Source organism: Candidatus Cryosericum hinesii, from assembly GCF_003570985.1.
GTDB classification, from domain to species: Bacteria; Caldisericota; Caldisericia; order Cryosericales; family Cryosericaceae; genus Cryosericum; species Cryosericum hinesii.
In genome coordinates this window covers 1-57,671 of sequence record NZ_QXIW01000031.1, presented here as the reverse complement: position 1 = coordinate 57,671, position 57,671 = coordinate 1, and the positions used below count along the sequence as shown (strand labels likewise).

Below are 57,671 nucleotides of genomic sequence, written 5' to 3'. Positions count from 1 at the left end.
CACAACGTCGGGCACTGTCAATAGTACCTTTGTCGATGTAGGCGGCCTCCTTGTGGCACCCGCAGGAGTCGCTGCGTCATACCCAACTGAAGAGCTGAACATGGGCAACGACTCTGGCGACGGCCTGCCGCAATTCCTGGACGGGATAATCTACACGTTCACGTACCGCGATAGAAGCGACGGCGACCAAGACACGTGGACCACAGCCTGGGACCAGGCGACGGGCAAAAAACTGTGGTCTGTGTGTACCAACGCACGCACATGGACCGACACTCCTCTCTATTCGAGTGGCAACCATCTCTTCTACGTCAGCTCAGTGCTCACCTTTGACACCAAACTGAACGCAAATACGGCATCCGTATCCATAGTCTGTCTTGACAAGGCAACCGGCGCCACGATCTGGAAGAACGACATGTTTACCGCTTCACCTTTCTTCTTTGAGGCCAACAGCGAAATTGCCATGCACATTAGCAAGCAAAACGGTCTTGCAGACAGACTATACGTTGTCGGCGAACTGGTCGCGGCAGTGCCTCTTCCTGATCCCAGTGCTACGACAGTGCCAGATATGACGCCCAAAACATCCAATCCTGGCATCTACATCCTTGATGGGGCCGACGGAAAGTTACTCGGTCACATGGATTTGCCTGCGCTTACATTGTCTAATGGTAGCGGAGAGTTACTGTGTGATGGCGCAACACTGTATGCGAGCATCCCTGAATCTACGGAAGCTGAGTACCCCGCCCAGAAGTCTTCTCTTGTAGCTTTTGACCTCACGACGAACAAGATACTGTGGCAAGAGAGCATCGATGGAGAAGGCAGTAACCTTGTCAAGCAGAAAGACATGTTGGTCTTTGTACGCAATGCCAGGTCTTCCGATCCTTGGATCGACGTGTGGCAGATTGGTAATAACGGGGCAGCAAGGCTCTGGACTCGCAAAGTTGACGCAACGTTCGAAATTAGATCGTTTACTCCCTTTGCCATCGATAATACGCACGTCTATCTTCAGGGGAGCGAAGGAGAACTTATGGCTCTTGACCTTGGCACCGGCAAGGAAATGTGGAACTATCGGTTTGCACCGACCAAGGGTTCTGTTTTAGATGGCCCGAATACGATAAAATCAATTGATACATATCCGGCCATGACGTTGACGACGACCAGAGATGTTCTGTATGTACAAGACGGCGGTGGACTTGTAGCAGCACTTGACCCAACCACTGGCAAGAGACTGTGGGACAAACGTATCTCTAATCTGCAGATTGGAGAGAAGTCCACCAGCGGAATGTTCGTATTTCAGCCCGTAGACAAGGGATTCTATATCATCACTTCAAATGGCAACGTCAATATGTGGAAGTAAAGGTACATGATGAGAGCCAGAAATAGCGCAGACCGTGGTCTCCAATACGACGCGCTGACAGCTCTGGTGATCAGGTTCCTATCCACCAATCTTGTTGAAAGTACGTGTTGGGGGGTATAGTGAGAAGAAACAAGAAGCTAACTGCAATCGTCATCTGGGTGTCTTTGTCGATCATATTCGTCGGCATATGCTTGTACTTTTTCTTGCTTCTCCCTGAAAGAACTACGACGCTTACCGGTTCTTCTGTGCACTGGAAAGCGGAGGACGTTGTTCATGTGCAAAAGCTAGACAAAGATTTTCGCACAAGCTCCTTCGATGAGCTCAAAGTATGGTGGACCGGCACTCCGGGCAAGTTCACGGATGTACAGTATGAGCTCACCGGATTGCATGGAATGATTACGAAAGGAAACGGTGCGTCCGGACCGTTCAATCCATGGGTGACGCATAACACGAACATCCTTCTCTCCGAGCCACAACTTGCATATGGTTTGATCCTTACCATCACCTGGAACGGTGGCACTGAAACCCTGCACCTGCAGAGGTAATAGATGTTGCTCTTGTTAGAATGGTACGCTGGAGGCGCATAGCATGAATATTAACGGATTGGTCAGGTTTATCGTTGTAGGCATGGTGGTGCTGCTTGTCATCTCTGTTGGCATGTATTTTTTGTTTAAACCGTCCACAACGTCTCCCCCGAATGAAGCAGACATCAACGCGATCTACCGGGTTGTTGGCGAGTTCGGCGCGCGCCTCAAGGATGTGGGTCTGATCGCCCCCGACCAGGACGTGATTACCGCGATGGACTTCAACTTGAAACAGCTCATTACTGACCGGCTCTATCAGGCGTTCGTTCAGGACACGTCGAGGATCCCAGGAAGGGCTGCGTCAAGCAGCCCATGGCCGGAAGGCATTGAGATTGTCTCCGTACAGAGGCTGGATAACGGGTCTTACGCGGTGGTTGGAAACCAAATCATGATGGACAGCGATGCACTGGCACACGGCGGCAATGCAGGAGAGACACCCATCACGCTCACACTCAAGAAGGTCAATGGCACATGGCTTGTTGATGACGTGACATGACAACTCTTCCTGCACGAGATCTGCGGTTGGAGGCATGAAATGAGAAGGGGCTCACGTACGGTATTGGTTCTAGCTCTGGTCGCAGCGATTGGACTTGCGACTGGCTGCGCCCCGAAGACCGCTGTGAGGGATGTCCAAGTCCACATAATGAGGTACGTGACCCCCAACCTGCCCATGGATACGCCGGCACCTGACTATGACGCGGTTCCCCTCGTGTGGGATATTGGACAGAATACGGTCACAAACTCTCAGACGCCTGTTGTGCACGTGAACGGCAAGTATTCTACCTATCCGCTGCACTGGTTCACTGGTGCACCCCTTCTCGCTGTTCAGGTCTGGGACTACAGTAGCAACAAGCCGCTTCTCACGGCAACATCAGACAACGCTCAAATCCTTGTGCCGCCCGAAGGAACACAGCATTCCTCTTCCGCTTATCTAAGCCCGGGCCTTTCCCGTTGGTACGCTCCAAAAGAGAACGCTTTTGTCACCGTTCCACATGAACTTGTCCCTCTTTCCTCACAAAAGACGCTGGACGGCCTGACCATCCCGATCATAGAGTCTCCCCTCGCTACTGAGTCCCAAGCACAGACCCTGACTGTGCCGGTTCCTTCTGGACTGTCACAGCTTACCGTTGTGTACGGAAGCGGGAGCACAAACAGCGGATTTGTCTTGGCCGTGGGATGGAAAGGCAGAGTGACAATCTCTCTCTTGCTTCTCCGCATGAACAACGGGAAAGCAACGTGGGTACAGTGCACCGATACGACTGGGCACGGGACAGACCTTATCGAAGGGCAGAGCGCAAATTTTGCGCGCATTGGTCCGCTCCTCTACTTCACGCATGCGCATGGAAAGATCTACTGCGTTGACACGTCAGCAGCCGCGTCCTCGGTGACAGTTCCAGAGAAGATAAATACGCTTCTTGAGAAGCTCCGTCGTGAAGGACCAACCACTATACAAGCACCGCTCCAGGCTTCACTGGCCAGTGATGGCGGCATACTGATCATTGGGTATCCGGATGTTACCTGGGACACCACCATGTACTATGCCATATCTGCTTCGGGAGAAGTCATCGGCAACCTTTATGCTGACGCAACTTCAATCACCAGCTTTGATGGTCAAGGACACCGTGGAACACCTGTTCCCGTCGATAACGCACGGGATGTCCTGTCCTTTCCCTCCGTCGATTTGTTCGAGAACCATACGACCCTTACGGGGACATCAACGGGCAGTGCCGATGAGCAGGTGTTTCTCACTGCCGCGCGTTCCTTTGCTGAACAGGCAGAGGCAGCGGGGGATCATCACCTGACTGCTGAGCCTGTCATCACGGTCGCCAGCAAACAGGTTAAGTCAGGCAAGATGGAAGTTATGATGCTCCTCGGAACACTGAATGCCATGAATAGCGGTGATCCCGATACACAACCGATAATCGTTGGAGAGCTTCAGTATCTTCGTGATCACGGCGCCGAACTATCTGCTGCTGCCAGGAAGGCTGTTGAAGATGACATCTCGGAGTGGCGCAACACCATTGAATCCGCCATGAACACACCCACGGAGACAAACTATATGATCAAGGTTGTTGCCGATGTCGACCAGGCCGGTACGGTCGATGCCGGCTCTCTTCAAGTATACGCGGATGAAGGACCGCCACGGGGATACGCTTGGGTTCTTGCAACTCAGTACTTCAAGAACATTCGTTCTGCCTGGGTTACTGTTGCACAAGCCTATGCCGATGCCGAATCCATAGCTGCGGCTGCAAAGGTTCCATAGTATCCACAGCCGCTCTGAGTCCATGGAGCTTCACTGTGTTTTGTAGTGGGAGGTATGATCTCCGCTGCGCTGCCAAGCCGATATGGCGCACTGACGGCTCGGTGACCGGGTTCCTGTCCACCAGTCTTATTGAAAGCACGCGTTCGAGGTGCATAGCATGAATACTAACAATTTATTTAGGTTTATCGCTATTGGGATTGTATTGTTTCTTGTCATCTATGCTGGCACATATTTCTTGTTTCCGCCTAATGGGAAGTCCTCAATTGACCTTCCTGTCGGTGATGACATGGCTACACAAATCAAGAAAGGGGCAACTATATATACGAAGAATGTCCCTGACTACGTCCTGGCGGGAGGGACGGGCGTGTTCACTGCAGATTTTTCGGCTACCGTGAAGGTAACCTCCGTCCAGAACACTAGGACAATTTTGGGAGAAATCACTTCGTTTACGAATATCGTTGGGCAGAATCCGGAACATAACACGGTGATTCTCTATCTCTGTCGACCGCTCTTAACCAAGGCGGAGCAGCTTCCAGACGGTACCATTGCGTATGGTGGCATCACATATCCTCAGATTGTTGTGGGACAGTCGTATGACGTGTTCGGAATCCTCCAGAATCCTTGGCAGGACTACCCGTATGTCTACATCTCGAGCCCGCTTGCGTTCGAACAGACTGCCGGGGATAACGGATTTGACTCGGAAAGTTCTGTACTGGTAACGAAGCCTATCGATTCAGATAAGATGCCTGCACTTCAAGAAGAAGTTGATAATGGGCATCTGCCAGAACTCCTTAAACCGCAACTCGTGGCCTTTGACTTCTTGGTGCATGAACTTGCTATTCCAGGGAGCACTGTGAGCAATGTGCAGGATGAGAAGCAGCCGAATGGGCAGCGCAACGTGACCGTGAGCCTTCAGGACGGGCGCACGATCCAGCTTGTGCTGATTCAGCCTGTCCGTACCGGCCCGACCGGCATTTGGTGCGTCAAGAAGTTCCGTTTTGTGCAGTAGAGGCAATGTGGCTCGCTGACGGCTCTGGTGACCAGGTCCTTGTCCACCGTTCTCGTCGAAAGCACGTGATGGAGGGAAGCATGGCAAAGAACAAGTTTATCTTATCGGCACTCATTATCGCAGCGTTCTTGTGCACGGGGTTGCCGGCAGCTGCGATGGCTGACAGTGGCCCCGTCTACTTCTCGGCGGGCGTCCTGGTGCCGACCACCAGCAACGATATCCGGATGACACGCGAAGTGCTGACCATCGACTACACGAATCAGATCACGCCGATACCCGATCACCAGTCAGACTACGTCAACGTGCGCGCCCGCTTCTGGTTCAGGAACGAGGGAAAGGCCGTGACACAGAAGATGGGGTTTCCCCTCGGGCGGGAAGAACTCAGCGGATTTGGCATGTTCGGCCCGGAGTTCACCGTCACCGTGGACGGCACTGCCATCATAGCCCACATGCTGGAGGGACAGAAGGTCACTGCCGGCAGCGAGCTGACCTACGACATGTGGAGTGCCTATGAGGTATCGTTTGCGACCGGGCAAACGCGGGTTGTCGACGTCACCTACAGGATCCTTCCCCGAGCTGGCTACTTCCTCTATGTCCTGCAAACAGGGCGGCTGTGGAAGGGACCCATTGGTGACCTGACCATCGACGTCAACTTCGGCCGCCCGGCCGCCTTCCCGGACCTCCTCTCGGTGCAGCCCGCGGGATACCATACCCAAGGCAACCACATCCTGTGGCACCTCACCAACTATGAGCCGCTGCAGGACATCGAGATCGAGAGCATGTCGCCGGTGTTCTGTCGAAGCGTGCGCCCACTCAAGGAAACTGCAGAACGGACCGGCTCAGGGGCAGACTGGTATCGGTATGCGATGGCACTGCTGCCGGACAGCGTCGTCGGGCGGTACGCTGCAGTGTCGGAGTCCGAGGGCGCAGTCTCGTCGACCCCGCAGGCATTCGTACGAGGCCTTCAGACCAGCGCATATGCAGACTATGTCCAGCGGACGCTGATCACTGCGCTCAACCACTGCACGCACGGAAGCGCAGAGGCACGCGTTCTCAGGGCGGCATACGATGCCCGGTTCTCCTACTACAGAGTCACGGGCGATTTCCTGAACGGCGTCGACAGGTGGAGAACCAGTCCATCGATACGAGCGCACGACCTGTATCGGGAACTACTCGATGCAGGCATGTCAGTCACGAAGCTGTCACCGGAGGAGGCGCGCCTGCTGCCGTGGCTGACGGTCAACATGGCCGGCGAGTCCATGTCAGGTGGGTACAGCTTGAGTGCTATCCACGAACTGGATCAGTCGCAAGCATACGCCAAGCAGGAAGGAATCCAGGAGAGCGATGCATACCAGGAAGTGCTGGAGGCAGTCCTGGGGTTTATCAGCTCCTGGAACAATCCCCGCCTGCTGGTTGGTGTGTCCATTGTCCCGCACGTCGAGATCCAGCAACAGAAGATAGATACGATCGTCGGAGGCCCCGCCTGGCGCGTGCGCATCATCCTGCATCAGACGCTGCCGTCATCGGAGGCACAGATTGTCAAAGGTTTCACAGTGTCGTCTCAACCGGACTGGAAAACGATGCCGGCAATCGACAACAAAACGGGACTGGTCCAATACTATTCCAACAACGGCTTGATCGAGAGTGGATTCTCCGATACGAATCCCGATGACTACCTGTCTATCATGACTCTTGTAGAAGTCAGAAATGCCGAAGAATGCCAGAAGATCGTTACGACGGCAGCGGACACGAGTGCCACCAATCTGATGTTTACCAAAGCATACAGTGGCATGGAGTTTGACTATCCAGGCGATGCCATGATCGACTCTTCGATGCAGTCCAGCAGCTGCACGTGGTTGCAGGCGATTGCCCCGAAGATCAGCTTCGACGCTGGCCGAGGCGTTACCGTCACCTTGGACTCCAGCGTCCCGATGGCCAATGCTCTCTGTGACAAAGCTGAGGCAGAGCTAAAGAAGATCGTTGCCTCGTACGGCACGCTCCCCTGGTCCATGGACTCTGAGATCGACAAGACACTGCAGCACAACCTCGATCTGGTCGAACAGACTCGTGGCAAAAACCCGTCCGTGACAATGGTCACCTACACTGCAGACGGGACTGTCGCAAAGACTGTGCCCACTGAGCGCGCCGTCGAAACCCGCGGTACCCTCTGGGTCGTCCTTGCCGGCATCGCAGGACTGGTTGCAGGGCTGGTGCTTGGAATGCTCCTGACATCTCGCCACTTCCTCACATGAGTTCCGAAAGCGGCCTCTAGTACTCACCTTTGTCGTCGGAATGTGAGAACTGGGTGGAGCAAACCTCTTTGACATAGGTGAAGTCGCTCTATACTATTCTGTATTAGTATGTCGGCTAATGATTAGCCGACATGAAAATAGTGAGGTAAAGCAGCTTATGAAAGCTAAACATAAACAAGAAGAAGTACTGAGCTATTCCGCAGACGACCTGGAACTGTTTTTTCGTGCGGTGAACAAGATGCACCGGCGCTGCCTGAAGAAAGAAATGGATAGCCGGGGCCTGAGCAAGGTCGGACAACCAATGATCCTGTTCATGCTGCGAAATCATGAGGTCGCCGCCGAGTGTGACCAGAAAGGATTCTCGGAGGCGTTAGGCGTCAGTCCTGCGACCGTTGCCGTTTCGATCAGGCGCATGGAGAAGGCGGGGCTCATCAGCAAGTCAACTGACCCAGTTGACCTGCGGCGTAACCACCTTGCCATCACCGACAAGGGGTTGCACGTCGTCGACGACTGCATTCGAGCCTTTCAGCATGTCGACACAGGCACCTTCAAGGGGTTCTCGGAAGAAGAACGAAAACAGTTGGAAGGCTACTATCGCCGCATGATGGAGAACCTTGTGGCCATGGGCGCACAGGTGCCAACATTCATGAAGCAGGAGGAAACAACGTGATCAAGAAATTGTGGAGCTACATTGGCAACTACAAGTTGCTGATCATCCTGTCACCGCTCTGCGTCATGCTCGATGTTGTCTGTGAGCTTTCTATGCCATTTTTGATGGGGAAGCTCGTCGATAAAGGGATCCCGGCATTGAATCTGCAATACATTATTCAAGTCGGTATTCTGATGATCGGCCTTGCACTGGTTGCCATGCTGTTTGGTTCGATTAACCACAAGCTTGCGGCTGAAGTGAGCCAAGGGTTTGCCGCCAATTTGCGCCAGGCACTGTTTGACCAAGTTCAGTCATTCTCATTCTCAAACATTGACACGTTCAGTACTGCCTCCCTGGTTACGCGTCTCACAAACGACGTGACGCAACTTCAGAACACGCTGCTCATGAGTATGCGCCTTCTGACGCGTGCACCGCTCATGCTGATATGCGCGCTCGTCTTTGCCATCGCCATCAACGCCAAGCTTGCAATCATTCTGTTCATCGCTATTCCCGTGCTTGTGGCAGGGATCTGGCTTATCGTGGGACAGGCAGAACGATTCTTCAAGGCAGTGCAAGCAAAGATCGATGCCGTGAACGGCACTGTCGAGGAAAACCTGATCGGCATCCGCGTTGTCAAAGCCTTTGTTCGTGAGCCTCATGAGAAGACCAAGTTCAAGAAGTCCAGTGACGAGTTGAGCGATACCGCCATCAGGGCCGGAAACCTTGTCGTAACTATCATGCCGATCATGCTCCTCGTCCTCAACGGAGCCACCATTGCCGTCATCTGGTTTGGAGGTCACATGGTCGGAAACCACCAGTTGGGCACAGGAGAGCTGGTCGGCTTCATCAGTTACGTCATGCTGATTCTCATGAGCGTCCTTATGGTCTCCACGATCCTCATGATGCTCGCTCGCGCAAGAGCCAGCGCTGAGCGCATCATCGAAGTGCTTGACACCACGCCAGACATTGCCGACAAACAATCCGACGTGGCACCTCGCGCAGTAGCCGACCTTCCTGTCAATGCAGAAGCACCCTCAGAGAAACTGGCCATCCAGCACGGTGCCATCGAATTCCGCCATGTTGACTTTAAATACACTGCGACCGGCAAGGGTGAAAACGTCCTGACGGACATCAACCTTACTATCCAGCCAGGCGAATTCGTTGCACTTGTCGGCGGTACGGGCTCTGGCAAATCAACGATGGTGAGCCTGATCCCACGCCTGTATGATGTGTCTGACGGGCAGGTCCTCGTGGACGGCGTTGACGTCCGCGACTACAAGCTTGCAACGCTCCGAAGTTCCATCGGCGTGGTACTGCAGAACAATGTACTCTTCTCCGGCACCATCCGTGAAAACTTGATGTGGGGAAATGCTGCTGCGACACAGAAGGAGATCGAGGAGGCCGCACAGAATGCCCAGGCCCATGATTTCATCATGAGCTTCCCGAATGGCTATGACACCGACCTCGGACAGGGCGGCGTCAATGTGTCGGGCGGTCAAAAGCAGCGCTTGTGTATCGCACGCGCTCTCCTCAAGAAGCCACACATCCTGATCCTGGACGACAGCACAAGCGCTGTGGATTCGGCTACAGAGGCAAAGATCCGCGCATCCTTCCGCAAGAACCTCAAGGATACGACGATCCTGACTATTGCCCAGCGCATCAGCTCGGTGCAGGAAGCCGACAAGATCATCGTGCTCGATGATGGCCGCGTTGTCGGGATTGGGACCCACGCTGAGCTGCTTGCAAACAATCCAGCCTATCAGGCAATCTGCGCATCACAGATGGAAGGAGTGGTCGTCAATGGCTGAACAACAGCAGCGCCCGATCGTGCCCACACGCGGCACCGGCCCCAGCATGGCGTTCCAGAAACCCAAGAACGTCGGGGCAACAATACGCCGCATTCTGGCATACTTTGGAGCCAGCAAATATGCACTCATTGTCGTCTGCATCATGCTCATCATCAGCACTGGCAGCGCACTTGCCGGCTCGTACTTCTTGAAACCACTGGTCAACAACTATATCATCCCCGGTAACTTCACGGGACTGGCAGGTGCCCTTGCCGTCCTGGCCGGCATCTACCTGATTGGTGTGGTCGCTTCGTACTTTCAAGGCCGCATCATGGTCACAATCGGACAGAAGACCGCCAACCTGATGCGCAAGAACCTCTTTGAAGTGATGCAGGACCTGCCACTCAGGTTCTTCGACACGCATACGCACGGTGAACTGATGAGCCGTTTCACTAATGATATCGATAATGTCGAGATGGCGATCGAACAAAGTGTCGTTCAACTGATCGCTGGCGCCCTGACGTTCGTTGGAACGCTCGTCATGATGCTGGTACTGAGCCCCACGTTGTTCGCTGTCGCCGCAGTCATCCTGGCGTTCATGATTTCTTTGAGCATCAACCTGAGCAAGAAGAGCACGGGCTACTACCGGGCTCAGCAGAAGTCCCTGGGCGAGCTCAACGGCTACATCGAAGAAATGGTGGACGGCCTGAAGGTCGTCAAGGTGTTCGGACACGAACAGGTGACCAGCAGCGAATTTGCTGGTCTTAATGAGGAGTTCCGTTCATCCGCAGCCACTGCGACCTTTTTGTCTGGCGTCGTGATGCCGCTGATGGGGAACCTCAGCCGTGTCTGCTATGCAACAGTTGCGATCGTTGGCGGCGTCCTTGCTATCACCGGGCACCTCGACACTGGGTCGCTGGTCGCCTTCCTGCAATATTCCTACCAGGTCGGCCAGCCTATCAACCAGGTCACGAACCAGTTGAGCGTCGTGCTCGCTGCCCTCGCAGGCGCGGAACGCATCTTTCAGGTCATGGACCACCAGGCAGAAGTCAACGATGGAACGGTTACGCTCGTGAATGTCACGTATGCCGAAGACGGCACGGAAGACGGCACTATCGTCGAGGCTCCAGGGGATACTAAAACTAATGAGTGGGCGTGGAGTGTCCCGGGAGACAATGGGCATAAACTTGTGCCTCTCAAAGGAGATGTCCGGTTTGACCATGTCACGTTCTCGTATGACGGGGTGACTCCTGTTCTCAAAAACATCTCGCTGTATGCAAAACCTGGTCAGACGATCGCCTTTGTCGGTTCGACCGGTGCGGGCAAGACGACGATCACTAACCTGATCAACCGGTTCTACGACGTGCAGGAAGGGATCATCACCTACGATGGCATCGACGTCAAGACGATCCGCAAGAGTGACCTGCGCCGTTCGCTCGGCATGGTGCTGCAGGACACGCACCTGTTCACAGGCACGGTCATGGACAACATCCGGTACGGACGGCTTGATGCCACAGACGACGACTGCAGATTGGCTGCGAAGCGCGCCAGCGCTGACTCATTCATCCGCCGCTTGCCACAGGGATACGATACTGTCATTACGGGCGATGGTGGCAACCTGTCTCAGGGGCAGCGCCAACTGCTCGCGATTACCCGCGCCTATGTCGCCAACCCGCCTGTCATGATCCTCGACGAGGCAACGAGCTCCATTGACACGCGCACTGAACGCCTGATCGAACAAGGCATGGACGCGCTCATGGAAGGCAGAACAGTGTTTGTTATTGCTCACCGCCTTTCCACCGTCCGTAATGCCAGCGCCATCATCGTCCTGGAGCATGGCGAGGTCGCCGAGCGCGGCAACCACGACAGCCTGCTCGCTGAAAAAGGTCGGTACTTCCAGCTCTACACCGGTCAATCCGCACTGGAATAAGTAACGTTCACCCAGATCAAATGTTATCCGCGCGGCTTGTTTGAGCTGCGCGGAGGACTCTGATGCTTCTCTACTGGGCCATCACGACGCCCTGATACCGATCTTGTCACTCTCGTCGACGATAGGCTGAGCACTCTGCAACAGTTCTGTTCCACTCTTCGTGCAGGCCAGGTCCGGGTCGGCGATGGAGAAACACAGGTTTTCCTTGTCGTCCACAACGTACACCGCAACGTGGAGACCGCTGCCGATGTCCTGGGTGGCGCCAAGTCGCGTGATGATCTGCCGGTACGTCATTCCCCGTGTGATGCTCTCCACGTCACGAGCACGCACATGGCCGATGGCATTGTAGGGAGAGAGCAACTCCTCGAAGCTCACAGGTTCACGACCCTTACATGCAGTCAACGAGACCACAACCACAATCAGTATCAGGACAGCCACCACTTTTTTCATCGTTCCTCCACCTCTGTCTGGATCACGTTGAGACAACGAACGCATTCAGATGCCTCATCACTATAACATGATAACCCCAAGAGAGTTCCTGTGGCCTTTTTCGCATCCAACGACGGCAGTCCGATGGCATGCGCCAGGCAGGGGACCGTCGTCACATTCCACCTAAGCGCATCCCAACCTCTCCTGACTCTTGCGTCTGGCGAAGATATTCCTACATTATTCGGTATGGCGCTTGAGGGGGACGAGACGGTATTCGAACCCGACCGCGAGCGCTTGCCATCGATGCGGCTATGGAGCCAGATATGAACATAGTCAACGGAGGTAACATGCGTGTCAGAGTAGTGTACCAGTCCAGAACAGGCAACACGAAGAGGGTCGCCGAGGCGATGGCAAGCGCGGCGGGCTGCGTCGCGGAGCCAGTGAGCGCAGCAACAGTGAGTGAGCCCGTGGACATGCTATTCCTGGGAGCATCGATCCATGCCAAGGACATCGACCCATCAGTCAAGAAATTCATCGAAGGGCTCGACCCCGCCCTCGTTAAACACGTGACAGTGTTCGGCACGGGCTTCGAGGGGAACAAGGAGATGGCGGTGGGGATCATGAAGGACCTGCTGGCACAACGGAGAATCCCGGTGATGAGCAAGCACTATTTCTGCCTGGGCAAGTTCCTGTTCTTCAGCTTCCGCCACCCCAACGCCCAGGACCTGACCGGCGCGGAGGAGTTTGCGCGGAGCGTCCTGGCCGGATAGCGCTTCACGCATCCGTTCTAGAGCAGAGGTATCCCTGCGGTGAAACAGGCAGACCGCATGGCGCCGGACCAGACACCGGATTGGACCTCTCCGATGTGCGCCGTGTGCAGGAGCAGCATGCACAACCGTGACTGTCCGATGCCCCCGCCGATAGTTAGAGGCAGGTCGCCCGCAAGCAGGCGGCGATGGTATGGAAGGTCCCGGTTGGCGAGTTCACCGCGTGTTTTAAGCTGACGCAGCAGGGCAGACGGATCTACACGGATGCCCATCGACGAGAGCTCGAACGCACAACCCAGGACGGGATTCCAGATAAACAAGTCTCCATTAAGGCCATGATGTGTCTCGTCCGTGGGCGTCGACCAGTCATCGTAGTCAGCCGCACGCCCGTCTTGGGGGACACCGCTGAGCAGTGGCGCGCCGATGCCAATGACGAACACCGCGCCCGATTCACGGCAGATGCGGTCTACCCGCTCTTGCGGAGTGTGATCAGGGTCGTCGGACTCCAGATCCTCGCTGCGCACGAAGACTAGCTCGTCAGGAAGCTCCAGGGCTGGCACTGAAGGGTAGCGTTCGCGCACGAGCCGGTTCGTGCGGAGCAGGACGCCATAAATGTCTCGTACGACTCCCTCGAGGAAAGGGACAGTGCGTTCGTCGGCGTTGATGACACGCTCCCAGTCCCACTGGTCAACGTACACGGAGTGCAGGTTGTCCAGTGTCTCGTCGGGTCGGATGGCATTCATGTCGGTGTAGAGGCCTTCGCCATGGCCGAAGCCGTAGTCGGCCAAAGCAGCACGTTTCCACTTGGCCAGAGACTGCACGATCTCGACATCTTCACCGATACTGCGGATGCTAAACCGGACCGGCGTCTCGACGCCATTGAGGTGATCGTTGAGACCGGAGACTGCAGTCACGCACAGCGGCGCCGAGACACGCGCAAGGTTGAGCGCGGCCGCAAGGCCACTCTGAAACGTATCCTTGATAAACTTGATGGCCTGTTCGGTCTCCCGGAGCGACAGTGCCGGCGAGTACCCTTCCGGCAGGCAAAGGCTGCCACTGATGTATGTCTGAGCTGTCTCCGTCTCCATTTTCATGTGCGTCTCCCATTGCCTCGCCACCAGCGCTACTGCCGGATGCGAGGTTATTTCGTAGAGGATAGCAGGAACCGCTATTCCACTATGTGCGAATTGTGAACGACAGAAAAGAATATGGGTTCCCGCCTTCGCCGAAAGCACCCCTCAGGAGCGCCCCTCGCATGGGAAGAAAGTGCTCGGGGGAACGACAAGAAGAGCGAGCTGTTGTCTGCTACGTCCCCGTCTCTATGACAAGGGCTTCACACGGCCTGAGCAAAATGTTGTCAGCTGAAGAAATCGAACGCCTGCACAGACCATGTGCACCATACACGACCTCGACTCTGTCTCCGACCGGCATGGCTGCAGGGTGCTCCAGTGCAGGGCAAAACGACAGGTCCGTCGTCAGCGAGCGATTCGCAGCCACGATGAGACCGGTGCCATGAACACTGTCGTAATAGCAGAGCATCGTCAAGATCCTGTGATGTGAAGACTCCTCCTGCTTCACGAAGTTCCCCGGGTCGCTGAGAAGGGACAGGTAGTGCCGCCGCAGACGAAGTGTCTCCCGAAGGACAGCTTCCACCGATGTGTCGTCGTTCGTCCAGTGAAGGCAATATGGGTCGAAGAAGGCAAGCCGGCCGGCCATCGGGTCACCGGGCGGCAGAACGAAACGGCCACCCTCGCTGTTGTCCAGTCCAAGGTTCATGGGTTGTACCTCCAGCAGTTCTTGTCCACTGTTGATGAACAGGACAGCGTTGGGCATGAAGCTGTTGAGGGTCAGTACCAGCCGACGGGAGGCCTCGTCCGGGTGGACAAGCGCCGACCGGGGAGTATCGGGCGTCTCCACGGAGGCGGCTACGGGAATCGGTGAGGCGAGGAATCCATCATCCAGGATCGAACGATTAAAGTCAACGTCGTGGACCTTCTTGTAGTTATAGTAGGTGCTTCCGCTGATGAGGTCGAACCCCTCTTCTTGCGCCTTCGTACCCTTGCCGCAGTGAAGTTCCTCGGACCAGAGGAGGAACATGGGGTCGACCTCCCGGATGCGCCGGACCATCGACACGTTGAGTTCGACCGGCATGGCGTTCGCCATGTCGATGCGCGCCCCGTCGATGCCAAAGTGCGTCCTATAGTGAGGCATCACACCCTCAACGTAGCGCCACAGCTCCTCGTTGGGTTTTTCTCCCGGGTATTGGCTGAGTGAAGCGCTGTCCTGCATGATAAACGGAGGCTGGCCATCTGTGACGTACGTACTCACCTGAGCGGAGTTGTCACCGTAGAACCGCAGATAAGTGGCATCGGTCCACGGCGGTTGCTGGTCGTTGGTGACATCCGAGAAACCAGGCGTCGTCGTGATGCCGAAATGGTCCTCGATGGCGCCGAGGAGGTCGCCACCGGCGCTCGCTCGCACCGCTGCCCAGCGGTCCGGGTCGATACGATCAGGTGACCATGTGAACTGAGCCAGGTATGCGGGTGTCTGCGGCGACGTGTACAGCTCTCTCAGCATTTCATCGTCGAGCCATCGCATGGTCGTACCGTCACCCACCGAGGGAGCCCGGAATCCCGCTGCGCATTCTTTCCTGATCCAGCAGAACCAGTCCGGGTGGTCGGCGATGAGCACGCTGTCGCGTGCGGTCGTCCGGAACGCGAAATCCAGAACTACCTTCATGCCTAGCCAGTGGCACAGTTCGACAAATGCCCTGAACTCCGTCTCCAGGAGTTCACCCGTGTCCTCGCCCAGCAAAGGGTCATGCAGTCCGGCGTCGACCCTGTAGATGTCCTTGATGGCATAGGGACTGCCCAGCCGACCCTTCCTGTATCGGTCGCTGCAACTGAACACCGGCAGGAGGTAGACGATGTCGACTCCGTACCGCCGGAGGAGTGGGAGCAGCGCCATTGTCTTCAGGAATGTGCCCGAGCAGACTTCACCGGTGTCATGATGTGGCCAGGCAGTAAACGAACGCACGAGTATGCCATAGATGACACTCTCGGTAAGACGTTTGCGTCCTCCAGGCTCCTGTGCTGCACCGCCTTCCCGGAGAGCCTTCTCGATGCACGCGGCGAAGAAGTCGCACGGGTCCACGCGCAGCTCTCCGGGTCTGCCGGCTTCTGTCGTACCGCCAGTGTATGCAGCGTGGTTCCAGCGTTCCGGGACAAACCAGCCGGCCTCGCATACACCCTTCCTGCTGTGGAGGATGTCAAGCACGACCCCGACGTCTGCGATGCGATCGGGCTTCTGGTTCATTTCAACACCTCGATGAATATGGGAAGCAGCATGAACCAGTCCCCGCGCAAGATCACTGCAGCGCCCGTCGTCGACAGGCATCCACGGTGAGCGACGGTGTCAGGCGTACATCCTCTGGTAGTAGTCCTGCAGCATGCGCGCCGCCGAGAACCGCCACTGTGCCATTTCGATGCTGGCATGCATCATGCCGACCCATGCTTCCCGCCGGTTCTCATAGGTGGGGATGACATCGCCCGTCAGCACCTGATACAGCGAAGCAACGTCCACGCTGTCACAGTCGCCCCCCTCGTATCCCCCGCTGAACTGCCAGCCGTTGACGCCATGGTCACAGGCCTCGGGCCACCACCCGTCGAGCGTGCTCAGGTTGAGGACACCATTCATCGCAGCCTTCATGCCTGACGTGCCGCTCGCTTCCATCGGCCGCACCGGGTTGTTGAGCCAGACGTCGCACCCGCGTGTCAGCATCTTGCCGATGGCCATGTCATAGCCCTGCAGGAACACAACGCTGCTGGGATATTCCCTGGCGATGCGTACGAGGTTCGTAATGGTTGCCTTTCCTGCCAAATCGTTGGGGTGTGCCTTGCCGGACAGTACGATCTGAATCCTGTGGTTGCGCAACAGGTCCCCGATGATCTCCCTGTTCGAGAAGATGAGATCGCTGCGCTTGTACGGCGTAGCGCGGCGGGCAAACCCTATAGTCAGGACATTCTCGTCGAGCCGGACCCCGTTCCGCCGCTCGATGTCGTCGATCATCGCACGCTTCAGCGCGGTGTGAGCCGCCCACACGTCCCCTTCCGAGGAATGGGCCTTCCGGATGCTGTCGTCCTGCCACGTACCGTTATGGACACCGTTCGTGATGGTCAGAATGTCGATGCCTCCGGGGATGAGCTTCCACATCTCACGCGCCGTGTGGCCATGCAGCTGCGAGACCGCATTTGCCCTTTTGGACAGGCGCAACCCCGCAGCCGTCATGCTGAACGGGTCGCCACCCAGCTGGACGATCTGGTCGCAGGAGAGACCGTCGTACGAGTTCATGTATTCCAGGATTCGATGGCTGTGCGCCTCGTTGCCGGCAGGCACCGGCGTGTGCGTCGTGAACACGATGTGCTGCTTCACGGACAAGAGAGCGTCCGTAAAGGGCACGTCCTTCGTCATCTGCTGGCGGATCAGTTCGACGCCCGCAAACACGGCGTGACTGTCGTTGAAGTGGTAGATGTCCACGTCGATACCCAGCGCCTGCAGCGCGCGGACGCCGCCGATGCCGAGGATCATCTCCTGTGCGATGCGTTCTTCTTCGAACCAGCCATACAACTGCCCCGTCAGGTTCCAGGCCAGGTTGTCCGGAAGGTACGTATCGAGGAGGTACAGCGGCGCGTTGCCAAAGGCGGTGCACTTCCACACCTTCACGCGCACCTGTTCGTCGCGGATAGGCACAGTGACGATGACGCCCGTATCCTCCAGGAAGTCGTACCGGTACTCGTGGTAGCTGTCGTACGGGCGGTCGTACTCGTCGATGAATTGCTCTGTGTAGTCCTGGCGCCACAGAATACCAACCCCGACCATCGGCTGGCCGGTGTCGTGTGCCGCCTTCAGGATATCACCCGCCAGGATGCCCAGCCCCCCGGCGTAGATGTGCAGTTTCTCGTGCAGCCCAAACTCCATGCAGAAATAGGCTACTCTGGGCGTTCCGGTTCCCATCAAAAACCTCCGTTGTGCCGGGCTCCGTGGCGACTCCCATGGCACCGGGACCGTAATCCCGGCAGGAAGAGGGCGTACACCTTTCTTACACCAGACACTGAAAACTCTGTCATCATAGCAGAGCATCGCCGGATTGCCATGCCCCCCACCTCCGGCTGCTTCACGAAATCGCCGAGAGTGCCAACGAGCAGATGTCGAGCGGCAGCCTGATAATCCGTCACTCCCGGGCAGGCGGGAGCCCATGTGTTGTCATTGCTCCCCAGATCGGGCCGAGCCTCTAGTGCGGTAAACGACGACAAGCTGCCATCAGTCGTTCGATCCGTGCGCGAACATGAAGAGGCAATTCGCAAGCAAGCGCCCGCTCGAGAACTGACAGGTCTGCAATCCCACTGTTCAGAATATGATCCTCGATCAGCTTCACCTTGGCCTCCCTGCCCGGTATAAGCTGGTAGAATACATACCAGTCTTCCAGCGACGTGAACGGGATTGTCACGCCGTCAACGCTCTTCCTCATTGTGACAGACCTGTCGTCGAACGGAAACAGATAGGTGCCGTTGTCGTGCTTGATGGCGAATCCGGCCATGACGTCGACATCCGTCTCGTCGACCACGTATTCGAGGAACCGGCTTGTCGAGTACAGGCTTCTGCCGGGATCACCAAGCACTTCGTTCCCCAGACCGCCAAGGATCGAGGCAACCATGTCTGCGTCTGCCTCGCTGGTCATGATATCGATATCGTGCGGTGTGTCGACCAAACCGTGGTAGTACAGCAGCACAGACGCACCGACACCCCAGTGAACGTCAGCCTGGTTTAGTGCACGCGCGATCACTACCAGTGTATCGAAGAGCACATTCGGCCTCCCATGACGATTGTCCCTTGTCTGCGACAAGCACACGGTTCAGTATAGCGAGTTCACGAAGTCGCCGACACTGAGTGGGTTCCCGTCTTCGCCGAGAGCACCCCTCGTATTGAACTGAAATACTCGGGGGGGAACGACAGCAACAAAGGGACAGATGTCATGGTCTGAAAAGCAAAGGAAAAGCGGGACGCAGGAGATGTCTCCCGCGTCCCGCCTGAGTCTCCTACGAGGAAAACCTGCTACTTCTGGGTGATCGTCACCGACCCCACACCGATATTCAGGTCGAGATTCAACGTGACGGCCGTGGTGCCCCAGGCGGCGTTGTAATAGGTGCTGCCATTCCTGGTAAAGCCACTCGCGTTGATGGAACCAAGACCTCGCTGCGCGTTGATGGTGACGCCGATATTCTCGGGAACCACCAGCTTGATACTGCCGACTCCACCGTTGACCTGCACGTCTGCGCTGTTCTTCCAGTCACCAGTGAGGTCGATGCTGACCGACCCGACGCCCGCTTTGATGTTCAGGCTGGTCATGGCTTTTGGAGAAGCCTTGATCGTCGTGCTGGACGCTCCTGAGTCGACGGTGAGCGTGCGCACCATCGTATCGCTCAGGTCCATATCCATGTTGCCGGCGCCGTTCTTGAGGTCCAGGTCCATGGGTATCGTACTGCTCAGGTGGATGCCCCAATCATTGTGATAGCTGCCACTGAAGGCCTGGTACGTGCCGCTGGGCTGCCGCACCAGAAGCCGGCCCTCGTCTCCGTTGACGACGTAGTCGACGATGGGCTTCCAGGCTGTGACATTGTAGGTGAACGTCGCATCCATCAGGTCAGAAGCTCCGCCATTCAGCGTCACCCGGCCAGCGCCCATCTGCAGTTCGACCAGTGCCGTGCTCGCACTCCCCAGGGCCACAGCCCTGGCATCGGTTATGACGTCGCCAGCAGTCGGTTTGTTCCACGTCCTCGGCTCCCACCAGGCATTGCCGGTCAGGGCGTTTGTTGCGTACATCGCGCCGACGATCAGGAGCACGATCACCAGAAAAATGGCCAATCCTCTCATGTACTACCTCCCACAGGAAAGCGGAGCAACCGCTTGCGGCAGGCGGGCCCTTGTTCGTACCCACGTCCTGCTCTCACCTTGCGTACGGTCGCAACGTCCGTCAGGTTACAGGGGGCATCCGCCCGGGGCAACGGCCACGTCTTTCCGGATATCGAGCAGTCGCGTCACCTCATCGACGTCCTTGTCACCCCGCCCCGAGAGGTTGACGATGATGAACTGGTCGGGTCTCATGGTGGAGGCAAGACGGAGGGCGTACGCTATGGCATGAGAGCTTTCGAGCGCCGGGACGATACCTTCGAGATGGCTGAGCAGCACAAACGCCTCGAGCGCCTCGGTATCGGTCGCTGTAACATAGGTGGCACGGCCGCAGTCCCTGAGAGCAGCATGCTGGGGGCCGACGCCCGGGTAGTCGAGGCCGGCCGCGACAGAGTAGCAAGGCGTCGGATTGCCTTTGTCGTCCGCAAGGACGTAGGTCCTCATGCCATGAATGACCTCGGGATGTCCCGCCGTCATGGTCGCGGCATGAAGGCCGGTTGCCAACCCCTTGCCCGCCGGCTCGACACCCACCAGTGCGACGTCTTCGTTCTCGAGGAAGTCGGCAAACAGGCCGATCGCGTTGCTGCCTCCGCCGACGCATGCGACGAGGGCGTCGGGCAGTCTGCCTTCGGCTTGAAGCGCCTGAGCGCGCGCCTCACGTCCGATGACTGACTGGAAGGTGCGCACGACCTCAGGGTATGGGTGTGGCCCGACAGCCGATCCGAGCAGGTAGAACGACGCTTCCGGGTCAGTGGCCCATGCACCGAGCGCAGCGTCCACGGCGTCCTTGAGTGTGGCCAAGCCGTCGGTCACGCTATGGACGCAGGCGCCCAGCAGTTCCATGCGCACCACGTTGAGATGCTGTCTGCGCATGTCCTCTGCTCCCATGTAGATGTCGCAACCCATCCCGAGCAGCGCTGCAACCGTGGCGGTCGCCACTCCATGCTGGCCAGCGCCGGTCTCGGCAATGAGCCTGGACGCTCCCATGCGACGGGCCAGCAGCCCCTGGCCAATAGTGTTGTTGATCTTGTGTGCGCCCGTGTGGTTGAGATCCTCACGTTTCAGGTAGATACGCGCGCCTGCTGCGTACGCGGTCAGGCGATCGGCTCGATACAATGGCGAGGGACGGCCGACGTAGTCACGGAGCAGCCGATCCATCTCACCAGTGAAGGCTGGATCATTGACAGCCTCTTGAAAGGCGGTATCCAGCCGGTCCAGGATCGTCTTGAGCTGAGGCGGGACGTACTGTCCTCCGTAGGCCCCAAAGTATCCGTTTGCATCTGCGTGCAGAGGTAGTGTATTCATATGGTGTTTCTCCTTGTGCTGGATTCAGGTCGGGCACAGAAAACGAAAAACCCTCCGGTCGCCCGGAGGGTAGAGGTATATAAAGATATGGACGCTAGTCAGTCAGCGCACACAGGTCCCCGGGCGACATATGTAGCTCTGTCCACCACCAGCAAAATGTATGAAGGGCCGTTCTCTGTGCGCTATTCATGACCTGTACGATGATTCTAGTGAAAACGGGCGACGCTGCAAGGACGACATGTGAATGAGCAACCTGTTCCGGCCTATAGACCCTGCGGTCGCTAGACAGGCCTGGTCGAGAGTCGCTCCGTTTCAGCGCCACCTGCGAGAACAGGCATGTCGCCACTGATCTCGAGTCCTCCGTTGCGCCCACGGCCCTCGAACAACAGGACGTCTCCATGCACGTGTCGCTCGATCAGGCGAACCTGCACGACAGCATTCAGTTCTTCGACCAGCATCTTCGTCATGGCCCCGGCCCGTGGTGCGAACACCTGGCCCATCCCGCTCCGTCCGCCGCTCCAGACTTCCAGGATGTGTTTCCCGTTGACGACTGTGAACTCGGCACGCTGGTCATCATACGCGAAGTGCGCCAGTCGTGACCCGTTCCATGTCGCCCACTGGTAGAACACGCCCCCGAAGAGGAACCCGACGATGAACCCGCGAAGAAGTCTGCCCGCCAGCGGGATGTCCGCGATCGAAGCGGTCAGGCAGACATGATCCTCGTCGAAATGGTTGGACTGCGTCCACACCCAGGCACGCGGGAACGCACTGCCCCAGTCCCGCTCCATGTAGGCCCGCCCTCCGGTAAAGTCCATCTCATCGCCGCCCTCGGAGAGAGAACCGACGATGCGAGGGTCGACGTTCGTAACGGCGTGATACCCCTCGAGAAACGGCAGGAAAGCAAAAGGCCCCATAGCCCCTGGTGCCCACGGGCGAATCGGCCACCCTTGCGATTGTGAGAATTGCAGGTCTCCTTTCAGGTGCAGGTCCGGATCATCGATGTCCACGTGCATGGATGTCAGGCTGAAGCGGCTTTGGCCGACCGTGATGTCGAAGCGGTCGCGCGAGGACCAGAATTGCTGGGCAGGATAGCGGTGCATCGTCGTGTGGCCTGTCCGTCCATCGAGGAACTGGATGAAGCAGTACTGCTTGGCCGGGTCGCGGTCCATCCAGATGCCCGGTATGATTGCCCACACGTGCCGCTCGGAGGGGTCGACGACCTTGAAATACCACCCGTCAAATCCGCTGGGTCGCCATCCGCGGCCGTGGAACATCTCAGGATGCCAGACGATGTCAAGGTGCGTCATGCGAACAATTCTTCTCGGCCATAAAACGGTTGACCTGTGTGCACAAATACTTTGCCCATGCTGTTCTCTGTCATGACTTCAGTATGGCAAAGGCGACTCCCTCATACAAGAGCCTATTGTGCGCCCACACGTTGTTGTCAATTTGTAGCATTGACTTTGTGATATATGGTCACAAACTTATTGAGTATTGTTTCATGGAATCCTGGTATGTGCGTGACGGTATTGAGGTTATGTGACGAAGAACACAAGGAAACAGGAGGAATACGTGAGAGTCATCATTGTTGGTGGAAACGCCGGGGGAGCTTCAGCTGCAGCGCGCCTGCGCCGCCTCGACGAGAAGGCGGAGATCGTCGTTTACGAAAAGGGAGACTACATCAGTTTCGCCAATTGCGGGCTTCCCTATCACATAGGCAATGTCATTACAGATCGCAGCCAGCTGCTTGTCCAGACACCTGCGTCAATGAAGGAGCGTTTCAATATCGACTTCCTGACGGGGCATGAGGTAACCAGTATTGATCGGCAGGCACACACGGTCACTGTAAAAGAACTCGCCACCGGCACCGAGACGACCGACCGATATGACAAGCTCATCCTGTCTCCCGGCGGCTCTCCCCTGCGCCCACCCATCTCAGGCATCGACAGTGAGGGCATCTATTCGCTCTGGACCATCCCTGATATGGACCGTATCATCCAGGCCGTCCATGCTGGTGCCAGGAAAGCTGTCGTCGTCGGAGGGGGTTTCATCGGCGTCGAAGTCGCAGAGAACCTGAGGGAGCAGAAAGTCGACGTCGCACTGGTCGAGATGCTGCCGCAGGTACTGGCGTTCCTCGACCCCGACATCGCCGCCTACGCTCATCAGGAACTGCAGATGCATGGTGTCGACCTGCACCTGGGTGATGGAGTCAAGTCGTTTGCGAAGAACGTGGACAGCACACTGACGGTAACCCTGACCAGCGGGACACAGCTTGCAGCAGATATGGTCATCCTCGCCATCGGCGTACGACCAAACACGCAGACAGCCGAACACGCTGGACTTACGATCGGCACCTCCCACGGCGTCCTGGTGGACGAGCACCTCCGCACCAGTGACCCCGATATCTATGCCATCGGTGACGTCATCGAGGTCGAACACTTCGTCACGAAGAGCAAGGCGCTCATCCCGCTGGCAGGCCCGGCGAACCGGCAGGCACGCATCGCTGCCAACAACATCGTCGGCAGAGATGATATCTACGAAGGAACACAGGGCACGTCGATCGTCAAAGTCTTCGACCTGGCAGCAGGAGCCACCGGCGCCAGCGCGGCTCTGTTGACAAAAATGGGTATCCCTTTCCGGTCCATCACCATCCATCCGGGTTCACACGCCGGATACTACCCGGGGAGCACGCCAGTCCATATCAAACTGCTCTACAGCCCCGAGGGCAAGTTGTTCGGCGCTCAGGCCGCCGGCTACGACGGCGTGGACAAACGCATCGACGTCCTGGCCACAGCCATGCGTCTGGGCGCTACCGTCGACGACCTCACTGACCTCGAGCTTGCCTATGCTCCACCTTATGGCAGTGCCAAGGATCCAGTGAACATGGCGGGCTTTGTGGCCCAGAACGACCTCGAGAACCTGGCACCCGTCGTGACACCTGACCATCTTGCCGAAGAGCTCGCCAAAGGTGCGATTCTCCTGGACGTGCGTGAACCGGAAGAGACGTCCTGTGGCATCATTCCCGACGCACTGACCATTCCACTTCCCGAACTGCGCAACCGTATCGGCGAGTTGCCCACGGGAGCAAAGATCATCCTTACCTACTGCAAGGCAGGCCTGCGTGGGTACGTTGCGCAGAGAATCCTGGTCCAGAACGGGTTCCAGGTCGCCAACCTGACCGGTGGCTATACAAGCTGGGAGGCTTCTGTGACACACGGTATCGAAGAACAGCCGACACGGCTCGAACGCGAAGCGGACGATCAGCAGACCTGCACGGGCGGGCCGTGCGCTACAAAGACAGAATTGCTGGCACCACGCGCCCCAGCTTCGGCCAAAACCGTCGAGATCGATGCCTGTGGCCTTCAGTGCCCGGGGCCGCTGCTCAAACTGAAAGAAGCACTGGCACAGACAGGGCCTGGTGACCTGATCAAGATCACGGCTTCGGATCCCGGGTTCTACGCCGACGTTGCAGCCTTTGCCCAGGCACAGGGCCTGGAAGTGGTGGACCGCCAGCGTGGAAAGCTAGTTACGGCGACACTGCGGAAGCCTCTTCAGGCTGCCGCCACAGCAGGAGTCGTTGTCGTCCCAGGCAAGGCGGACGACCACGCGACCATCATCGTGTTCAGTAACGACCTGGACAAGGTCATCGCGGCGTTCATCATCGCGAACGGCGCTCAGGCCATGGGCAAGAAAGTCAGTATGTTCTTCACCTTCTGGGGACTCAACGTCCTTCGCAAGGACGAGAACGTGCGCATCAAGAAGACGTTCATCGAGAAGATGTTCGGCATGATGATGCCACGTGGCGCCACACACCTCATTCTGAGTAAGATGCACATGATGGGTATGGGCACCGGCATGATCCTTGGCCTCATGAAAAAGTACAACGTGACGCCTGTAGAGGCAATGATGCGGTCTGTCCTCGACGGCGGGGGCAAGTTCATCGCCTGCACGATGTCCATGAACCTGATGGGTATCCACCGCGAAGAGCTGATCGACGGCATCGAAGAAGGTGGCGTCGCGACCATGCTGGGCGACGCTGACCAGGGTCATATCAACTTCTTCATCTAGCTTACTCTTTCATTGGAGCAACGATCGCCCCGGTATACAGCCGGGGCGATCGTTATTGGTCCAGCGCTTCGTCGATCCTACGCGCCGTTGGCCGTGCAGTAGATCTTGATAGCGTCACGGATGAACAGGGCCAGTCCTGGTTTTACTTTGTCGTATGTCGCAGTGAAGCGAGGGTCGCTCACATACATGTCACCGAGACCGGACAGCATCTCGAACGAGCAGGCGTAGAAGTTGCTGTTCATGTACTCGTGAAAGAGCTTCACCAGAGCCTGTACGCCCGGGTCGGAGGGACTGCGGCCCATGAGAGCCGCCAAGCCTTCTCTGATCTCTGCACCTTCCTGCTGGATGCGCTTCCAGTTTTCCTTCGTATACTTCGACGTACGTCTCTGGGATTCCACATAGGCATCCGTCGTGCCCCACCGCTGCTTCGCCTCGTCTGCGTACTTCGTCCGATGTTCCTCCAGAGCGCGTTCGTCGAACGCGTCAAACATTGTCGTCGTGTCCATTGTTTCTCCTTTGTCCATGGCTTCTATGGTGCAACCGACTGCTGCAAGGAGCCTTTCGACAGCCTTGCGCCGCTCAAGCAGTGCTGTGCGGTGTGCCTCGAGCGCTTCGCGCCGGTCGAACGTCGGGCTCTTCACGATCGCCTTGATCTGGGCGAGCGGGAACCCGAGTGAGCGGAAGAAGAGGATCTGTTGCAGCGACTCCAGGTCACTATCGGCATAGAGTCTGTATCCGGAAGCTGTCTCGTACGAAGGGTTGAGCAGGTCGATGGCATCATAGTAGTGAAGCGTGCGCACGCTCACATGGGCCATATCCGCCACCTTCCCTATCGTGTAGGTCATCCTTGCTCCTTTCCGTACCATGGCAGCATATACCATGACGTTGCGTCATAGTCAAGAGGGTAGGACAAACGAAAGCCCCCAGCTTACGCTGGGGGCTGATTGGGTTCAGTATAGGGGGAAGACTACTTGATCGTAACGTCCTTGGCCTGCGGACCCTTGTCGCCTTGCACGACTTCAAATTCGACCGCGTCGCCTTCCTTCAGCGACTTGAAACCTGAACCGAGGATGGCGCTGTAGTGGACAAAAACGTCCTTGTCGCCGTCGTCACGAGTGATGAAACCATAACCCTTCTCTGCATTGAACCACTTGACTTTGCCTGTAAGCACTGAAACCTCCATAAAACTTGGCATGTACTATCTTGCCATAGAGCAGTATATGAAGTAACTTCCCCAATACAAGGGCCATGTTGCAACATATACATTCATGTTGTCTTCTTATCGCTATTTCGTGTGTTATTCCAGTGAATGCAGGAGCGACTGAATGTGAATCCAGCGCGTGGTCAGGAAGGACCCTCGTTGCCCCCTACTTGCTCTCCGACGGCACGATCCCGTAGATCCTGGAATACTTCTCTTTCACCTCACTCATGAAGTAATGGTAGTCCAGCGGCTTGCCAGTCACCCGCACGACAAGATCCTTTGGATCGTACAGGGCGCCGTACTGGTGAATCTTGGACCGCTGCCATTCACGCAACATGTCAAGGTGACCTGCCGCGATCTGTCCGTCGAGATCCGGGATCTCCTGCCTGGCCGTGGCAAAGAATTGCGCAGCGTAAAGATTCCCGAGCATGTACGACGGGAAGTATCCAAACAGGCCCCCCGACCAGTGGACGTCTTGGAGGACGCCGTGGGCATCATCGGGAACCTCGACGCCGAGATACTCTTTCATCTTGGCATTCCAGAGGTCTGGAAGGTCGGCCACCTCGACTTTCCCGTTGATCAGAGCTTCCTCGATCTCGAAACGGAGCATCACATGCAGGTTGTACGTGACCTCGTCCGCCTCGGTCCGTATGAGCGATGGTTCGGCGACGTTGATCGCCCGATAGAAGTCCTCGACAGGGACACCCTCAAACTGTGCAAAGCGGCTCTGAAAACGTGGATAGTAGTACTTCCAGAACGCTTCCGAACGACCGACAAGGTTCTCCCAGGTCCTGGATTGTGACTCGTGAATGCCCATGGAAGCCCCCTTGTGGATGGGCATCCATCGGTACTCCTCAGAAATGCCCTGTCCATAAAGGGCATGCCCTCCCTCGTGCATCGTCGAGAAGAGTGCTGAGGCGACGTTGTCTTCGTAGTAGTGGGTCGTCACGCGGACGTCGCCGAACCCAATGCCTGTGGTGAAAGGATGCGCCGTCTCGTCGATCCGGCCGGCGTCGAAATCATAGGTCATGGCCTTCAGAATATCCAGCGACAGTTGTTCCTGAGTGGCCTTGTCGAACGTTCCTTTGAGGAACGAGGTGTCGGGTCGCTTTCCTTCTTCCTGCAATTGTCTTATGAATGGCACCAGCTCGGACTTGAGGCCGTCGATGATAACCCTGAGGTCTTCGGTCGTGACGGAAGGCTCATAGTCGTCCAGCAGCACGTCGTACCTGTTCTTCTCGTAGCCGCAGTACTCGATAAACTCCTTCTGGTACGCGACGATTTCCTCGAGGTAAGGACGGAACATCGCGAAATCGGACTTGGCTTTTGCCTCCTGCCATGCGTACTCGCCTTTCGAGCAAGCCACCGTGAACTTCTCGTACTTATCGGGAGGGATGGCTGAGATCTTCCGATACTGCTTTGTCTCGAGCTCCACGTTTCTCCGGTCGACCTCGCTGAGTTGCCGGTCGACTACGGGCCTGTTGAAGTACTCAACAAAGGCAGCCATCCGCGGAGACGTCGACATCTCGAAAGCAGTCCTCCCCAGCTTCCCTGCCACCATCGACCGGTCTGGTGCCGCCTTTGGAGGCATCTTGGTCCTCATGTCCCATTCGACAAGCGCCGCCGCACTGGTGTAGCTCGCGATCTCCTTGCAGTAATCGTAGAATTCCCTGATGTCCATTGTGTCATTCTCCCCACTGCATGTCATCCAACACAACATAGCATATGAGCGGTGCAAACCCATGTCAATCGGTATCCGTACTATCGGGCTGCAAAATGAAAAGTCCCCGGCATGCGCCGGGGACTCGATTGGGTTCAGGTGTCAGTGATCAGGCCTTGACCTGGACGTCCTTCGCCTGCGGGCCCTTGTCGCCCTGCACAACCTCGAACTCCACAAGGTCGCCCTCCTTGAGGGCCTTGAAGCCAGAGCCGATGATTGCACTGTAGTGGACAAAAACGTCCTTGTCGCCGTCGTCACGAGTGATGAAACCATAGCCCTTCTCTGCATTGAACCACTTTACCTTACCTGTAAGCACTGATGACCTCCATACACAATTGTGGCATGTCTTATCTTGCCACTAAGAAGTATACAATTTCAAAAAAAACACGTCAATACCTCTGAGGCAATGCGAAACAGTTCACTTGATCGCGTCACTCCTCATCTCGCCTTCAGCCCTTGTGGCAGCGCAGGCGGAAACCCCGTTGTAACCTGATCAGCCTGCTTACCGTATGCGAAGTGAACAGTGCATGACCCAGCTCACCCTTTATGACGATCCTGAGCCCGGGTCTTTTTGCAGCCTGCACAAGGGGGTACGAGATGAACAACAGTGAACAGCACGAACGTAATACGAGAGCCCTTGGACTCTTGCTTCTAGCCGTGGGTGCCTGGATCCTGGTCGCCAGATTCATTCACATCGACCTGGGATTCTGGCTGTGGCCCTTCTGGGTCATTGTCCCCGGCGGACTCATCATGGCTCTCGGTTTCCGGGATACACACCGGAGCAACGAAGGCCTGGTCACCTTTGGCAGCATCGTCGCCGTAACGGGCATTATCCTCTTCGTCCAGAACATCACGGGACAATGGCAGAGCTGGGCATATGCGTGGGCGCTCCTGTTTCCAGGCAGTATTGGTCTCGGTCAGTATCTGTGGGGCAAACGCGCCGGCAACGAAACAGAGGTCCACAGGGGTGAGAAGACTATGCAGACTGCGTTCGTTCTGTTTGTCGCCTTCGGTCTCTTTTTCGAAGTCGTCCTCGGCATCGGAGGGTTCCATCTTGGTATGGCGAGCCGTATTGTAGTACCCGTCCTCCTGATCGCCGGTGGAGTAGCCCTGTACATTATGTCGATGAACGGCAGCCGCAGACAGGTTTCTCCACCTCCGTCGCGCCCGCAGAATACGCCTGCTCCTTCACAACCCCCTGTCCAGCAGGTCGACTCTCAGGACGACATCACCCAGCATTCTTAGAACAGAAGTTGACAGTCGCCGGAGCTATTCTTATAGTGAAGGGCATCCATCCTGCTGGACATCGAGGTACCAATGACACGACGCTTTCCTGTGCGAACCCTGACGACGACCGGCTTGTTGCTGGCGGTGGGACTGCTGCTGCCCCTGATTTTTCATTCCCTGTTCGGAGCGGCGGGCGGCCAGATGTTCCTGCCAATGCACTATGCCGTCCTGCTGGGTGGACTGCTGCTGGGTCCCGTTGCTGGAACATTCCTCGGCATCGCCACCCCCTTGCTCAGCACACTCATGACGGGCATGCCCCCGGTCGCCATCCTGCCCCCCATGGTCGTCGAACTGGCCATCTACGGTCTGGTCGCCGGGTTTGCCCACCGTCACTGGAAACTCGCGCCTCTCTGGTCACTCCTTCTTGCAATGGCTGCCGGCAGAATCGCATTGGGTCTTGCAGTTGCCCTGCTGGGACCATCTATTGGCCTGAAAGCTGAACCTGTCACCTACGTCCTCACCAGCATCGTGACGGGCCTTCCCGGCATCGCCGTACAGATCGTGGTCATCCCGCTCCTTCTCGCGCGCGGACGCCTCGAGCGGTCGATTGCAGACCGCTGACGGGATCCGGGTCTCCACACACATTTCACGATGTCCCCGTTGCATGCGATATGCTGAAGGAGAATTAATCTTCCGAGGAGGAGATACATGTACAAAATAGTATTACTCCGGCACGGCGAAAGCACGTGGAACAAAGAGAACCGATTTACCGGCTGGACCGACGTCGATCTGTCCGAGAAGGGAATCGTCGAGGCACACGATGCAGGAAGGCTCCTGAAGGAGAGTGGGTTCACCTTCGACCTGGCATACATCTCGGTCCTCAAGCGGGCCATCCGCACGCTGTGGATCGCCCTCGACGAGATGGACCTCATGTGGATCCCGCAGGTCCGCAGCTGGCGCCTCAACGAACGTCACTACGGAGCCCTGCAAGGGCTCAACAAGGCTGAGACGGCGCAGAAATATGGTGACGCACAGGTCAAACTGTGGCGCCGCAGCTACAGCACGCAGCCGCCCGCTCTGCTCAAGACAGACGATCGCTGGCCGGGACATGATCCGCGCTATGCTGATGTGCCCGAAGACGACTTGCCGCTGACCGAGTGTCTCAAGGACACCGTCGCCCGGTTCGTCCCGTACTGGGAAGAAACGATCGCGCCTTCGGTGAAGGCCGGTCGGAAGATCATCGTCGTCGCCCATGGCAACTCGATCCGCGCTCTCGTGAAGTACCTCGACGGCATCAGCGATGACGCCATCGTCGACCTGAACATCCCGACGGGCATCCCTCTCGTGTACGAACTGGACGAGCACCTCAAGCCGATCAGCCATGCCTATCTCGGCGACCCTGAGGCTGCAGCACGAGCTGCTGCCGCTGTCGCAAACCAGGCAAAGGTCACGTAACTGGACCAGCGCCTGCTCTCATACAACGACCCTCTGTCCTGGTTGTCGTGCCTGCGAAGACTGCTATCCCCCATATCGTGTGCATGATCGGGAACTTCGCGAGGCGATGCGACGTCTTAGATAGGTCGTATAGGTAGATTTACGTGACATGTCCGGTGACCGACACCATGCAAACGGACTTCCGACAGACACCTGGAGGCGATTATGCTCAATAGGAGAACAAGGACTGCGGTTGTTGTTTTCGCAGTAGCTGTTCTGGCGGTGGCGATCGTGATCGTGGCAGCTGTCGCCAAGCCAAAACGAGCAGCCCTTATGACCCAGCCTCAGAGCTTCTCACAGATTACGTTGATAGATAAGAACACCGGGTGGGCACTAAGCACAAATGGCCAAATCCTGAGGACTGCAAACGGTGGAGCTACATGGGCCGACGTTTCGATCTCTCAGACGCCCCTCCCTGTTCAGGTCCCCGCGACGATTGGTACTTGCTTTTTTGACGGGCAGACGGCGTTCGTGGCAACCAATGCCGGCACCGACAATCAGCCACAGATCGTGGTCTACCATACGAGTGACAAGGGTTCGACCTGGGACAGTACCAATATCGTTACCAAGCTGGATTGGGAAAAAGGTGACATCGGCGGCGTCAAGATCAGCTTCGCCGACGCGTCGAACGGCTACCTCATGATCACTGGGACACCCGGGGCTGGACAGATGGCAAAATCACTGTACCGGACGACCGACGGTGGCAAGACCTTCTCCTTTGTCCGGGATATCACAGGCATAACGGATGCAGCCGGAACGATGAACGGAATAGCGGGCTATCCAACCGGCATGACGTTCTCTACGCCTGAAACCGGATTTGTGACGTGCTCCTATAGTGCATACACGTTTGTGTTGATGTTTAAGACGACGGACGGTGGCACAACGTGGAAGCTATGGTCATTGCCTGTCCCTGCTACATATAAGAACTTGTCCCCTGCAAATAATTACTACGCCGACGCGTATCCTCCCGTGTTCTTTGGAGAACAGAAGAAGACTGGTGTTGTCATGCTGGATTTTGTGGAGGACGGCAAACACATGATGCAGTCGTACCGCACCACCGACGGTGGCGGCACCTGGACGTTGGGCCCTGCTTCGAACAATCCGGATGTCAGGACCTATTCTTTCATCGATGCCACGACCGGCTGGGGCCTGGACGAGAATGGCAAGATCTTCACGACAACGGATGGCGGAGCGACGTGGGTACCGGTGAACACTAGCAACCCATAGCAACCTCTGAACATCTAGCAATAACTCTTCGCGTAGTTGGACTCCTGTCACCCCGACTGATACTATGAAGACAAACCCCCGGCCATAAGGCCGGGGGTTTGTTGTACGGAAAGAGAACAGGATCTAGAGCAGACCAGCCTCGTGATGCTTGGCGGCAATCGTGTCCGCCAACGCATCGATAGCCTGCATGTCGGCGGCACGAGGGTCGCCCTTAGCGAGGACGGGTGTGAGAAGTTCAGCCTTCAGCGGCGCGATAAGTCCGCCAAGAACGTCGATGATGCGCTGACCCCAGCCAAATGATCCAATAATCGATACGAACTTCGTCTTTGGACGAAGAGCCCCTGCCAGGTAAGCGATCTCGATGGTCTTGGGATGCGGACCCGTCAACACGGCAGGTGTGCCGATGACGATGGTCGCGGCGTCCACGAGGGACATGGCGATGTCACCGAGGTCGGCAGTCGTCAGGTCGAACCGTTCGACGGTAACACCGCGGTCGGCCAAGGCCGCCGTAAGGCGATCGACCATCTTCAGCGTGCTCCCATGCATGGAGATAAAGGGGATGACGACCTTGTTGTGCGGAGGGCCGCCTGCCCATTCACGATAGGCGTCGAGGATGAATGCCGGCTCCTTGTAGACGGGGCCATGGCTGGGGCAGATCATGTCGATCTGCAGACCTGTCAGCTTGTCCAGATTCTTCACGATGAAACCACGGAACGGCATCATGATCTCAGCATAGTAGCGTTTGGCGCCGTGCATGACGATGTGGCGCTCGGCGAATACACCCGACTGCGCCCGGTGCGAGCCGAGAAAGTCGCAGGAGAGCAGGACGTGGTCTTCCTCGATGTACGTGCCCATCGTTTCGGGCCAGTGAACCCAGGGCAGGTAGATAAACCGAAGGGTCTTGTCGCCAAGTGACAGAGTCTCGCCGTCAGCGACCGTCCTGAACCGATCGTCCGGGATGTCCAGATGCTCCTGCAGCAGTTCCTTTGCCTTCGGATTTGTCACGAGGATAGCCTCAGGATATCGGGCAAGGACGGCAGGGATGGAACCGCTATGGTCCTGTTCGGCATGCTGCGCCACAAGGTAGTCCAGGTGGTCGACAGTGTCGAGCTGAGCCATGAGGACGTCCAGTTTCGCCGGGTCGACAGTGTCAACCAGCGCGGTCTTCTCACTGCCCCGCACCAGATACGCGTTGTAGCTGGTTCCTTCAGGCAACGGGATCAGCGAGTCAAACAATTTTCGGTCCCAGTCGACCGCTCCCATGAGGGTGATGCTTGGCATTATTGGTCGTGCGTTCACGGTAACCTCCTTGTTCTTGTCAACAGGCTACAGTAACGTGCTTTCAATCAGTATTCGGAACCACCTTCTCCAGCATCTCGAGGAGTGACTCCTGCTCATCCACTGTCAGTGGGGACAGCATCGTCTCCAGCTTGGCTGCGCGTAGAGAACGTGCCTTGGAAGCGATTTTTCTGCCCTGCGGCGACAGATACAGACACACGGCACGCTGATCATCAGGATCGGCACCGCGCTGCACCAGCCCCATGTTCTCCAGTCTGCGGACTCCAATGCTGATGGTTGGAGCAGTCAAATCGAGCCGCTCGGCAGTGTCCTGCACGCGACATCCAGGATGCTCAGAAAGCGACAGCAACAACGAGAGCTGAGACGCGGTCAGTCCACCGACTCGACGCGGGTCCTCAGTCTCCCAGTAGCTTCGCAGTCTCAACAGAACTAGTTCCATACGCTTGCTGTTAGTTATATTTTTCATCACGGTTCCCCCTTACTTTGATAAGCTAAGAGTAGAGGGCATTTGGCATCCGTCAATGGTCTTTTGTAAAGATATCAAGGAGAAGGAGACCACGTGCTCCATTTTGACAGCATTTGCAGTGTTGACTCGGTACGGGCGTAAACGATGCCCCGGTCAATGCAGGATCGACCTCACCAGGGCGACCCTGCCGATAAGCAGGAGACGCCTGCCATCTCATCTCCGTTTCCCGATCAGAGGTCACCAGTCATTGACCGTTCGCCGCCTTGGACTATCCTGACAGTGCGCATACGTTCCGGCGACATAGGTGAGAGGGGGTCAACATGAGCAAGCGGTGGGTCAGTGAACTACTGGTGACAATTGTCGCTGCCATCTGTACGGCTGTCATGGGGGCCCTGTTCTGGAGCTTTGGTTCACGCACTGACTACTGGGGTCTGCTCATCCCTGCGCTATTCCTTGTCTTCTACATCAGCTGGAAATCCGCAAGTCACGCGCAGGAGTCCGTGTCTGCCGTCCCGTATTCGGTGCTCATGGTTCTCGTTTCCGCCCTCGTGCTCATCCTGGACCTGAAGTTCTAATGGATACCCCTGAAATAGAGACTGTCCTCCTCGCCTGTCAGACGGTCGAGCGCCAGGGCGCCTTCAAGTCCGTCGAGCTGACCATGCTGTTGACCCGCTCATTTGTCGTGCTCGCCCCGTTCGACCAGACGAAAGTTCGCAAGATTCGCGAGGCAAGAACAGCCGACGCAAAATCGCGGGGAGCAAGCCGTTTCCAGCAGATGTGGTACGCTGCCCAGGCGCCATTCGCGCTCATTGACGGGTATCCCGGGATGACGATCGCCGATGTCATGGCGGAACTGCCGACAGCCCGTACGCTGGGCTATGCCGACCTCGAGGAGGTCTCTCTTCTCGAGAGCACTCCACCACCACCGAGCCACTTCGGGCCACGCACCCCCGGAGAGCCTCCCCACAAGCTCATGCTCACGACGACGACTGGAGAGATCTCCCTGCAGGTCGACGGTCATACGGACCCACGTGAGCTGCGCCGATTGCTTAAAGAGATTGCCATAGACAAGTTCGTAGCGAACGAGTGACCCAGGCAACTGGAATCGTCAACGCCGAACTGCCACGCCCACCGTGGAGCCTCCGGGCAGAAGTCTGGACGCCCTACGTTACATCACCAATGTCCGGAAGCGGCATGTAGCCTGAAGTATTTCGGAAGTTGACATATCCTGAAGGTTTGCTATACTAATAACAGAAGAAGGTAGCCTCGCGCGGAACATAGCTTGCGTTCATGGCGGACTTGTCTGCTCGCTCCGAGGTTGCCTTTTTCGCATGTTCCGAGGAGAGAGCCGAACGATGAGCCGCATACGAAAAGCACTGCTTGCTATCTCTGGTGGTCACTTTCTTGTTGAAGGGTACGCCGCCTTTCTCCCCCCTCTCGTTCCTGTCTTCCGCACACGTCTGGGTTTCTCCCTGGGGGCCGCCGCCGCACTGGCTGCCAGTCTCCCTATCGTTTCGGGCCTTGTCCAGACGATCTTCGGCCTGGTATCCGACCGCATGCGGCATGCCAACGCGCTTGTCGTGACCTCTTCGATCCTTGCCGCCGTTTCGCTGGCACTGCTGCCGTTCGCCCGCAGCTTTGGCTGGCTCCTGCTCATCTTCACGACCATAGCTCTGTCGCTTGCGATGTTTCATCCACAGGGAGCCATCGGTATGAGCCAGCTGTCCTCGACGAATAAGGGCCGGTTCATGTCCGTCTTCAACTTCGGCGGGTCTATGGGTTCCTTTGTGGGCTCGCTGGCGATCATCCCTCTCTTTGGATTGCTGCATCTCGAGCGCTTCTGGATCCTGGCCATCCCTGGCATCGCGCTGGCACTCTTCCAGGTGTTCGCATTGCCACGCCAGGAAGATCCCACGATAGCTGCACAAAATGGCAACGGCGGTCGCATGACGGACAGTCCTGCATTCAAAGGATACCTCATGCTCGTCGCCAACTCCACGCTGAACGCGATGGTCTACAACGGCGTCACGATCCTGCTACCCCTGCTCTTCCAGGGGCTCGGGTTCCAGGCAGGCAAAGCCGGCGTCTACCTTGCCGTCGGTTCGCTCGTGGGCGCAGTCGCCAATGTCGTCGGGGCCGAACTCTCCGACCACATCGGTCGCAGGACCGTCAACCTCATTGGTGCGACAGGCGTGGCCGTCACCCTCCTGATGTTCGTCCTGACCGGGTCGACCAGCATCATCTGGTTCCCGGCCATGTGCTTCTTCAGCTGCATGACGCTGAGCTCCAACATCGTCTTCGCGCACGAACTGGTCACAAATCACCGTGGTTTCGTCTCCGCGTCTATCATGGGTTTCTCGTGGGGCATCGGCGGCGTTGTCGTCATCATCCTGGGTCAGTGGGCGCAGCACACTAGCATCACGTCGGCGTATCACCTGTTGCTGGGCGTCGCGGCCGTCCTGCTCGTGCTGGCCTTCCTGTTGCCGACACGCCACGCGCTCAGGGCCGTTCTCGAGCACATCCCTGCACAGGAACAGGCTTGAGTCACGGGCTGCTGCTGCTATCTTGTTGATACACAACAGGAGGCACGTATGCAAGCATGGATCGACCGGCTCGACGACTACGACGAAGGACGATTAAGTGACGTGTTCGCAAGCCACCAGGGGTTCCTTCTGGGCGGGCTCGTTCCTGGCGACACTGTCCTCGTCAAGCCAAACATCCTGCAGGAAGCAGAGCCCGAGCGGGCGCTGGCGACCAACCCTCATTTTATTCATGCCTTCGTCCGGTTTCTGCTCGGACACGGGCTCCGCGTCATCGTTGGCGACATTCCGGGCAACCACGTCCCCAGCGAACGCCTGGCCGCCGACTTTGGCCTCGAGGAATACGTCGGCGACGAGCGGGTCACTATCTGCCACCTGGACCAATATGGGTTCAGGCACGTCCATCTCGAGCACCCACGGAGCCCCCGGCCTATCACTCTGCCCGACCTGCTGTGGCAGTCCAAGGTCCTCTTCAATCTGCCTAAGGCAAAAACTCATTCATTGACGCTGGTCACGGGTGCCGTCAAGAATCTATTCGGGCTCACGCCCAAGGCCGAGCGCACGGGGCTCCACATGATCCCGTCCGGCGATGAGTTTGCCAGATGCCTGCTGGACCTCCACGCCGCCCTCCCCATCCATGAACGGGTCGTCATGGACGGTATCCTCGGCATGGACGGAGAGGGCCCGTCGGCAGGAAGGCCCAGACAGTTGCGGGCCGTCGTCGTTGCGGACGATCCTGTCCTCGCAGACTGGGCCATGTGCCACATGATGGGCATCGACTGGGAACTCACACCGCTGTCGCATGTCGTTCCTGTCCCTGACGGCACGCTCGCAGTCGGCGACCTCACACCCATCCAGCCGGCCTTTGCACGGCCCCGCAGCTACATGGGTGGCGCAGTGGTCTCGATCGCAGCAACATTCCAGCGCATCGTCGGCGCCTCCAACCGACCCATCCCCGTAGTCGACACGTCCAAATGCATCAAGTGCGGCATCTGCGCCCAGCGGTGCCCTGCGAAAGCAATCAGGCTTGCACAGTACCCGCAGTTCAACCGAAGGACCTGCGTGCTTTGCTACTGCTGCCACGAGATGTGCCCCCAGCAGGCAATTGTCCTCCGACACACATTCCGCCGCTGAATTGTGAATTCCCTTGGTGTCAGGCACAATGGTCTTCACAATTCCAGCCAACCTGAAAGGAGTTGTTCATGATCAATGAAACAACCAAAGCGATGAGCTTCTACACCGACGAGCGGGGTGCGTCACGCCTGTATGCATATCTGGCTGGGTCCGAGAAGGATCCTGCTCTCCGGGCGCGTTTTGCAGAGCTGGCTCGGGTCGAGAACCTCCACATGGCCTTCTGGCGCGCGTTCCTCCTCAAGCGCGGCATCGCCACCGCCGAACCATCGTGGTTCTCGTTTGCCTGGGCACGACTCCTGCGCCGGATACTGGGGACGCGACGCTATCTATCCCTCCTCGAAATCACCGAGGCGACCGCCGTCGACTCCTACTATCAGTTCCTGAACTCCGCAACCCTGGAAGAAGCCGAGAAGACCAACATCGCACGCATCATCGAGGATGAGCTGGGCCACGAGGAAGAGCTGGAATCACAGTTCAACGCGCTGCCCAAAGACAACGTCCGCGATTTCGTGATGGGCATGAACGACGGTCTCGTCGAACTGCTTGGCGCGGTGACCGGTCTCTCGGCCGTCTACCCGACGCGCCCGCAGATCGTCGCGGTCAACGGTCTTGTCGTAGGCCTCGCCGGTGCGCTGTCCATGGCGATCGGAACCTGGGTCTCAGTCCGCAGTCAGCGCCAGGTCAACGAAGGCATCCGCCGCAAGACCGACCTTCTTTTCAGTGTCGCGCCCAAACGGGCGCAGGCAGAACTCGCCAGGAAGCTGACCGAATCCGGGATGCCCGCCGACCTGACCGACGAGGTCACCGAAAAGTTGGCATCGAACAAAGAGGCAATGATTGGACTCCTCACCGAGCACACGCCCGTCAACGAGATCCGCAGCGCCCTGTTCACCGGCGTTGCCTACATCATTGGACTGCTGTTCCCCGTCCTCCCCTACTTCTTCGCGCGGAATTCGTTCATGGCGCTGATCTTCAGCGTCTTTTTCGCCGGGCTTGCCCTTGCTATAGTCGCCAGCATCATCACCCTGACGGCCGGCAGCAACGCCTTCCGCCGCAAGATCCGTGAGATGGTCATCACCGGCCTTGGCGCCGCCGCAGCCTCCTACGCGTTCGGCCGCCTGGTGCAGGCCGTGTTTGGTATCCACGCATGATGCAGCCAAAGGACAAACTGATGAGTGATACCCCTTTTATCACCAAAGGCACGAAAGTCGCACTAACCCCGCGGCAGAGGGAGAACGTGCCGACGTACTGGAAGTGGATCTGCGACCCCGAAGTCAACCCTGGGCTAACCGACATCGGAGCATGCGTGTCCATCGAGAACGAATACGAGTGGTATGACAACAACGCCGGCAAGGCTGATGGGGGCAGCGTGTACTTCGACATCCATGAGGTGGACGGCATGCGCCTGGTAGGGGACTGCCTGCTGTTCGATATCGACCACGCGGCAGGGACAGCCGAACTGGGAATCATCATCGGCGAAAAGGACTGCTGGAACCGCGGGTATGCAACGGAAACCGTAGCCCTGCTGGCCCAGTACGCCTTCGATATCCTGGGGCTGAGCAGTGTCATCCTGAATGTCTACGACTTCAACGAGCGGGCCGTCGCTGCATACCGCAAGGCCGGGTTCCGTGAAGTCGGTCGACGCCGGGGTGTGCGTCATGGCGCGCGTATTGTGCAAGAGGTCATCATGGACATCGTGCCGGGCGAGGTTGCTGGGCTGACAGACTGAACCCAACAACAGACCCCCGACGCCAATGCTGGATTCCCGCCTTCGCCGAAAGCACCCCTCAGAACGCCCCTCGCATTGAAAAGAAATGCTCAGGGGTATTGAAAAGAAATACTCGGGGGAAATGACGGAGTGTCGCGCGGGAATGACAGATTGGCGTGGAGATGGCAGGTCAGAGTATGAAGGTAACCATGTACGGATGGTTCAAGAGACGTGTAGCAGAGGTGGCAGCAGAAGACTGAGAGCCCGGTCGGCAAGGACTGGACCTCAGATGAGCCAACAGGACAACACAAGGAAGACACAGACCGCCTTCCTCACTTCTCCTCCCTCCTCGTCGCCCGGCTTTCCAGCCGGGCGACTTCCTTTTCTGACCGTGACCACGTCACATTTGAGAGACTCGTGCCTGTTGTCAGGCCGCAAATCCGTTATACTGGCAGAGGTGCACGGGCGTCTGCGAGTCCTGAAAGGGGCTCCTGAGCTGCCGAGTGCACGGGCGATCGCACCCCCAAGTCGTGCGTGTGGCCGTCTGCTGCCGTGGGACAGCGTTTTGGCCGCAAGGAGGATTGTATGACTTTTTCTATCGAGCCGGCTGAGCCCGTCACTGTGGAAGTGGCGCTCGGCTGCGGCACCTCGCGGACCGTTACTGTCCACTGGGAGAAGGGGACATTGTACGCGCGTGCAGGCTCAGAGCCTCAGCTCGCGTTTCAACCGTCCCTTGAAGCATGGAAGCGTTTCTGGCGTGCCGCCGACAAGGCGAACGTCTGGAACTGGGATCGTCTGCAGCAGGCCGACCAGCCTGCGCTCTGGCGAATCGCACTGGATACTGGTGCGAAGCGCGTCACCGCCTCTGGTCAGTCGAGCGCGACCGACGAGTTCAAGACGTTTGTACGCGCCCTCAAGAAACTGCTTCCCGGCGTCAGCCTCCCCTTTTCCACGTGATATCTCCCACACCATCCATCCACTCGGAGGAACCCGTGTCAATCACCAGATTTGTCATCAAGAAAGAAGACATCGACCGCACAGCCTGGCAACAGGTCCTGGTCGAAGCCGATCAGAAGCTGTGCTCGGTGTACGGTAAACTGTTCTACCAGCGCGCGCAGGAAGCAGGCAAGGCGCACGACTCGCGCACAGAGGCTGTCTACACGTTCCTCGGCGCCGTCGCTTCACCCGAACTCAAGCTCGAGACCCCGTCGCGCGACCCCTTTGTCCCCGCTGCCGATCTTCAGTACTCGCGCACACCGCTCCCTGAAGATTTTTCGGCCGATGAGCTGCATGTCATCAAACAACTCATCGAGACTGTCCAGGACGCGGAACTGCGGTCTCGGCTAGCCGATATCCTCTGGGTACGTCAGGGTGACGCCAGCGTCGCCAGCCTGGCTGTCGACAGCTACCTGAGCAGTGCCCTGCATCTCAAGGACGTCGTCCAGTGGGCAGATGGCTACGATCGCCTGAAGCGTTCCTTCGACATCGCCGTCTTCCTTGGCAAAGAGACCAAGGCATACCGCAAGACCATCGACTACCTTCAGAAACAACTCAGTGAGTTTGGCGCTGAGGAGCCGACGCCCTGGTGGGCCAAGCTCATCAACCTGCTGCTGGACGCCGGCGAAGGCAACGCCTCCCGGTTCGCCAGTATCTGCGGGACAAGCGCACAGCGCTGCGAGACCGCTGGACAGTGGGAAACCGCACGCCTGTACTGGCAAGTCAAGGCTCGCTGCGAGACCGCCGCAGGGCAGGACAAAAACAGAGAACTGGCTCTCAAGCGTGCCTCCGACACCTATGTCAAGCAGGCCGACGTCGTACAGTCCGAGGCTCAGCCCATCACCGACCATGCGCTGGAACTGATGCGCAGCGCCATGGAATCGCTTGCCAAGGTCCCAGGCAACGAGCAGGCGGTCATCGAGCTCAAGAAACAGGTCGACGCGCTCGAGCTGAAGCGCAACGATGCTCCCATGAAGAAGCCGTCACGTATGGATCCAGCCGGAATCACCCAGTGGGCACGTGACCAGGTCAAGAGCAAGGACCTGCGTGCCGCGCTTGTCGCGCTCGCCAATCTGGCCGAAACACCCAAGCCTGCAGAACTGGAAGAACAGGTCGACGCCAAGACGGGCCGGATGCCGTTCCAGTATCTCATCAGCACGGTTGGAATGGATCAGGAGGGAAAGGCCTCTTCTCACACTCCCGCCGCCTTCACGGGCGATACCCGCGAGATCCGTACGGCCAAGGATGCCGAACTGTACCAGGAAGCTGCCCGCAACCGTCAGATTGCTGTGCTCGCTCTGCTCGACCCCGCACGTCGTCAGGTTCTGTCAGACCATGTCGTTCGACTGGATGACTGGCGTGCCTTCACGACCGACAACCCCTTTGTCCCCGTCGGCCGCGAGGAGATCTTTGCCCGTGGCATGGATGCAGGCATGAATGGCGATTTCCTTGTCGCCGTCTCGTTGCTGACACCGCAAGTCGAAAATGCCGTACGCATCGTCCTGAAGAAGGCCGGTGTCGTCACGAGCAAGATCGACATGCGCAACGTCGAGCAGGAACGCGTACTCGGAGCCCTGTTGGACATGGACGACGCAGAACGTGTCTTCGGACGTGACCTCATGTTCGACCTCAGAGGCCTGCTTGTCGAGAAGTTTGGCTCCAACATGCGCAATGAGCTGGCCCACGGCCTTCTGGATCTCGACGACTTCAAGGGCCCTGACGCCGAGTACCTGTGGTGGTGTGCGCTCCGCCTTATGTTCCTTCCATCGCTGCAGGGAGTGAAGACCGACCTTTCGCGCCTCCATCCCGGGACACCCGCCCATCAGCAGCCTGATCTGATCGATGTGCATGGACGCGTCCACCATCAGGAAAACGGCATCGGCGAACCATCGGTGGCTGCACAACCGGCGACAAAGCCAGTCATCACCGCTCCTACACCTGCTCCCGTTCAGACCGCCGCCCCGTCCACGACGCCCCAGCGTGCTCCTGAGCGTGACCGTAACCGTAACAGAGGACGTGGCTTCTTCGGCCGTCGTGACCGGGAACAGAAACCCGAAACGACGACTGCAGCGGCTGCTCCAGTGTCTGCACCTGCACCAGCGCCTGTGGCGGCCCAGCCGACACCAGCTCCTGTTGTCGAGACGACGCTCCAGCGCCCTGTTGTCGAGACCAGGGTCACCTCTCTGGTACCTCCAGTTTCGACTTCCGCGACAAGACCTGCCGGCTCCACCAGACCCATTGTCGACTTCCGCGCCGAAGTACGCGCAGCGATGGCAGCAGCCGGCCTTGTCGGCTCCTCGGACACGAAGCCTCAGCAGTCCCCTGTTACCACCCCCACCGGGGAACGTTCTTCAGAGAAACCCGGATCTTCCTCTGCCACGACCAGCCCCGTCGCCGCTCAGTCCCACAGACGCGGCCGCAGATCATCACGCCCGGTGACCGCTGAGACAACGCCAGTTACTCAGACTCCCAGCGCCCCGAAGCCCCAGACCAGGATCGCACCGACGGTCGCCGAGAAAAAGCCTGTCGAGACACAGACTCCGGCAAAGAATACATCGCGCCGCGGTCGGCAGACAGCCCAGTCGCAGCAAGGACCAGCAAGATCAGCCGAGAACAAATCGAAACCAGCCAACAAGGCTCCTGTCGTCAGAGGCGGAAAGGAAGCCCTGAAGGTAACTGCTCCGAAGCAACCAGCTACACAGGCCAAGAACGCTCCCACAAAGCCTCAGCGCGGACAGAGAACTTCCAAGCCGGGGGCAAACGGCGCCAAATAGCCTTTCCTGTATCACGCAATTGTCAGCCCCGGGACCACGGTCCCGGGGCTTTATCATTCGTCCCCGGGCGTTCCACCTCTTTGACACACACGTATCTGTGGCTAGACTGCTCACAAACAGTCTTGCGGAAAATCAGGACCAGAACTCGTCTCAGTGGAGTGACCGCACATATGAAACAAATGGAAAAGGGTTGAACATGCAGATGACACCGTACACGCTGCCTTTGCTGGCAGCAGCTCTTATCTCGGCCATCGTCGCAGTCCTTGCGTGGCAACGCAGACCTTCCCCGGGGGCTCGTGCCTTTTCGGCGGCCATGTGTCTGGTGGTCCTGAACATCCTTGTCTCGCTGTTCCTCCTCAGCAGTACAACACTGGATTCCTTCCTGTTCTGGGTGAAGATGTCGTTTCTTGGTGGAGGCCTGGGCGTCGCGTGGCTTGTCTTCACTCTCAGGTATGATGGAAGATCGCTGCGCGATGTCACTCGCATTGCGGCGCTCGCGGCAGTAGAACCGACGGTGATGTTTGTCCTGACCTGGTTCAACGACCTGCACCACTTGCTCTGGAGTCAGGCCGTTGCCACGCCCATTACGGCCCCCGGCGCACTCCTGCGCGTCGACACACGTCTTGGTCCACTGTTCTGGGTCTGGAGCGCATACCAGTATGCACTTCTGCTGTTGGGTGTCGTGATCCTGCTGCGCGGCCTGTTCAGAGTGCCCTCTGCCTACCGTGGTCAGACGGTCGCCGTTCTGGTCGCGATGGCCGTACCGTGGATCGCCAATGTCCTGTTCCTGGTTGGTCGGACTTCGGTCACCGGGGTCGACCTCACTCCCTTCGCCTTCGCTCTGAGCGGCGTAGCCCTCTTCCTGGCTCTGTATCGCTTCCGCTTCCTCGACCTCTCCCCCATCCCCCGTTCGCTCGTCCTGGAGGCCAGTCCAAACGGAGTTCTCGTCCTTGACGGCAGGGGTCGACTGGTCGACATCAACCCCGCCGCCGAGGCAATCCTTGGGTGCTCTGCCCGCGATGTCCTGGGCGCAGAGGGGACGCAGGTCCTGCCTGCCCTTTCACCCGCAGCGTCGGGCCCCGATGTCGAGCTGACCTTCGTCCGTGACGGGGTGGAGCGCTCCTACGACCTCCACGTCGCTCCGCTGCGCAAGCGCATGGGAAAGCTCGCTCTGCTGGTGGACGTCACAGATCGCAAGTGCTTGACCGCGCACCTGCTCCAGGCGCAGAAAATGGACGCCCTCGGCCTCATGGCAGGTGGAATCGCCCATGACTTCAACAACCTGTTGACAGGCATCCTTGGAAACCTGAGCATCATGCAGGAAGAGGCCGGGCAGCTGGATTCCATCGCAGAGCCGCTGGCCCAGGCTGAGCAGGCTGCTAGGCGGGCTGCCGGCCTCGCACACAACCTGCTGACGTTCAGCCGCAATGGGAGCCCAGCGCCGACGTACCTCAACCTCAACCAATCTGTCGACCTCACGCTGCAGTCCATCGCGGAACTGGTGCCGCCCTCCATGACAATCGCCCGGGACTATGCACCGGGCCTCTGGAACATTCTCATCGACCAGGTTCAGCTTGGACAGCTCGTCATCAACCTCGTCCTCAACGCCCGGGACGCGATGAACGGCACAGGAACGCTGACCATCCGGACCAGCAACGTCGACGTTGACGAGCGGTTTGTCCGGACACATCCAGAGACCCGGCCGGGTGAACATGTTCTTCTGCAGGTGACCGACACCGGTAGCGGCATGACTGACGCCGTGCTGCAACATCTATTCGAGCCATTCTTCACCACCAAGCCTGTCGGACATGGAACCGGTCTGGGCCTCGCAGTCGTCTACGGGGCAGTCCAGCAAGCCAGTGGCTGGATCATTGTGGAAACCGCAGCCGGGAAGGGAACAACGTTCTCCACGTATCTGCCACGGTGCAGGGAACCAGTGCAGGCACAAGTGCCGGCGTTCCAGGAAGCGTGCACACAACGGGCAGAGGGGCACGAAACCGTACTTGTCGTGGACGACGAGGAGATGATCCTGCAGCTCTCCAGACGCATGCTGGAACGCTCCGGCTACACAGTGATGATAGCAGCAGATGGCCCGTCCGCAGTCACCGTCATCCAGGAGAATCCTGCCGCCGTGGACCTCGTCCTGCTGGACATGACCATGCCGGGTATGACAGGAGACCAAGTGCTGTGGGAACTGAGACGGCTGGGGTGCACGGCCCCTATCCTCATCTCGTCAGGGTATTCGCTGGGCGGCAGCATCCAGGATCTGGTTGGAAGGCCTGGAGGCGCCGACGGGTTCCTGCCCAAGCCGTACACCATGCAGGAACTCTCAGAAATGGTCCGCACGACACTGGACGCCGTTCAGACAAGCTGAACACACGCGAGTTGCACTGTGGCGCATCGTCGCCATACTGTCCGCAGGAGGTGGCTCCATGAGTATCCCGGTATCCCGTATGCACAGGCGTCAGAATGTCCGTAGAGCCCTTCTGCTCGTCTCGTTTCTGTTGTTCCCCGTGACGTTCTATTATCTGTCTCCCTACCTCATCATCATGGGCGCCGGCGAACGTACGGCGTCGGGCAGTATGGTGGTGTTCGGCGTGATGACCCTGACTGCGCTCGTGCTGGGCCGCCTGTTCTGCGGCTGGGTATGCCCCGCCGGTGGACTGACCGAAGCCCTGTTTGCCGTGCAGAACAGGAAGGCAAACAACAGGAGAAACTGGACCCGGTGGCTGGTCTGGGTACCGTGGATAGCCGTCATAATCCTCGTGACCCTCAGGGCGGGAGGTATCCAGCGCGTCGACATCCTATACCAGACTGACCATGGAATTTCGTTGACAACTGCCAGCGGCATGGGACCCTATATCATCTTCTACGCTGTCCTCGCACTGATCTTCGTCCTATCACTGACAGCGGGCAGGCGCGGATTCTGCCACCATACCTGCTGGATGGCCCCGTTCATGATGATCGGGAGGGGAGTCCGCAACACCTTCCGCCTTCCTGCCGTCCAGCTTAGCGCCGACACTCCCTCGTGCGTCGGTTGCTACGCCTGTACGTCTGCGTGCCCGATGAGCCTTGAGGTCCAGGCGATGGTCCTGAGTCAGCGAATGGAGAACAGCGAATGCATCCTGTGCGGCACCTGCGTCGATGTCTGCCCTCACAACGTCATCCGCTACGAGTTCGGCAGGCCTCGCTCCACGAACCCCGTCCGACCAGAGAAACCATAACCACCCTTCAGCTGCTCGAAGAGACTGCTCGTCATGGGGCCCTGGTGTGTGTTCTACGACGCGACGATTGACCAGGCAGCGTAGAGCAGCAGTCCCACGAGAACGAGCGAGTAGGCGAACCTGACCTTTGGGTTGGCAATGAAACGCTGGATGCCGGCGCCCAGCAGCGCCCACAGCGACGTCGAACAGAAACTCAGGACCGTGAGCAATACTGCAGAGATGACGACTGCCAGCCAGCTCTTCGCCAATGGAGCCAACAGCGTGGCATACATCGTGAGCCCAAACAGGATGACCTTGGGATTGACGAACTGGAGCAGCAATCCGTCACGGTACCGGGTGCCACTCGCCACAGGGGACGCATGTTTCTTGCCCTGCGGTCGCACGACGGTCCAGGCGATCCATAACAGATACGCGACGCCCGCGATCTTCAGCACAATTGCGATTCTGTCATAGGCCGAGACGAGGAGCTCTGTCAGCAGTCCCGTTGCCACCATGATGCAGAAGAACCCTGTAACGACACCCCCGATGAACCGCAGCGTGCGAGGGTACCCTACGCGCATCCCCAGCGATGAAGAGGTGATGTTGTTCGGGCCCGGCGTGAAGATGGAAACCAGCGCGTAGCTGAGCACTGGCAGCAGCTCGATCCCCATCACCTGCACGGCGGATGCTCCAGCGATACACGGAACGGGTGAAGTTCCGCTGTCATGACGCCTGCGCGCACGGCCGGGTCGTCTGCCATGAACGAGCACGCCGCAGTCTCGTCTTCCGCTTCGAAAATTACAAGGCCAAATGCCCCGTCCGTCGCGGGCCCTGCCAGTCGTACCGTCCCCGCACTACATGCCTGCTGCAGATGCACGAAATGGCGGTCGATGGCGGCGGATTCGTCCTCGGTCGGCGACGTCCTCGCCGCAGGCCTGGTCAGGTGTACTACATAAATCCATGTCGCCACATCGTTCTCCTGTGTCATAGCTCCCCCTCCGGTGACAGTGTAGCAGGAATGGCCCGCGCGCACGACTGCGGTTCAGGAGACGGCAGCCGCAGCAGCGGTCCCCTTGAACTGCGACACGTACATGTACAGGTTGTAGTAGAATCCGTGTTGTTGCAGCTCTCCTTGCACGCAGCGGGTTCTCCACCATACTGTGAACTATGTGGAGGAGACTTGGTAGTGCGTAGACAATCATGGTGGTAGCTGTTACTGGCTGCGTTTGTTCTTGCTGTCCTCAACCTGGTCTTCGACGGATGGCTGTTCGTCTTTCCGTCGACCTGTGAACACTCCTGGCAATGAGGCTGAGATGACAGACAGAAACGTGCCGGTCACGAAGGGTGCAGCAAACGACCGGGAGTTGACCCGGCTGATGGCAGGTCTGCCCGGCATGGTCTACCGAGCCTCGGCCCAATCTCCCTTCGCCTTCGAGATTGTCGGCGGGGGCTACGAACGTATCCTGGGCCGTTCTCTGGACGAACTCACGACGAAGCCGGATATCCGCTCCACGATCATGTACCCCGATGACGTCGCTCGCTACCGGGCAGCCGCGGAGAACGCGGTGAAATGCGGTGACACGTTTCAGATTGAGTACAGCGTCATCTACCCCGACACCACAGAACGGGTGGTGTGGGAGCAGGGCGGCCCCGTCCGCGCGCCCGACGGATCCTGCTTCATTGAAGGAAGCATCATCGATATCGAGGGACCAGTGCACGCACGGCAGGTACAGGACGCCACCTACCGCATCTCCCAGGTAGCGGCGTCCGCCGAGAGTCTGCAGGAACTGTACGGCCGCATCCACCACATTATCGCTGAGCTGATGCCGTCGGAGAACCTGTACTTTGCACTCCGGGATCCGAAGACGGGATTCATAACGTATCCGTACTATATCGACGAGTGCGATGTCATGCCTCCCGACCCACAGATGGCCGAGACAGGCCTGACGGCATACATCCTGCGCACGGGCACACCGCTACTTATGAGCGAATTCCACGAGGCAGAGCCGGTCAAGTCGGGAAGCATCACTCCCACGGGAACAGTTCCCATCAGCTGGCTCGGTGTTCCGCTACAGTTGAAGGGGAGCACAATCGGAGTCATGGCTGTCCAGGTATACCATGGAAGCTATCGCTACACCGAACAGGACCGGAATATCCTGTCCTTTGTCGCCGACCAAGTTGCGGTCTCGATAGACCGCTGGCGCTCCCGTGATGCGCTGGCCACGTCCGAGGAACGGTTCCGCATCGCCGCACAGAGCACGAGTGACATCGTCTATGAGTGGGATATCGCCGAAGACCGCACCACCTACTATGGTGACCTCGACGGCGAGTTTGCCCGTGCCATCGGCGGCTTCCCCTCCAAGGGCAGCCAGTGGGATTCCTATATACACCCCGACGACCTTCCAGTGCTCCACCAGGCCATCCAGCAACACCTGAAAGTACATACGCCCCTCCGTGTTGCGTATCGCATGCGTTGTACCGACGGCACATGGCACACCATCGTCGAATCGTCGCAGGCCGTGCTCGACAAGGATGGTCAGGTTGTCAAATGGATCGGGACTACCGCCGATGTCACGGACCGCGTCGTAGCCGAGAATTCCCTGCGGGACTCCGAGGCACGGATGCGTGCACTGTTCGCCACTATGAACGACATCATTATCGTTCTGGACAAGGACAGCCGCTACATCGAGATTGCCCCGACACGTGGTGACCTGCTGTACAGGCCTCGAGAGGAGCTGCTGGGCAGGACCGTCCGTGAGCTGTTCGACAGCGACCTTGCTGACCGATTCCTGGAGAACATCCACAAGGCCTTGGCGAACCAGTCGACCGTGGACATGGACTACAGCCTCACTATAGGCCAGTCACATCTGTGGTTCGAGGTCCGCATCAGCCCACTCACAGATGAGCGGGTCTTGCTAGTCGCGCATGACGCGACGGCCCGCCATGACGCGCAGGAAGCAGTACGCGTCGAGACATCCAAGGCCGAAACCTACTTCAATATGTCGGGGGTCATCATCGAGGTCCTCGATACAGACCTTCACCTCGTGCGCCTCAACCAAACAGGCTACGACTTCTTCGGATACGCACCGGACGAGATCGTGGGCAAGGACTGGCTCGACATAAGATTGCCGGAGCGCGAGCGTGACAGGGCCAAGGTGTTCCTTCGTGGCGAACTCGCAGGACAGCCGATCCCAGAGCACATAAATGGTCCGGTGATCACACGCAGTGGCGAAGAACGCATTATTTCGTGGCATGACTCTCTGCTGCGGGATGCTGAAGGCCGGATAACCGGGCTCATCTCCTCCGGTGTTGACGTCACCCACACTGTGCACCTCGAACATGAGCTTCAGCGGATGGACAAGCTGGAATCGCTGGGCGTCCTTGCGGGTGGCATCGCTCATGACTTCAACAACATGCTGACCGGTATCATCGGCAACATCAACCTCGCCCGCATCGAAGATGACGCGGCACATTCCCGTGAATTGCTCGAGGAAGCCGAGCGGGAGGTCCTCCAAGCTCGCGGGCTGACGCAGCAGCTGCTGACCTTCGCCAAAGGAGGAGCACCCGTCCGTTCTGTCCACGACCTTGCTCATATCCTGCAGGAAACTGTCAGCTTCGCCCTGCGCGGTTCCGACGTTTCGGCTTCGTTCGACCTGCCCGCGGACCTGTGGTGGGCAAGCATCGACAAGGGGCAACTGTCTCAGGTCTTCTCCAACATCGTCATCAACGCTGACGAGGCGATGCCTGCCGGAGGGACGATTTCCGTCGTTGCACGCAACATCACCGTAGACGACGGCGCGTACCCGGACCTGGCTCCAGGCGACTATGTCCGCATCGACCTCAGTGACACCGGCGTAGGAATCGCCGAAACGGACCTTCGCAAGATCTTCGATCCGTTCTTCAGTACAAAGCGCCGGGGCAGTGGCCTCGGCCTGGCGACGTCCTATGCCATCGTCCACAAACATGACGGAACCATCGGCGTTGTCTCGACACCAGGGGCCGGCACGACCTTCTCGATCCTGCTGCCTGCCGTCCCTGCCGGTCCGTCCCTTCGGTCGCCTGAAACAGCGCCCAGGTTCAGCGGACATGGCCACGTTCTGGTCATGGACGACGAACCCACGGTGCGACAGGTAGCGGTCGCGATGCTGAAGAAACTCGGATATGAGGCGGAGGCCGTCCCTGACGGGGCCAGCGCACTTCGTGCGGATGCTGAGGCCCGGACGGCCGGGCGGCCGTTCAGCGTCATCCTCATGGACCTGACGATCCCGGGTGGCATGGGTGGACAGGAAGCTGCGGCGTTGTTTCGTGAGAACCGCACGCCGGCACAGTTGATTGCCTCGAGCGGATACGCCACTGACTCCGTCATGGCTCACTACCGTGATTATCACTTCGACGGCGTACTCGCCAAGCCCTACAGCTTCGTTGAACTGACGTCCGTCCTCGCCTCCCTCGCCACACAGCGCTCCTCTTGAATAGCAGAGCCTAAGCCTCACAATAGTTGTGTGTTGCCGTTCGTTCGCTGGTGATCGTGGCTCGGAGGAATACACGTGAAGGCATCCCGTCTGGTCATATTGCTCGTTCTGGCTGCAGTCTTCGCAGCAATGCTGGGGATTCCTCCAGCTGTTGCCGTAGCGCCTCCCAGCAGCGTCCTCATCCTCAATTCCTACGATCAGGGTTACTCATGGACGGACGGTGAGGTCGCAGGGATCCGCAGTGTCCTTGGCGACTCACCGTCGTGGGTCCAGCTCTCTGTGGAGTACCTCGACTGGCGCCGGTTCCCCTCGCAGCAGAACCACGATCAGGTTGAGAAGCTGCTGCAGACACGCTACGGTGCCAGCAAACCCGACGTCTTGATCGTCACTGACAATCCGGCGCTGGACTTTGCACTGGACCACCGCAGCAGTCTTTTTGCCGGCGTACCTATTGTGTTCTGCGGCATCAACGACTACCAGACATCTCTGCTCCGGGGAGCGAAGGATGTCACGGGCATAGCTGAGGAGATCGACCCCGCCGGAACACTCGCGCTGGCGCTCAGGCTACATGCACACGCCAGCAGCGTCTACGTCATCACGGACTTCACCGAGACAGGAACTACTGTTCGCCAAACCATCCAGAGCGTCGTCCCGGAATTTCAGGACCGCGCTGCGTTTACGTTCTCCCCTGACGCAACAGTTGCAGAGCTCATGGACGCAGTGGCGGCACTCCCTGGCAATACTATCATTCTGGCTGGACCGTTCACCCGCGACAAGGGCGGCGTGCTCATAGACATCCCAGAATTTACCGCGGAACTCGCCCAGCACACTAGCCTTCCCATCTACGGCATGTATGAACAGGGTCTGGGTCAAGGTATCGTCGGTGGCGTGCTCACGAGTCCTCAGCTAGAAGGCACAAAAGCGGGCGACCTCGTCGCACGCATCCTGGCTGGTGAGCCCGCCGGTTCAATCCTAGTGGTAACCAGGCAGTCGACGCACGTGGCGTTCGACTGGAACAGATTGGAGGCATTCGGCATTCCGGTGTCCAGCCTTCCTGCCGGGGCTACGGTGATCAACCGTCCCGTCACCATCCTCGACACCAACCGTAGACTTGTCGTCTTCACCATTGTGGTCATGCTGTTACTGGTGCTGGGTATCGTATTCCTGGCGATCAATGATGTTCGCCGCGAACGGGCCGAGGCCAGGGCACTTCGTCTGGCCACCGCCATCGAACAGGCGGCCGAGGCCATCGCCATCACCGATCCCAATGGCGTCGTCACCTATATCAACCCTGCATTCGAGCACGCAACCGGGTTCTCGGCCGTCGAAAGCAGAGGGCACAACATCCGGGGACTTCTGGGCGACGAGGTTGCACTCCCTCTCGAACGGCGCGCAGAGGAGCACCTGACTACCTACGACAGCTGGAAGAAGAAAATCACGAGCGTTCGCAAGGATGGCAGCCTGGTGGAACTCGACTTGACGGTCAGTCCCGTCCGAGGCCCCGGCGACGAGGTTGCAAACTATACCTACGTCGGGCGCGATATCACACAGGAGGCTGCTCTCGAGGAACAGTTGCGCCAATCTCAGAAGCTGGAGGGGATCGGGCTCCTGGCCGGCGGTGTCGCCCACGATTTCAACAACATCCTGACGGGCATCTTGGGGTATGCCAACATGCTGGAGCCGGATGCCGCTCCGGGCAGCACCATGCAGGAGGGACTGCACGTCATCCAACAGGCGGCCGAGCGAGCTGCGGAGCTTACCAAACAACTGCTGAGCTTTGCAAGGCGGGGCAAGCGTCAAAACACTACCGTCGACCTCAACAGCACTATCCTCGAGGTCGTGTCGCTTCTCACCCGAACGGTCAACAAGAACATCAGTGTGACCGAACACTTCGATACGGACCAGGCAACCGTTCTGGGAGATCCCGGACAACTTCAGCAGATCGTCCTCAACCTGGCCATCAACGGGCGCGACGCGATGCCACAGGGCGGGAGCCTGACGTTCCGGACACGGCGCCAACGCCTCAATGTCGAACAGCTCATGGCACACCCTGGAGCCGAGCCAGGTGTGTTTGTCGCACTATCAGTCTCTGACACCGGCGTCGGCATCGAGAAGAAGAACCTCCGCCGCATCTTCGAGCCCTTCTTCACAACCAAGGACGTGGACAAGGGGACCGGCATGGGACTGGCTATGGTGTATGGGATCGTGAAGGCACACCAGGGATTCATCGACGTCCAGAGCGATATCGGCAAGGGGACCACGTTTACCGTGTATGTCCCGACAACTGACGTCGTACCCACGACTGTACACGCTGCCAATCTACCACGCAAGGGACATGGACGTATTCTCGTCGTCGATGACGAAGAGGTCGTCCGCAAGCTGGCGCGTGAGATGCTGCACCGGGCAGGATACGACGTCGTCACCGCAATCGGTACCACGGAGGCAGTCGCATGGTACCGCGCACACCCCCACGAAGCCGACCTCGTCATCATCGACATGGTCATGCCCGGCAAAGATGGCCAGGAATGCTTCAAAGCCCTCAAGGCCATCGACCCCGACGTGCGCGCCATCCTGTCGACGGGCTACGGTCTGGATGGGCATGCGCAGGACACCCTCGATGCAGGCATGGTTGGCTACGTACAGAAGCCGTATCACATGCAGGATCTCGTCACTGCAGTCGCCGACGCACTGGCAGACTAGCCGTCCTGAGGTATTACCGATCTCCTCGTAAAACCTCTGCCCGATCCCATCAAGCATGGGATCGGGCAGATTCAATAGTAGAAACGTTATGGCGTCTAGCGAAAGACGATGCCCACCCGTTTGATGACGATGTTACTCACCTTCGGACGCAACTGTTTTGCTTCCACCGCCAGGTACTTCGCCCGGGCAGCCTGTTCTTCTGCCATCACGGTCGCCTGCGTCTGCGCCGCCAGCACTGCCACCTGCTGCTGAAGGTCGTTCACCTTCTGCTGGAGGTCCCTAGCTTTCTCCTGTAACGTCTGGGCTGTTCCCCGCGTCCGAACGCCCGGCGTGAAGCTGCGCTTGCGCCCCACCAGCAGACCAAGGAACGCCTCCGCCGTCTGCATGGTCGCCGCCGAGCTGCGGTTACGCGCCTCCATCTGTGCAATGCTGAGCCGCTGCTGCGCCTCGGTCAGATCATCCTGCAGCTTGTGCTGTTTCTCCTCCAGCTTCTCCCGTACCTTGTTGACCGCCCCGGTGATGTCGGGAGCGGACAAAACGCCGAGCCGCGCCATGAACTGGCCTTCCGTTTCGCCGTCCTGCTGAGCAACCTTATATGGCTTGCTCGTCAGCAGGGTCAGGGGCCGGACCTTCAGGACGTCTTTGAGCCGCGCCGTGAGGGTCTTCCAGGACGCCGGCTTCTGCAGATCCGCAGGAACCTCTTCGAACAATACGCTCTCGGGAACCTTGTCCCACCACGTCGTGCCCTCGGGCAGCAGCTCCGCAGTTGTCCAGTCGACGGCGGGCCATTGCGAGACCGGGGCGGAAAGCAGCAGATGCTCCTGCACAAATGCTCCGGTCGTCTTGTCCTCGTACGCCACGTCCGCTTCGCCGAACACATATGGGTCGAGCGTGGTCCCCGCCGGGACGGGAGCGAACTGGACCGGGACGCCGTCAGGGAAGGCAGGCAGATATCGCGACGGTCCCGACGTCGGCAGTGCCTCCTGCGTGACATGCTCGAATTCGATCTTCCGTGATGCCATCAGCTGGCGGATCTGCGCCTTGGTGAGAGGTCCACGCAGATAGCTCATCGCAAAGCGCGACTGCATGACGATATGCCTGGCGGTATGGACGTTGTGCAGCAGGAACTGGCGCGGCTTGAGACTGCCCAGGACACCGGTGAACCATGCCCTGTCGAGTGTGCCGCCCCCTTCCTGCAGCGCTCCCTCGAGGCCACCCAGCACACGTTCGCGGTCGCCGTCCTGCTGTAGTTTGCCGATGATCCAGGTACCAGCGTTGCTGAGACCTTTGTAGTCGACGTCCACGGGGTTCTGGGTCGCCAGCACCACGCCGAGCCCGAAGGCGCGCGCCTGCTTCATCAGGGTGAGCAGTGGCACCTTGGAGGGCGGATTGAACGGGTACGGCGGGAAGTACCCGAACACCTCGTCGAAGTACAGGAGGGCACGCAGAGAATCCGTCCCCTGCTGAAGACGCATCCAGGCAAGAACCTCCTGGAGCAGGAGTGTCACGAAGAACATGCGCTCCACGTCAGACAGGTGTGCAATGGCGAAGATACTGCAACGCGGCCTGCCGTCCGGTGCGTGAAGGAACCTCTCGACATCCAGAGGGGCACCGTTCAACCAGGACTGGAACGAAGGGGAAGCAATGAGGCCGTTGATGCGCATGGCAAGCTCCAGCCGTTCCCTTGGCGGAAAGAAGGTGTCCACCTCGAAGACGCCAAGCTTCTCGAACGGCGGGTTCCGCAGTTGCACGATGAGGTCCGGGAGAGTCAGGTCCATGCCCTTGCCCCACGTATCGTTGATGATGGAGCTGACAAGGATGTGCTCACGGCTGCGAATAGGGTCGGCGTCGATGCCCACGAGGCCAAGGAGGGCGGAGGTGACACCCTTGACCTTCTCCTGCGTCTCCTCATCGCCCAGGTCCCCCGCAGGCCTGCGGAAGCTCTGCAGAACCGACACCGGGATGCCCGCGGTCGAACCTGGCGTGAAGATGACAAAATCGGCCTTCGCCTTCAGTTGCGCGATCCGCTCGGGCGCGATGCCGGAGTCGGCAAGCCCCTTCTGCCATGTCGTTGCCGTTTCGAGAGCGGCTTGCTCCACCGTCAGTTCCTTTCGCTCCGCTTCAGCCGGATCCACCCACGGCTGGAACTCCGCGGCACTCAGGCCCGGAAATGTCAGGAGGAGGTTGCCCAGATCGCCCTTGGGATCGATGGCGATGACAGGAACGCCGTCCATCAGTGCTTCTTCGATGAGGTCAATGGACAGACCCGTCTTGCCGGACCCGGTCATGCCGACGATGATGCCATGCGTCGTCAGGTCCCTGCTCGGATACAGAACAGGGGTTCCAGCCTGACCCGTCGACGGGTCCACCTCGGTACCGATATAGAATGTCTTTCTGTCTTCGTCCATGGTTGCCTCCTGGTTGAGGTTCTCTCTCATGGTATGTGCCGCGCTCTGAGGTGCAACACCACCGGATCAGCCGAGCCTGAGCCCGTCGGGCACCGGACGATCTGCACAAATCAGCACCACGCCCTCGGGGGTGTAGACACCGAGGACCAGCACTTCCGACGGGAACCCCGCCACGAGACGGCTGGGAAAGTTGACGACACCCAGCACCTGCCGCCCAACAAGCTGTTCCGGCGCATAGAGCGCCGTGATCTGCGCGCTGGAATGCTTGACGCCAAGGTCGGGCCCAAAGTCGATGGTCAGCTTGTAAGCGGGCTTGCGGGCCTGAGGAAACGGCTCGCACGCAATGATCGTCCCCGTCCGGATGTCGAGTTGCTCAAAGTCCTGTATCGTAGCCACGGTCGCCTCCAGTCCTTATGGTCAATACTACACAGCCGGGCGCCCGTGGCAATGGCTACGTAGCGCACGGTGACTCCATCGAATGACGAGTCTTCATAATAGGCGGCACGGGCTTGACACAGAGCCTCTGTTTCAGAGAATGTCCCCAGAAGTTCTCACCGCCATTCTCCACAGGAGGTCAACATGGGTATCAGAAAGCGGTTCACGATCCTGCACAGCAACGACATGCACGGCGATTTCCTCGCAGAGATGCGCGGCGAAGAGGGCCACCTGATTGGCGGCCTGTCACTGTTGTCCGGATACATCAACGAGGTCCGGAGCGAGGAGAAGAATGTCATTTACTGCATTGCGGGCGACATGGTGCAGGGGTCAATCATCGACGCCGAGTACAAAGGTATCAGCACGATGGAGATCATGAACTACCTGTCGCCGGACGTCGCCTCGCTGGGCAACCACGAGTTCGATTATGGGCTGCCACACCTCCTGTTCCTGGAGAAGATTGCCAATTTCCCCATCGTCAACGCCAACCTCTACATCACCCAGTACAACAAGCGCCTGTTCCAGCCGTATATAGTGAAGAACGTCGACGGCTTCGACATCCTGTTCATCGGGATCATCACGGAGAAGGTCATGGATATGCTGAAGACCGACAACATGCTGTCGTCGTTTATCACGCTGCAGGAGGCGGCCTCCGAAGTCGGGAAGATCTGCAACGCCTACAAGAATGATGATATTGACCTGACCATCCTGCTGACCCACATCGGCTTCGAGTCCGACAAGGAGCTTGCGAGCCTGCTGGATCCGGCCTGGGGTGTCGACATGATTATCGGAGGGCATAGCCACACGGTACTGGAGCAGCCCGCCATCGTCAAGAACATCTTGATCGCACAGGCCGGGGTCGGTACCGAGCAGATCGGACGATTCGACATCACCGTGGACGACGACACCAACAGCATCGTCGACTGGACCTGGAAACTGGTCCCAATCGACAACATCCACTGCCAGCCCGACGAAAAGCTCACCGCGTTCATCGACGGATTCAAGGACATCGTCGACAAAAAGTACGGCAGCATCATCTCCAAGTTTGCACGCACGCTCACGCACCCAGAACGCACGCGCGAGACAGAACTGGGGAACCTGTTCGCCGACGCAATCCAGGAAACAACCGGTGTCGATGTCGCCTTTGTCGGCAGCGGCAGTATCCGAAAGACGGAACTGGGACCCATCGTTACGCTGGGCGACTACCTGGCGCTGTTTCCCTACGATGACTCCATCACCCGGTTCACGGTGACCGGCGCACAACTCAAGCATGCATTCGCCGGGTTCATGCGACCGGAGAACCG

At 58.3% G+C, this 57,671-nt stretch carries 46 protein-coding genes (1 of these 46 running past the window's edge); 28 read left to right on the top strand and 18 right to left on the bottom strand.

Annotated features, from left to right (window positions below):
* The 9 genes from SMC3_RS06840 to SMC3_RS06800 form a co-directional block, all read left to right on the top strand.
* On the top strand, positions 1-1,354 hold the 3' portion of the coding sequence (locus SMC3_RS06840; RefSeq protein ID WP_165846652.1) for a PQQ-binding-like beta-propeller repeat protein. 122 nt of this gene lie to the left of the window's left edge; only the last 1,354 of its 1,476 coding nucleotides appear in the window; the start codon falls outside the window, past its left edge; its stop codon occupies positions 1,352-1,354.
* A 119-nt stretch (positions 1,355-1,473) separates the two neighbouring features.
* The gene (locus SMC3_RS06835) at positions 1,474-1,899 is read left to right on the top strand and encodes a hypothetical protein (RefSeq protein WP_119088216.1); all 426 of its coding nucleotides are present in this window, start codon (positions 1,474-1,476) and stop codon (positions 1,897-1,899) included.
* Positions 1,900-1,942: 43 nt separating this feature from the next.
* Positions 1,943-2,434 carry a hypothetical protein gene (locus SMC3_RS06830; RefSeq protein WP_119088217.1) on the top strand — a complete coding sequence of 164 codons (492 nt, stop codon included), beginning with the start codon at positions 1,943-1,945 and terminating at the stop codon, positions 2,432-2,434.
* Between the two features lie 39 nt (positions 2,435-2,473).
* Entirely contained in the window at positions 2,474-4,201 is a 1,728-nt protein-coding gene (locus tag SMC3_RS06825) for a hypothetical protein (protein ID WP_119088218.1), read from the top strand.
* A 157-nt stretch (positions 4,202-4,358) separates the two neighbouring features.
* A complete protein-coding gene (locus tag SMC3_RS06820; protein ID WP_119089959.1) occupies positions 4,359-5,210 on the top strand; it encodes a hypothetical protein in 852 nt (283 codons plus the stop codon).
* Between the two features lie 80 nt (positions 5,211-5,290).
* Positions 5,291-7,462 carry a DUF4424 family protein gene (locus SMC3_RS06815; RefSeq protein WP_119088220.1) on the top strand — a complete coding sequence of 724 codons (2,172 nt, stop codon included), beginning with the start codon at positions 5,291-5,293 and terminating at the stop codon, positions 7,460-7,462.
* Between the two features lie 157 nt (positions 7,463-7,619).
* Positions 7,620-8,132 (top strand): MarR family winged helix-turn-helix transcriptional regulator, encoded by a 513-nt coding sequence (locus tag SMC3_RS06810; protein WP_165846651.1) that lies wholly within the window; start codon positions 7,620-7,622, stop codon positions 8,130-8,132.
* Complete coding sequence (locus tag SMC3_RS06805) at positions 8,129-9,919, top strand: ABC transporter ATP-binding protein (protein ID WP_119088222.1); 1,791 nt, start codon at positions 8,129-8,131, stop codon at positions 9,917-9,919. Before SMC3_RS06810 ends, SMC3_RS06805 begins: the two co-directional genes overlap by 4 nt.
* Entirely contained in the window at positions 9,912-11,828 is a 1,917-nt protein-coding gene (locus SMC3_RS06800) for an ABC transporter ATP-binding protein (RefSeq protein ID WP_207799710.1), read from the top strand. Before SMC3_RS06805 ends, SMC3_RS06800 begins: the two co-directional genes overlap by 8 nt.
* 81 nt (positions 11,829-11,909) lie before the next feature.
* Here SMC3_RS06800 and SMC3_RS06795 read toward each other — a convergent pair whose 3' ends face one another.
* The gene (locus SMC3_RS06795) at positions 11,910-12,278 is read right to left on the bottom strand and encodes a hypothetical protein (RefSeq protein WP_119088223.1); all 369 of its coding nucleotides are present in this window, start codon (positions 12,276-12,278) and stop codon (positions 11,910-11,912) included.
* Between the two features lie 302 nt (positions 12,279-12,580).
* Between SMC3_RS06795 and SMC3_RS06785 the strand changes: the two genes are divergently transcribed.
* Positions 12,581-13,027, top strand: a complete 447-nt coding sequence (locus tag SMC3_RS06785) for a flavodoxin family protein (RefSeq protein ID WP_165846650.1) — start codon at positions 12,581-12,583, stop codon at positions 13,025-13,027.
* A 17-nt stretch (positions 13,028-13,044) separates the two neighbouring features.
* Here the strand turns inward: SMC3_RS06785 and asnA are convergent, their stop codons facing one another.
* From asnA to SMC3_RS06750, 7 genes are all read right to left on the bottom strand, one after another.
* The gene (gene asnA, locus SMC3_RS06780; RefSeq protein ID WP_243621770.1) at positions 13,045-14,118 is read right to left on the bottom strand and encodes an aspartate--ammonia ligase; all 1,074 of its coding nucleotides are present in this window, start codon (positions 14,116-14,118) and stop codon (positions 13,045-13,047) included.
* Positions 14,119-14,329: 211 nt separating this feature from the next.
* Positions 14,330-16,339, bottom strand: a complete 2,010-nt coding sequence (locus tag SMC3_RS06775; protein ID WP_119089958.1) for an alpha amylase — start codon at positions 16,337-16,339, stop codon at positions 14,330-14,332.
* A 99-nt stretch (positions 16,340-16,438) separates the two neighbouring features.
* Positions 16,439-18,037, bottom strand: a complete 1,599-nt coding sequence (gene glgP, locus SMC3_RS06770) for an alpha-glucan family phosphorylase (protein ID WP_119088227.1) — start codon at positions 18,035-18,037, stop codon at positions 16,439-16,441.
* Between the two features lie 277 nt (positions 18,038-18,314).
* Positions 18,315-18,887, bottom strand: coding sequence for a nucleotidyltransferase domain-containing protein (locus SMC3_RS06765; RefSeq protein ID WP_119088228.1), 573 nt, complete (start codon positions 18,885-18,887; stop codon positions 18,315-18,317).
* Positions 18,888-19,135: 248 nt separating this feature from the next.
* On the bottom strand, positions 19,136-19,954 hold the full coding sequence (locus SMC3_RS06760) for a toast rack family protein (RefSeq protein WP_119088229.1): 819 nt from the start codon (positions 19,952-19,954) through the stop codon (positions 19,136-19,138).
* Between the two features lie 105 nt (positions 19,955-20,059).
* Positions 20,060-21,295, bottom strand: a complete 1,236-nt coding sequence (trpB, locus tag SMC3_RS06755; protein WP_119088230.1) for a tryptophan synthase subunit beta — start codon at positions 21,293-21,295, stop codon at positions 20,060-20,062.
* 281 nt (positions 21,296-21,576) lie between these two features.
* Positions 21,577-22,602, bottom strand: coding sequence for a tocopherol cyclase family protein (locus tag SMC3_RS06750; RefSeq protein ID WP_119088231.1), 1,026 nt, complete (start codon positions 22,600-22,602; stop codon positions 21,577-21,579).
* A gap of 265 nt (positions 22,603-22,867) precedes the next feature.
* Here SMC3_RS06750 and SMC3_RS06745 point away from each other — a divergent pair, with 265 nt between their 5' ends.
* The gene (locus tag SMC3_RS06745; protein WP_119088232.1) at positions 22,868-25,363 is read left to right on the top strand and encodes an FAD-dependent oxidoreductase; all 2,496 of its coding nucleotides are present in this window, start codon (positions 22,868-22,870) and stop codon (positions 25,361-25,363) included.
* Between the two features lie 77 nt (positions 25,364-25,440).
* On the opposite strand, the gene SMC3_RS06740 is transcribed toward SMC3_RS06745, so the two are convergent.
* The 4 genes from SMC3_RS06740 to SMC3_RS06725 form a co-directional block, all read right to left on the bottom strand.
* Positions 25,441-26,208: a MerR family transcriptional regulator gene (locus SMC3_RS06740; RefSeq protein WP_119088233.1), complete on the bottom strand. Its 768-nt coding sequence runs from the start codon at positions 26,206-26,208 to the stop codon at positions 25,441-25,443.
* 122 nt (positions 26,209-26,330) lie between these two features.
* Entirely contained in the window at positions 26,331-26,534 is a 204-nt protein-coding gene (locus SMC3_RS06735; protein ID WP_207798757.1) for a cold shock domain-containing protein, read from the bottom strand.
* 196 nt (positions 26,535-26,730) lie between these two features.
* Positions 26,731-28,245 carry a carboxypeptidase M32 gene (locus SMC3_RS06730; RefSeq protein WP_119088234.1) on the bottom strand — a complete coding sequence of 505 codons (1,515 nt, stop codon included), beginning with the start codon at positions 28,243-28,245 and terminating at the stop codon, positions 26,731-26,733.
* Positions 28,246-28,393: 148 nt separating this feature from the next.
* Complete coding sequence (locus SMC3_RS06725; protein ID WP_119089957.1) at positions 28,394-28,600, bottom strand: cold-shock protein; 207 nt, start codon at positions 28,598-28,600, stop codon at positions 28,394-28,396.
* 281 nt (positions 28,601-28,881) lie between these two features.
* On the opposite strand from SMC3_RS06725, the gene SMC3_RS06720 reads away from it, so the two are divergent.
* From SMC3_RS06720 to SMC3_RS06705, 4 genes are all read left to right on the top strand, one after another.
* Positions 28,882-29,529 carry a hypothetical protein gene (locus SMC3_RS06720; RefSeq protein WP_119088235.1) on the top strand — a complete coding sequence of 216 codons (648 nt, stop codon included), beginning with the start codon at positions 28,882-28,884 and terminating at the stop codon, positions 29,527-29,529.
* Between the two features lie 72 nt (positions 29,530-29,601).
* Positions 29,602-30,132 (top strand): ECF transporter S component, encoded by a 531-nt coding sequence (locus SMC3_RS06715; protein WP_119088236.1) that lies wholly within the window; start codon positions 29,602-29,604, stop codon positions 30,130-30,132.
* 87 nt (positions 30,133-30,219) lie between these two features.
* Positions 30,220-30,966, top strand: coding sequence for a 2,3-diphosphoglycerate-dependent phosphoglycerate mutase (gpmA, locus tag SMC3_RS06710; RefSeq protein WP_119089956.1), 747 nt, complete (start codon positions 30,220-30,222; stop codon positions 30,964-30,966).
* Between the two features lie 204 nt (positions 30,967-31,170).
* Positions 31,171-32,232, top strand: a complete 1,062-nt coding sequence (locus SMC3_RS06705) for a WD40/YVTN/BNR-like repeat-containing protein (protein ID WP_119087863.1) — start codon at positions 31,171-31,173, stop codon at positions 32,230-32,232.
* 123 nt (positions 32,233-32,355) lie between these two features.
* On the opposite strand, the gene SMC3_RS06700 is transcribed toward SMC3_RS06705, so the two are convergent.
* Together SMC3_RS06700 and SMC3_RS06695 are read right to left on the bottom strand one after the other, a co-directional pair.
* Positions 32,356-33,531 (bottom strand): FprA family A-type flavoprotein, encoded by a 1,176-nt coding sequence (locus SMC3_RS06700; protein ID WP_207799709.1) that lies wholly within the window; start codon positions 33,529-33,531, stop codon positions 32,356-32,358.
* A 43-nt stretch (positions 33,532-33,574) separates the two neighbouring features.
* Positions 33,575-33,997, bottom strand: a complete 423-nt coding sequence (locus SMC3_RS06695) for a MarR family winged helix-turn-helix transcriptional regulator (protein ID WP_119087865.1) — start codon at positions 33,995-33,997, stop codon at positions 33,575-33,577.
* Between the two features lie 320 nt (positions 33,998-34,317).
* On the opposite strand from SMC3_RS06695, the gene SMC3_RS06690 reads away from it, so the two are divergent.
* The 10 genes from SMC3_RS06690 (at position 34,318) to SMC3_RS06650 (ending at position 46,373) form a co-directional block, all read left to right on the top strand.
* Positions 34,318-34,572: a hypothetical protein gene (locus tag SMC3_RS06690; protein WP_119087866.1), complete on the top strand. Its 255-nt coding sequence runs from the start codon at positions 34,318-34,320 to the stop codon at positions 34,570-34,572.
* A complete protein-coding gene (locus SMC3_RS06685; RefSeq protein WP_119087867.1) occupies positions 34,572-35,087 on the top strand; it encodes a hypothetical protein in 516 nt (171 codons plus the stop codon). The genes SMC3_RS06690 and SMC3_RS06685 overlap by 1 nt, the downstream gene beginning before the upstream one ends.
* A 265-nt stretch (positions 35,088-35,352) precedes the next feature.
* Positions 35,353-36,540 carry an MFS transporter gene (locus tag SMC3_RS06680; protein WP_165846649.1) on the top strand — a complete coding sequence of 396 codons (1,188 nt, stop codon included), beginning with the start codon at positions 35,353-35,355 and terminating at the stop codon, positions 36,538-36,540.
* A 48-nt stretch (positions 36,541-36,588) separates the two neighbouring features.
* Entirely contained in the window at positions 36,589-37,671 is a 1,083-nt protein-coding gene (locus SMC3_RS06675; RefSeq protein ID WP_119087869.1) for a DUF362 domain-containing protein, read from the top strand.
* A gap of 71 nt (positions 37,672-37,742) precedes the next feature.
* Positions 37,743-38,822: a VIT1/CCC1 transporter family protein gene (locus tag SMC3_RS06670; protein ID WP_413814577.1), complete on the top strand. Its 1,080-nt coding sequence runs from the start codon at positions 37,743-37,745 to the stop codon at positions 38,820-38,822.
* Between the two features lie 20 nt (positions 38,823-38,842).
* Positions 38,843-39,400, top strand: coding sequence for a GNAT family N-acetyltransferase (locus tag SMC3_RS06665; RefSeq protein WP_165846648.1), 558 nt, complete (start codon positions 38,843-38,845; stop codon positions 39,398-39,400).
* 564 nt (positions 39,401-39,964) lie between these two features.
* Positions 39,965-40,336, top strand: coding sequence for a hypothetical protein (locus SMC3_RS09390; RefSeq protein ID WP_165846647.1), 372 nt, complete (start codon positions 39,965-39,967; stop codon positions 40,334-40,336).
* 35 nt (positions 40,337-40,371) lie between these two features.
* Complete coding sequence (locus tag SMC3_RS06660; protein WP_165846646.1) at positions 40,372-43,149, top strand: DUF4209 domain-containing protein; 2,778 nt, start codon at positions 40,372-40,374, stop codon at positions 43,147-43,149.
* A gap of 196 nt (positions 43,150-43,345) precedes the next feature.
* Positions 43,346-45,523, top strand: a complete 2,178-nt coding sequence (locus SMC3_RS06655) for a histidine kinase N-terminal 7TM domain-containing protein (RefSeq protein WP_119087874.1) — start codon at positions 43,346-43,348, stop codon at positions 45,521-45,523.
* A 58-nt stretch (positions 45,524-45,581) separates the two neighbouring features.
* Positions 45,582-46,373 carry a 4Fe-4S binding protein gene (locus tag SMC3_RS06650; RefSeq protein ID WP_207799708.1) on the top strand — a complete coding sequence of 264 codons (792 nt, stop codon included), beginning with the start codon at positions 45,582-45,584 and terminating at the stop codon, positions 46,371-46,373.
* 53 nt (positions 46,374-46,426) lie between these two features.
* Here SMC3_RS06650 and SMC3_RS06645 read toward each other — a convergent pair whose 3' ends face one another.
* On the bottom strand, positions 46,427-47,023 hold the full coding sequence (locus SMC3_RS06645) for a LysE family translocator (RefSeq protein ID WP_126850803.1): 597 nt from the start codon (positions 47,021-47,023) through the stop codon (positions 46,427-46,429).
* Positions 47,023-47,340: a YciI family protein gene (locus SMC3_RS06640; protein ID WP_119087876.1), complete on the bottom strand. Its 318-nt coding sequence runs from the start codon at positions 47,338-47,340 to the stop codon at positions 47,023-47,025. Before SMC3_RS06640 ends, SMC3_RS06645 begins: the two co-directional genes overlap by 1 nt.
* A gap of 325 nt (positions 47,341-47,665) precedes the next feature.
* On the opposite strand from SMC3_RS06640, the gene SMC3_RS06635 reads away from it, so the two are divergent.
* Both SMC3_RS06635 and SMC3_RS06630 read left to right on the top strand, forming a co-directional pair.
* Positions 47,666-50,824, top strand: a complete 3,159-nt coding sequence (locus tag SMC3_RS06635) for a PAS domain-containing protein (RefSeq protein WP_119087877.1) — start codon at positions 47,666-47,668, stop codon at positions 50,822-50,824.
* A gap of 75 nt (positions 50,825-50,899) precedes the next feature.
* Positions 50,900-53,524 carry a response regulator gene (locus SMC3_RS06630; RefSeq protein WP_119087878.1) on the top strand — a complete coding sequence of 875 codons (2,625 nt, stop codon included), beginning with the start codon at positions 50,900-50,902 and terminating at the stop codon, positions 53,522-53,524.
* A gap of 95 nt (positions 53,525-53,619) precedes the next feature.
* Here the strand turns inward: SMC3_RS06630 and SMC3_RS06625 are convergent, their stop codons facing one another.
* Together SMC3_RS06625 and SMC3_RS06620 are read right to left on the bottom strand one after the other, a co-directional pair.
* On the bottom strand, positions 53,620-55,932 hold the full coding sequence (locus tag SMC3_RS06625; protein WP_165846645.1) for a helicase HerA-like domain-containing protein: 2,313 nt from the start codon (positions 55,930-55,932) through the stop codon (positions 53,620-53,622).
* Positions 55,933-55,998: 66 nt separating this feature from the next.
* Positions 55,999-56,328, bottom strand: coding sequence for a tRNA-binding protein (locus tag SMC3_RS06620; protein WP_119087880.1), 330 nt, complete (start codon positions 56,326-56,328; stop codon positions 55,999-56,001).
* Between the two features lie 183 nt (positions 56,329-56,511).
* On the opposite strand from SMC3_RS06620, the gene SMC3_RS06615 reads away from it, so the two are divergent.
* On the top strand, positions 56,512-57,671 hold a 1,160-nt coding region (locus SMC3_RS06615), incomplete at its 3' end, for a bifunctional metallophosphatase/5'-nucleotidase (protein ID WP_133299375.1).

Coding starts and splice junctions, on each gene's coding strand:
- SMC3_RS06830 (WP_119088217.1), top strand. CDS start 1,943: ATGAATATTAACGGATTGGTCAGGTTTATCGTTGTAGGCATGGTGGTG.
- SMC3_RS06825 (WP_119088218.1), top strand. CDS start 2,474: ATGAGAAGGGGCTCACGTACGGTATTGGTTCTAGCTCTGGTCGCAGCG.
- SMC3_RS06820 (WP_119089959.1), top strand. CDS start 4,359: ATGAATACTAACAATTTATTTAGGTTTATCGCTATTGGGATTGTATTG.
- SMC3_RS06815 (WP_119088220.1), top strand. CDS start 5,291: ATGGCAAAGAACAAGTTTATCTTATCGGCACTCATTATCGCAGCGTTC.
- SMC3_RS06810 (WP_165846651.1), top strand. CDS start 7,620: ATGAAAGCTAAACATAAACAAGAAGAAGTACTGAGCTATTCCGCAGAC.
- SMC3_RS06800 (WP_207799710.1), top strand. CDS start 9,912: ATGGCTGAACAACAGCAGCGCCCGATCGTGCCCACACGCGGCACCGGC.
- SMC3_RS06795 (WP_119088223.1), bottom strand. CDS start 12,278: ATGAAAAAAGTGGTGGCTGTCCTGATACTGATTGTGGTTGTGGTCTCG.
- SMC3_RS06785 (WP_165846650.1), top strand. CDS start 12,581: ATGAACATAGTCAACGGAGGTAACATGCGTGTCAGAGTAGTGTACCAG.
- asnA (WP_243621770.1), bottom strand. CDS start 14,118: ATGAAAATGGAGACGGAGACAGCTCAGACATACATCAGTGGCAGCCTT.
- SMC3_RS06775 (WP_119089958.1), bottom strand. CDS start 16,339: ATGAACCAGAAGCCCGATCGCATCGCAGACGTCGGGGTCGTGCTTGAC.
- glgP (WP_119088227.1), bottom strand. CDS start 18,037: ATGGGAACCGGAACGCCCAGAGTAGCCTATTTCTGCATGGAGTTTGGG.
- SMC3_RS06760 (WP_119088229.1), bottom strand. CDS start 19,954: ATGAGAGGATTGGCCATTTTTCTGGTGATCGTGCTCCTGATCGTCGGC.
- trpB (WP_119088230.1), bottom strand. CDS start 21,295: ATGAATACACTACCTCTGCACGCAGATGCAAACGGATACTTTGGGGCC.
- SMC3_RS06750 (WP_119088231.1), bottom strand. CDS start 22,602: ATGACGCACCTTGACATCGTCTGGCATCCTGAGATGTTCCACGGCCGC.
- SMC3_RS06740 (WP_119088233.1), bottom strand. CDS start 26,208: ATGACCTACACGATAGGGAAGGTGGCGGATATGGCCCATGTGAGCGTG.
- SMC3_RS06730 (WP_119088234.1), bottom strand. CDS start 28,245: ATGGACATCAGGGAATTCTACGATTACTGCAAGGAGATCGCGAGCTAC.
- SMC3_RS06720 (WP_119088235.1), top strand. CDS start 28,882: ATGAACAACAGTGAACAGCACGAACGTAATACGAGAGCCCTTGGACTC.
- SMC3_RS06715 (WP_119088236.1), top strand. CDS start 29,602: ATGACACGACGCTTTCCTGTGCGAACCCTGACGACGACCGGCTTGTTG.
- gpmA (WP_119089956.1), top strand. CDS start 30,220: ATGTACAAAATAGTATTACTCCGGCACGGCGAAAGCACGTGGAACAAA.
- SMC3_RS06705 (WP_119087863.1), top strand. CDS start 31,171: ATGCTCAATAGGAGAACAAGGACTGCGGTTGTTGTTTTCGCAGTAGCT.
- SMC3_RS06695 (WP_119087865.1), bottom strand. CDS start 33,997: ATGAAAAATATAACTAACAGCAAGCGTATGGAACTAGTTCTGTTGAGA.
- SMC3_RS06690 (WP_119087866.1), top strand. CDS start 34,318: ATGAGCAAGCGGTGGGTCAGTGAACTACTGGTGACAATTGTCGCTGCC.
- SMC3_RS06685 (WP_119087867.1), top strand. CDS start 34,572: ATGGATACCCCTGAAATAGAGACTGTCCTCCTCGCCTGTCAGACGGTC.
- SMC3_RS06680 (WP_165846649.1), top strand. CDS start 35,353: ATGAGCCGCATACGAAAAGCACTGCTTGCTATCTCTGGTGGTCACTTT.
- SMC3_RS06675 (WP_119087869.1), top strand. CDS start 36,589: ATGCAAGCATGGATCGACCGGCTCGACGACTACGACGAAGGACGATTA.
- SMC3_RS06665 (WP_165846648.1), top strand. CDS start 38,843: ATGAGTGATACCCCTTTTATCACCAAAGGCACGAAAGTCGCACTAACC.
- SMC3_RS09390 (WP_165846647.1), top strand. CDS start 39,965: ATGACTTTTTCTATCGAGCCGGCTGAGCCCGTCACTGTGGAAGTGGCG.
- SMC3_RS06655 (WP_119087874.1), top strand. CDS start 43,346: ATGCAGATGACACCGTACACGCTGCCTTTGCTGGCAGCAGCTCTTATC.
- SMC3_RS06650 (WP_207799708.1), top strand. CDS start 45,582: ATGAGTATCCCGGTATCCCGTATGCACAGGCGTCAGAATGTCCGTAGA.
- SMC3_RS06645 (WP_126850803.1), bottom strand. CDS start 47,023: ATGGGGATCGAGCTGCTGCCAGTGCTCAGCTACGCGCTGGTTTCCATC.
- SMC3_RS06640 (WP_119087876.1), bottom strand. CDS start 47,340: ATGACACAGGAGAACGATGTGGCGACATGGATTTATGTAGTACACCTG.
- SMC3_RS06635 (WP_119087877.1), top strand. CDS start 47,666: ATGACAGACAGAAACGTGCCGGTCACGAAGGGTGCAGCAAACGACCGG.
- SMC3_RS06625 (WP_165846645.1), bottom strand. CDS start 55,932: ATGGACGAAGACAGAAAGACATTCTATATCGGTACCGAGGTGGACCCG.